The organism is Bordetella muralis, from assembly GCF_054781015.1.
The window spans coordinates 230,687-288,357 of the sequence record NZ_BAAGVF010000004.1 but is presented as its reverse complement, the minus strand read 5'-3'; the positions used below and the strand labels follow the sequence as shown (position 1 = coordinate 288,357).

50 protein-coding genes and 2 tRNA genes (2 of these 52 running past the window's edge) are annotated in these 57,671 nt (G+C 58.7%); 34 read left to right on the top strand and 18 right to left on the bottom strand.

Going from position 1 to position 57,671, the window contains the following annotated elements:
• Positions 1–617, top strand: partial view of a DUF72 domain-containing protein gene (locus tag ACYVIT_RS09935; protein ID WP_415807510.1) — the 3' portion only. 277 nt of this gene lie to the left of the window's left edge; only the last 617 of its 894 coding nucleotides appear in the window; its start codon lies beyond the left edge, outside the window; the stop codon is at positions 615–617.
• 772 nt (positions 618–1,389) lie between these two features.
• On the opposite strand, the gene ACYVIT_RS09930 is transcribed toward ACYVIT_RS09935, so the two are convergent.
• Positions 1,390–3,051 carry an L-lactate permease gene (locus tag ACYVIT_RS09930; protein WP_415807512.1) on the bottom strand — a complete coding sequence of 554 codons (1,662 nt, stop codon included), beginning with the start codon at positions 3,049–3,051 and terminating at the stop codon, positions 1,390–1,392.
• Between the two features lie 243 nt (positions 3,052–3,294).
• On the opposite strand from ACYVIT_RS09930, the gene ACYVIT_RS09925 reads away from it, so the two are divergent.
• A complete protein-coding gene (locus ACYVIT_RS09925; protein WP_415807513.1) occupies positions 3,295–4,143 on the top strand; it encodes an inositol monophosphatase family protein in 849 nt (282 codons plus the stop codon).
• 324 nt (positions 4,144–4,467) lie between these two features.
• On the opposite strand, the gene ACYVIT_RS09920 is transcribed toward ACYVIT_RS09925, so the two are convergent.
• Both ACYVIT_RS09920 and epsC read right to left on the bottom strand, forming a co-directional pair.
• Positions 4,468–5,325 carry an NAD-dependent protein deacetylase gene (locus ACYVIT_RS09920; RefSeq protein ID WP_415807514.1) on the bottom strand — a complete coding sequence of 286 codons (858 nt, stop codon included), beginning with the start codon at positions 5,323–5,325 and terminating at the stop codon, positions 4,468–4,470.
• Between the two features lie 13 nt (positions 5,326–5,338).
• On the bottom strand, positions 5,339–6,286 hold the full coding sequence (gene epsC / locus ACYVIT_RS09915; RefSeq protein ID WP_415807515.1) for a serine O-acetyltransferase EpsC: 948 nt from the start codon (positions 6,284–6,286) through the stop codon (positions 5,339–5,341).
• Between the two features lie 302 nt (positions 6,287–6,588).
• Between epsC and ACYVIT_RS09910 the strand changes: the two genes are divergently transcribed.
• From ACYVIT_RS09910 to ACYVIT_RS09870, 9 genes are all read left to right on the top strand, one after another.
• Positions 6,589–7,353, top strand: coding sequence for a TetR/AcrR family transcriptional regulator (locus tag ACYVIT_RS09910; RefSeq protein ID WP_415807516.1), 765 nt, complete (start codon positions 6,589–6,591; stop codon positions 7,351–7,353).
• An 84-nt stretch (positions 7,354–7,437) separates the two neighbouring features.
• Positions 7,438–9,786, top strand: coding sequence for an acyl-CoA dehydrogenase (locus tag ACYVIT_RS09905; RefSeq protein ID WP_415807517.1), 2,349 nt, complete (start codon positions 7,438–7,440; stop codon positions 9,784–9,786).
• 23 nt (positions 9,787–9,809) lie between these two features.
• Positions 9,810–11,096, top strand: a complete 1,287-nt coding sequence (locus ACYVIT_RS09900) for an acetyl-CoA C-acetyltransferase (protein WP_415807519.1) — start codon at positions 9,810–9,812, stop codon at positions 11,094–11,096.
• The gene (locus ACYVIT_RS09895) at positions 11,093–13,054 is read left to right on the top strand and encodes a 3-hydroxyacyl-CoA dehydrogenase NAD-binding domain-containing protein (RefSeq protein ID WP_415807520.1); all 1,962 of its coding nucleotides are present in this window, start codon (positions 11,093–11,095) and stop codon (positions 13,052–13,054) included. The genes ACYVIT_RS09900 and ACYVIT_RS09895 overlap by 4 nt, the downstream gene beginning before the upstream one ends.
• Before the next feature lie 63 nt (positions 13,055–13,117).
• Positions 13,118–14,410, top strand: coding sequence for an OmpP1/FadL family transporter (locus ACYVIT_RS09890; RefSeq protein ID WP_415807521.1), 1,293 nt, complete (start codon positions 13,118–13,120; stop codon positions 14,408–14,410).
• A gap of 84 nt (positions 14,411–14,494) precedes the next feature.
• Positions 14,495–16,888 (top strand): 3-hydroxyacyl-CoA dehydrogenase/enoyl-CoA hydratase family protein, encoded by a 2,394-nt coding sequence (locus ACYVIT_RS09885; RefSeq protein WP_415807523.1) that lies wholly within the window; start codon positions 14,495–14,497, stop codon positions 16,886–16,888.
• Positions 16,889–16,906: 18 nt separating this feature from the next.
• A complete protein-coding gene (locus tag ACYVIT_RS09880; RefSeq protein ID WP_415807524.1) occupies positions 16,907–18,103 on the top strand; it encodes an acetyl-CoA C-acyltransferase in 1,197 nt (398 codons plus the stop codon).
• Positions 18,104–18,121: 18 nt separating this feature from the next.
• Positions 18,122–19,789 carry an AMP-binding protein gene (locus tag ACYVIT_RS09875; RefSeq protein WP_415807525.1) on the top strand — a complete coding sequence of 556 codons (1,668 nt, stop codon included), beginning with the start codon at positions 18,122–18,124 and terminating at the stop codon, positions 19,787–19,789.
• Positions 19,790–20,044: 255 nt separating this feature from the next.
• Positions 20,045–22,153 (top strand): TonB-dependent siderophore receptor, encoded by a 2,109-nt coding sequence (locus tag ACYVIT_RS09870; RefSeq protein WP_415807526.1) that lies wholly within the window; start codon positions 20,045–20,047, stop codon positions 22,151–22,153.
• Positions 22,154–22,244: 91 nt separating this feature from the next.
• Here the strand turns inward: ACYVIT_RS09870 and ACYVIT_RS09865 are convergent, their stop codons facing one another.
• The 3 genes from ACYVIT_RS09865 to ACYVIT_RS09855 form a co-directional block, all read right to left on the bottom strand.
• Positions 22,245–23,219: a Bug family tripartite tricarboxylate transporter substrate binding protein gene (locus ACYVIT_RS09865; protein WP_415807527.1), complete on the bottom strand. Its 975-nt coding sequence runs from the start codon at positions 23,217–23,219 to the stop codon at positions 22,245–22,247.
• Between the two features lie 92 nt (positions 23,220–23,311).
• The gene (locus ACYVIT_RS09860; protein WP_415807528.1) at positions 23,312–24,199 is read right to left on the bottom strand and encodes an amidohydrolase family protein; all 888 of its coding nucleotides are present in this window, start codon (positions 24,197–24,199) and stop codon (positions 23,312–23,314) included.
• Positions 24,200–24,226: 27 nt separating this feature from the next.
• Positions 24,227–24,664 (bottom strand): carboxymuconolactone decarboxylase family protein, encoded by a 438-nt coding sequence (locus ACYVIT_RS09855; RefSeq protein WP_415807530.1) that lies wholly within the window; start codon positions 24,662–24,664, stop codon positions 24,227–24,229.
• Between the two features lie 143 nt (positions 24,665–24,807).
• On the opposite strand from ACYVIT_RS09855, the gene ACYVIT_RS09850 reads away from it, so the two are divergent.
• A complete protein-coding gene (locus ACYVIT_RS09850; protein ID WP_415807531.1) occupies positions 24,808–25,497 on the top strand; it encodes a GntR family transcriptional regulator in 690 nt (229 codons plus the stop codon).
• A 126-nt stretch (positions 25,498–25,623) separates the two neighbouring features.
• Entirely contained in the window at positions 25,624–26,994 is a 1,371-nt protein-coding gene (locus ACYVIT_RS09845; RefSeq protein ID WP_415807532.1) for a hypothetical protein, read from the top strand.
• 137 nt (positions 26,995–27,131) lie between these two features.
• On the opposite strand, the gene ACYVIT_RS09840 is transcribed toward ACYVIT_RS09845, so the two are convergent.
• Together ACYVIT_RS09840 and ACYVIT_RS09835 are read right to left on the bottom strand one after the other, a co-directional pair.
• Positions 27,132–27,208: transfer RNA gene (locus ACYVIT_RS09840), tRNA-Arg, on the bottom strand.
• Positions 27,209–27,252: 44 nt separating this feature from the next.
• Complete coding sequence (locus ACYVIT_RS09835; RefSeq protein WP_415807534.1) at positions 27,253–27,900, bottom strand: helix-turn-helix domain-containing protein; 648 nt, start codon at positions 27,898–27,900, stop codon at positions 27,253–27,255.
• A gap of 107 nt (positions 27,901–28,007) precedes the next feature.
• Here ACYVIT_RS09835 and ACYVIT_RS09830 point away from each other — a divergent pair, with 107 nt between their 5' ends.
• From ACYVIT_RS09830 to ACYVIT_RS09815, 4 genes are all read left to right on the top strand, one after another.
• Entirely contained in the window at positions 28,008–30,059 is a 2,052-nt protein-coding gene (locus ACYVIT_RS09830) for a hydantoinase/oxoprolinase family protein (protein ID WP_415807535.1), read from the top strand.
• The gene (locus ACYVIT_RS09825) at positions 30,059–32,137 is read left to right on the top strand and encodes a hydantoinase B/oxoprolinase family protein (RefSeq protein WP_415807536.1); all 2,079 of its coding nucleotides are present in this window, start codon (positions 30,059–30,061) and stop codon (positions 32,135–32,137) included. The genes ACYVIT_RS09830 and ACYVIT_RS09825 overlap by 1 nt, the downstream gene beginning before the upstream one ends.
• 34 nt (positions 32,138–32,171) lie before the next feature.
• Positions 32,172–33,503: an NAD(P)/FAD-dependent oxidoreductase gene (locus ACYVIT_RS09820; RefSeq protein ID WP_415807538.1), complete on the top strand. Its 1,332-nt coding sequence runs from the start codon at positions 32,172–32,174 to the stop codon at positions 33,501–33,503.
• Positions 33,504–33,638: 135 nt separating this feature from the next.
• Positions 33,639–34,631, top strand: a complete 993-nt coding sequence (locus ACYVIT_RS09815) for a Bug family tripartite tricarboxylate transporter substrate binding protein (protein ID WP_415807539.1) — start codon at positions 33,639–33,641, stop codon at positions 34,629–34,631.
• Between the two features lie 140 nt (positions 34,632–34,771).
• On the opposite strand, the gene ACYVIT_RS09810 is transcribed toward ACYVIT_RS09815, so the two are convergent.
• On the bottom strand, positions 34,772–36,079 hold the full coding sequence (locus ACYVIT_RS09810; protein WP_415807601.1) for an MFS transporter: 1,308 nt from the start codon (positions 36,077–36,079) through the stop codon (positions 34,772–34,774).
• Between the two features lie 222 nt (positions 36,080–36,301).
• Here ACYVIT_RS09810 and ACYVIT_RS09805 point away from each other — a divergent pair, with 222 nt between their 5' ends.
• The 3 genes from ACYVIT_RS09805 to ACYVIT_RS09795 all read left to right on the top strand — a co-directional run bounded on the left by ACYVIT_RS09805 (position 36,302) and on the right by ACYVIT_RS09795 (position 38,692).
• A complete protein-coding gene (locus ACYVIT_RS09805; protein ID WP_415807541.1) occupies positions 36,302–37,105 on the top strand; it encodes an AraC family transcriptional regulator in 804 nt (267 codons plus the stop codon).
• 118 nt (positions 37,106–37,223) lie between these two features.
• Complete coding sequence (locus tag ACYVIT_RS09800; protein WP_094822372.1) at positions 37,224–37,517, top strand: ArsR/SmtB family transcription factor; 294 nt, start codon at positions 37,224–37,226, stop codon at positions 37,515–37,517.
• 62 nt (positions 37,518–37,579) lie between these two features.
• Positions 37,580–38,692 (top strand): alkene reductase, encoded by a 1,113-nt coding sequence (locus tag ACYVIT_RS09795; RefSeq protein ID WP_415807543.1) that lies wholly within the window; start codon positions 37,580–37,582, stop codon positions 38,690–38,692.
• A 37-nt stretch (positions 38,693–38,729) separates the two neighbouring features.
• On the opposite strand, the gene ACYVIT_RS09790 is transcribed toward ACYVIT_RS09795, so the two are convergent.
• Both ACYVIT_RS09790 and ACYVIT_RS09785 read right to left on the bottom strand, forming a co-directional pair.
• Positions 38,730–39,422, bottom strand: a complete 693-nt coding sequence (locus ACYVIT_RS09790; protein WP_415807544.1) for an aspartate/glutamate racemase family protein — start codon at positions 39,420–39,422, stop codon at positions 38,730–38,732.
• 154 nt (positions 39,423–39,576) lie between these two features.
• Positions 39,577–40,263: a TetR/AcrR family transcriptional regulator gene (locus ACYVIT_RS09785; RefSeq protein WP_415807546.1), complete on the bottom strand. Its 687-nt coding sequence runs from the start codon at positions 40,261–40,263 to the stop codon at positions 39,577–39,579.
• Between the two features lie 86 nt (positions 40,264–40,349).
• On the opposite strand from ACYVIT_RS09785, the gene ACYVIT_RS09780 reads away from it, so the two are divergent.
• Positions 40,350–41,102 carry an SDR family oxidoreductase gene (locus ACYVIT_RS09780; RefSeq protein ID WP_415807547.1) on the top strand — a complete coding sequence of 251 codons (753 nt, stop codon included), beginning with the start codon at positions 40,350–40,352 and terminating at the stop codon, positions 41,100–41,102.
• A gap of 64 nt (positions 41,103–41,166) precedes the next feature.
• The gene (locus tag ACYVIT_RS09775) at positions 41,167–41,511 is read left to right on the top strand and encodes an EthD family reductase (protein ID WP_415807549.1); all 345 of its coding nucleotides are present in this window, start codon (positions 41,167–41,169) and stop codon (positions 41,509–41,511) included.
• 141 nt (positions 41,512–41,652) lie between these two features.
• Here the strand turns inward: ACYVIT_RS09775 and ACYVIT_RS09770 are convergent.
• Positions 41,653–41,729, bottom strand: a tRNA-Arg gene (locus ACYVIT_RS09770).
• A 92-nt stretch (positions 41,730–41,821) separates the two neighbouring features.
• Positions 41,822–42,679: a LysR substrate-binding domain-containing protein gene (locus ACYVIT_RS09765; RefSeq protein WP_415807550.1), complete on the bottom strand. Its 858-nt coding sequence runs from the start codon at positions 42,677–42,679 to the stop codon at positions 41,822–41,824.
• A gap of 107 nt (positions 42,680–42,786) precedes the next feature.
• Between ACYVIT_RS09765 and ACYVIT_RS09760 the strand changes: the two genes are divergently transcribed.
• Entirely contained in the window at positions 42,787–43,458 is a 672-nt protein-coding gene (locus ACYVIT_RS09760) for an O-methyltransferase (protein ID WP_415807551.1), read from the top strand.
• Between the two features lie 91 nt (positions 43,459–43,549).
• Here ACYVIT_RS09760 and ACYVIT_RS09755 read toward each other — a convergent pair whose 3' ends face one another.
• From ACYVIT_RS09755 to ACYVIT_RS09740, 4 genes are all read right to left on the bottom strand, one after another.
• Entirely contained in the window at positions 43,550–44,329 is a 780-nt protein-coding gene (locus ACYVIT_RS09755) for a 1,6-dihydroxycyclohexa-2,4-diene-1-carboxylate dehydrogenase (protein WP_415807552.1), read from the bottom strand.
• A gap of 16 nt (positions 44,330–44,345) precedes the next feature.
• A complete protein-coding gene (locus ACYVIT_RS09750) occupies positions 44,346–45,689 on the bottom strand; it encodes an MFS transporter (protein ID WP_415807553.1) in 1,344 nt (447 codons plus the stop codon).
• A 72-nt stretch (positions 45,690–45,761) separates the two neighbouring features.
• Positions 45,762–46,697: a catechol 1,2-dioxygenase gene (gene catA, locus ACYVIT_RS09745; RefSeq protein WP_415807554.1), complete on the bottom strand. Its 936-nt coding sequence runs from the start codon at positions 46,695–46,697 to the stop codon at positions 45,762–45,764.
• A gap of 47 nt (positions 46,698–46,744) precedes the next feature.
• Positions 46,745–47,890: a muconate/chloromuconate family cycloisomerase gene (locus tag ACYVIT_RS09740; RefSeq protein WP_415807555.1), complete on the bottom strand. Its 1,146-nt coding sequence runs from the start codon at positions 47,888–47,890 to the stop codon at positions 46,745–46,747.
• A 316-nt stretch (positions 47,891–48,206) separates the two neighbouring features.
• Here ACYVIT_RS09740 and ACYVIT_RS09735 point away from each other — a divergent pair, with 316 nt between their 5' ends.
• The 11 genes from ACYVIT_RS09735 to ACYVIT_RS09685 all read left to right on the top strand — a co-directional run bounded on the left by ACYVIT_RS09735 (position 48,207) and on the right by ACYVIT_RS09685 (position 56,464).
• A complete protein-coding gene (locus ACYVIT_RS09735; RefSeq protein ID WP_415807556.1) occupies positions 48,207–49,160 on the top strand; it encodes a M14 family metallopeptidase in 954 nt (317 codons plus the stop codon).
• Positions 49,161–49,329: 169 nt separating this feature from the next.
• Positions 49,330–49,911: a TetR/AcrR family transcriptional regulator gene (locus tag ACYVIT_RS09730; RefSeq protein ID WP_415807557.1), complete on the top strand. Its 582-nt coding sequence runs from the start codon at positions 49,330–49,332 to the stop codon at positions 49,909–49,911.
• Between the two features lie 171 nt (positions 49,912–50,082).
• Positions 50,083–50,718, top strand: a complete 636-nt coding sequence (locus ACYVIT_RS09725) for a hypothetical protein (RefSeq protein WP_415807558.1) — start codon at positions 50,083–50,085, stop codon at positions 50,716–50,718.
• A 57-nt stretch (positions 50,719–50,775) separates the two neighbouring features.
• On the top strand, positions 50,776–51,642 hold the full coding sequence (locus ACYVIT_RS09720; protein WP_415807559.1) for a cytochrome b/b6 domain-containing protein: 867 nt from the start codon (positions 50,776–50,778) through the stop codon (positions 51,640–51,642).
• A complete protein-coding gene (locus ACYVIT_RS09715; protein ID WP_415807560.1) occupies positions 51,639–52,415 on the top strand; it encodes a molybdopterin-binding protein in 777 nt (258 codons plus the stop codon). Before ACYVIT_RS09720 ends, ACYVIT_RS09715 begins: the two co-directional genes overlap by 4 nt.
• Before the next feature lie 193 nt (positions 52,416–52,608).
• Positions 52,609–53,082 (top strand): DUF4148 domain-containing protein, encoded by a 474-nt coding sequence (locus ACYVIT_RS09710; protein ID WP_415807561.1) that lies wholly within the window; start codon positions 52,609–52,611, stop codon positions 53,080–53,082.
• Positions 53,083–53,115: 33 nt separating this feature from the next.
• On the top strand, positions 53,116–53,892 hold the full coding sequence (locus tag ACYVIT_RS09705; RefSeq protein ID WP_415807562.1) for an alpha/beta fold hydrolase: 777 nt from the start codon (positions 53,116–53,118) through the stop codon (positions 53,890–53,892).
• A gap of 163 nt (positions 53,893–54,055) precedes the next feature.
• Positions 54,056–54,622, top strand: coding sequence for a sigma-70 family RNA polymerase sigma factor (locus ACYVIT_RS09700; RefSeq protein WP_415807563.1), 567 nt, complete (start codon positions 54,056–54,058; stop codon positions 54,620–54,622).
• Positions 54,582–55,241, top strand: coding sequence for an NrsF family protein (locus ACYVIT_RS09695; RefSeq protein WP_415807564.1), 660 nt, complete (start codon positions 54,582–54,584; stop codon positions 55,239–55,241). Before ACYVIT_RS09700 ends, ACYVIT_RS09695 begins: the two co-directional genes overlap by 41 nt.
• Before the next feature lie 91 nt (positions 55,242–55,332).
• A complete protein-coding gene (locus ACYVIT_RS09690) occupies positions 55,333–55,644 on the top strand; it encodes a chorismate mutase (RefSeq protein ID WP_415807565.1) in 312 nt (103 codons plus the stop codon).
• Positions 55,645–55,696: 52 nt separating this feature from the next.
• Complete coding sequence (locus ACYVIT_RS09685; RefSeq protein WP_415807566.1) at positions 55,697–56,464, top strand: 5'-methylthioadenosine/adenosylhomocysteine nucleosidase; 768 nt, start codon at positions 55,697–55,699, stop codon at positions 56,462–56,464.
• A 618-nt stretch (positions 56,465–57,082) separates the two neighbouring features.
• On the opposite strand, the gene ACYVIT_RS09680 is transcribed toward ACYVIT_RS09685, so the two are convergent.
• Positions 57,083–57,671: the 3' portion of a heavy metal sensor histidine kinase gene (locus ACYVIT_RS09680; RefSeq protein ID WP_415807567.1), read on the bottom strand. Its footprint extends 782 nt past the window's final position; only the last 589 of its 1,371 coding nucleotides appear in the window; its start codon lies off the right edge, out of view — the gene reads right to left on this strand; the stop codon is at positions 57,083–57,085.

Genomic DNA, 57,671 nt, shown 5'->3' with positions numbered 1-57,671 from the left:
TTCAACGCGAACTCGATGTTTCGCCCACGGTGTTCTATCACCAATTGCCTGCGGAGCTGCAGCGCGAACTGTGGCAACGTTTTCTGGTGGGCCTGGAGCCGCTGCGGATGGCGGGCAAACTGCGTGCCATCCATTTTCAATTTGCGCCCTGGATACAGAGAAACCCTCGCGGGACCGCACTGTTGCACGAATGCGAACGGCACATGCAAGAGCATCTGATGGCGGTGGAATTTCGCCATCGTAGCTGGTTTGAAAATGCCTCGGCGAGCGCGTGGACGCTGGATTTACTGCGCGATGCAGGTATGGTGCACACGGTGGTCGATGCGCCGCAAGGGTTCAACAATACGGTCCCTGCGGTGTGGGCCAGTACGCATCCCGAGCTGGCCGTGTTGCGATTGCATGGGCGCAATACGGCTGCATGGAACAATACTAGCGGTGCCTCCTCAGGCCGTTTTCAATACGAATATTCGCCAGAGGAACTCGCGGATCTGGCGCAACGGCTGAAGCGTTTGGCGGAGCAGGTGCGTAGCGCTCATGCGGTGCTGAATACCAACTATCAGGACCAGGGGATGCGTAACGCGGCGGGGTTGGCTGCCGCATTGCGTATTCATCAGTGAATTACGTGGGGCTTTAGTTGGCCGTGAAGTAAATAACGCGGTTTTTTAGCGGGGCAAGACGGGGTATGAGTTCTGTGGGGCGTCGAAGCGGGGCATCTCTGATTCCCTCGTCGCTGGCACGGGTGGTTTTCTTAGGCTTCGTAGGAACTGGCGTTTGCAAGGATGAAGATCTTGCAGGGCCGCTATTCATTGGCGCCTAGGGGCGCGCCAATGAATAGCGTTCGTGATCTGCATGCCATGGCTTTGGCATTGGAGATAAGCAGAAGATCTCTCGAGCTACGAGTTCGTTATACCTAGAGATGAACTACGCATCATCGCCGCACGCGTCAACTCTAGCCAAGCAGATCTTCCAAACCAGCACCACGCCACCCCGCTGCATGCCCGGACTGATCGCCATTTTCGGGGGTGCAGGGCACCCGAAAATGGCAGCCCTGCAAGATCTTCCTCTTTACCAACACGGTCACAGAAAAACGCCAAGCAAGAGACTCGTGCCAGCGGTGTGACGAGCTTGAGTTACTGCGAGTCGAGCCGAGGCAATCGGGCCGTGAGGGCGCCTCAAAGCCGAGTGGAGCGGACGTCGAAGGGAGCGCGAAGGGAGCGCGAAGGCGCGGACGAGACGAGCGAACACGGTGTCCGGCGCCCGCGCGCCGGACCGGCTTTGTGAAGCCCTCACGGCCCGATTGCCTCGGCTCGACGTCCAATAAGCACGCCCTCCTCACCCATCGAACCCCCGACGACATGAGGAACGCAAAACTACTCAGTAGCCGCCCATTTATTGCACCACCATAGCCGAAAATGGCCACACGTAGGCTTGCAACGTGACATACAACCCGACCAGGGAGGCCAACGCAATCGAGTGGAAAAACACATAGCGCAAGATATCGCCTTCGTGATGGAACCAGCGCGTGGCCGTTGACGCAACCACGATCGACTGGGCATCGATCATCTTACCCATCACACCACCCGAGCTGTTTGCCGCGCCCATCAAGTTGGCCGACAGCCCCAACTGCTCGGCAGCGACTTTTTGCATGCCGCCAAAGAGCACGTTCGATGCCGTATCGGACCCCGTCAATGCGACACCCAACCATCCCATCAAGGTTCCAAAGAAGGGATACAACACGCCCGTATTGGCAAAGGCGAGACCCAGCGTGGTGTCGGTGCCCGAATAACGCGTCAGCGTGCCCAACGCCAGCATCAGCACAATGGTCAGCAGCGAATACTTGACCAGCCATATCGTTTTAAAGAACGTGCGCACGATCGCGATCGGGTTGTATTTCATCACGAAGGCGCTGACCACGGCCGCCAGCAAAATCGCCGTTCCCGTCGCGGACAACAGATTCAACGAATACACCGCAGTCTCGGCGTGCGCTTCCGGCACCACTGGCGGGACTTTGAAAATCAGATTATGCAGACCGGGCATCGGAAAGGCCGGTGCAAAGAGGCTGTTGAGCCACGCCTTTACCGGAGGCAGGCCCCAGATGAAAACAAAAACAGACAGAATGACCCACGGCGTCCACGCGGCAATCAGTTGCTCGCGGCTGTGACTCACAACCGCCTGCATAGGTTTGGCTTCGGCAGCGCTGATGTCTTTGCCTCGCAACGACGCCGAGGTCCAGATGTTCTTGGGCCGCCATACACGCAAGAATGCCACCAGGGTCGCCATCGATACCAGTGCCGCGATGATGTCCACCAACTCGGGGCCCATAAAGTTCGAGACGAGGTATTGCGGCACCGCGAACGAAACCCCCGTCACGAGGATGGCGGGCCAGATTTCCCACATGCCCTTGCGCCCCGCAAAAGCCCAGATCAGCCAGAACGGTACCAGCAAGGAAAAGAACGGCAGTTGCCGCCCGATCATGGCCGTGACCTGATCCAGCTCATAGCCGTGCACCTTGGCCAGGGTGATCACGGGTGTACCCAAGGCGCCGAACGCCACCGGTGCCGTATTTGCAATCAGCGACAGGCCCGAGGCTGCGAGTGGCGAAAAACCCAAGCCGATCAAGATGGCTGCGGTCACGGCTACGGGCGTGCCGAACCCGGCCGCCCCTTCAAAAAAGGCCCCAAAGCTAAAAGCAATCAGCAGCAACTGAATGCGGCGGTCCTCAGTAATGCCCGAGAGCGAGTCCTGCAAGACCTTGAAACTGCCGTTCTGCTCGGTCAGCTGGTGCAGGAAAATAATATTGAGCACGATCCAGCCGATGGGCAGCAGGCCGGTAAAGCCCCCGAACACCGCTGCACGCCCCGCCATCTCGGCCGGCATGCCATAGGCAAAGATCGCGACGAGCAAGGCGGTGATCAGCCCCATGCCCGCGGCGATGTGCGCCTTGATATGAAAAACCCCGAGCGCTGCCAGCATCACCACTACGGGTAATGCTGCCAGTAGCGTGGAAATAAACATATTTCCAAAGGGGTCATAGATCTGCTGCCAAGTCATGCTGTCGTCTCCGGTTCAACCTAGTAAGTCGTCAGCGTCCCCCACGGGAACGCACGTTTGTTGTTCAGATAACTGCCAATCACAGGTCTAGCCCGCGCATGTAACCAGCGAGTTCCTGACAGTTGCATGAACGTAAGTTCCCGGTAAGGAAACCATCTAAGCTGACTAAGAATCTGTCTGCCGAGCCTAAACACCCTGCCCTGCAAACGTGCTAGATTTGTGCACCGTTCCCTAGAGCCTCGCATGACCCGCACCTTTACCCGAGACGACACCCGCCGCATTGCGGCTATCCTGGCCGAAGCCGCGCAGGTCGAAGTGATGCCGCGTTTTCGCCGGCTCACTGCCGGCGCCGTGCATACCAAGAGCTCGCCGCGTGACCTGGTCACCGATGCCGACGAGGCCGCGGAACGCTTTATCACCACCAAACTCGCCAAGCTCTATCCCGGCGCGATCATGGTGGGCGAAGAAGCCTCGGCGCGTAATCCCGCCTTGCTGAATATGCTGGTCGATGCCGACTTGGCTTTTTTGATCGATCCGATCGACGGCACGCGCAATTTCGTGGCGGGCCTGCCTTTGTTTGGCATGATGGTCGCCGTGTGCCATCGCGGCGACGTGTTGGCCGGCGTCATTTACGACCCGGTTGCGCATGACTGGGCCATGGCCGTACGGGGCGATGGCGCCTGGTCCGAGTCGGCCGATGGCACACAGACGCCACTGAAAGTGGCACAGCCGGCGCCGCCCCACGACATGGATGGCATGATTTCAACCGGGTTTCTGCCAGAGCCTCTACGCAGCACCGTCAACGGAAATCTGGCCGCGTTGGGCGCGACTGCGTCGCTACGCTGTGCCGCACACGAATATCGTCTGGCAGTCAGTGGCCACTGCCACGTCATGCTCTACAACAAGCTCGATCCCTGGGATCACGCGGCGGGCTGGTTATTGCATCGCGAAGCCGGCGGATTCTCCGCGCACTTTGACGCCAGTCCGTACAAACCGACGCATCGTACGGGAGGTTTGCTTTATGCGCCGGATGTAGGCAGTTGGCATGCGACGCGACGCGCGCTGATGGGCGAGGATTTCCCACCGCTATAGAGAGGCGGATGCCGCGCGACGCATGTGATGTTGGCCAGCGAGCATCGCCACTCTCTGGAAAATATGACGACTGCCGTCGGAACTTATCCCCAGATTTTGTGGACAACCCTATGGACAGCCTGGGGTCTTTGGCGAAAAAGCCAACGGGGCCAAAGACTTAGGAATTTCGTTCAGGACTGATCAGCACCATCGCTGCATGCCCCCCCAGCGGATACCCGTCACGCAGCCGGGTCAGACGCGCCAGAACCCACTGCACCGGCTCTCACCGCTGAATCCTTCAGTGGCGAAAAAGGCTCCCACGCCGCGCCTTCGGCTTGCTGCCCCCTAGGGGGCGTTTTTTGCCTTGGGGCGGCCCGGCGACAAAAAAGAAGGACCATATAACGCGTCCAGAGTTTCTGCACAGGAGGCCGACACCTTCAAGGTGAACAACTCATCGGCTCGCGTACGCCCAAGATTCAACGCAGCGATAGGCAGCCCGGCCTCCGAGGCTGCTCGCACGTAGCGATAGCCCGAGTGCACCATCAATGACGATCCGACGACCAGCACGGCATCCGCATGCTCGAGCGCATCCCGTGCCCGCACTCCGCGTTCTGGCGGAATGCTTTCACCAAAAAACACCACATCGGGTTTGACGATACCGCCACAGCGGGGACAGGCCGGGACGACAAAACTGCCGAAATCCACGCCTTCCAGATCGGCATCGCCGTCGGGCGCATCGGCAGCATCCAGTTCAGCCCAATCCGGATTACGCGAGTTCAATTGTGCCTGCCAGGCAGCACGCGGGCCGCGCCAATCGCAACGCATGCAGCGCACCTCGTCCAGACGGCCGTGCAAATCCAGCACGTTGCGACTGCCGGCGGCTTGATGCAACCCATCGACGTTCTGCGTAACCAACAGGCGGATGTGGCCTCGCGTTTCGAGCAACGCGAGCGCGCGATGCGCTGCGTTGGGTTGCACATGGCCAAAACGGCGCCACCCTACGGTACTGCGCGCCCAATAGCGCGCCCGCGCGGCATCGCTGCCCATGAAGGCCTGAAAATCGATCGGCGGGCTGCGTTTCCATTGGCCATCGGCATCGCGATAATCAGGAATGCCCGAGCCCGTGCTACAGCCTGCGCCCGTCAACACAAACAGATGCCTGTGCCCATCGATAAACTCGCCCAGCGCCTCGAAGTCTGGCATGTGTGGTGATGCCTTATAAGCTGCCCAGCCCGCAATTGGGCATGTTGCTGACCAGACTGGCCTGCGTCACGGTGCTCTGGGCCGGCACACTGCGCGTGAGCCAGACGTTGCCGCCGATGACCGAACCGCGGCCGATCGTCACGCGCCCCAGGATCGTCGCGCCGGAATAAATCACCACATCGTCCTCAATAATCGGGTGACGCGGCAGGCCTTTTTTGAGCTCGCCGTTTTCGCCTGGCGGAAAACGCTTCGCGCCCAAGGTCACCATCTGATAGAGCCGTACACGGTCCCCGATGATGGCCGTCTCGCCGATCACGACGCCTGTGCCGTGATCAATAAAGAAGCTCTTGCCGATGGTCGCGCCCGGGTGGATGTCGATCCCCGTATCGGCATGCGCGATCTCGGCCACGATGCGGGCCAGCATGGGCACGCCCAGCTTGTAAAGCACACTGGCCAAGCGATGATGAATCATCGCGGCTACGCCGGGATAGCACAGCAGCACTTCATCGACACTATGCGCGGCAGGGTCTCCCTGATAGGCCGCTGTCACATCCAGATCCAATGCCCGCCGAACTTGCGGCAACGCAGCGCCAAACTGACGCACGATCTGCACTGCGCGGGCATGTATCGTATCGTCTGATTCCGCCTCGCCCGTGTTACGGCCCATGTGGTGCAACTCCAGACAGACCTGGTGCAGCAACGCGTCCAACGCCGCACCGATGGTATGCCCGACGTAAAAGTCCTCGACCTCGGCGCGCAGATCAATAGGCCCCAGGCGCATCGGAAACAACGCTCCGCACAATTGCCGAATGATGGTGCGCAGACTTTCCTGCGAGGGAAACTCGCGATCGCCCGAATCCTCGCGCAGGCGCCCGCGCGGGCCGCGCCAGTCGACACGGGCCGCTCGCAGCCCGGAAACGATATGGTCCAGATTCCAGTGAGCTTGAGACGAATCGTTCATGACAACAGTCCTGCGGCTAACGCAGCCGGCGTGCATTCAAACATGAAAACCTCGGAGAAAAGCCTGCGTCGCGCATTCTGCAACGCAATATGCATGAACTGTAACCGCTAGCGCGGATTTTGCCTCGCGCGACCCGTCTCACAATGGGGTTTTGGCGCTACATTGCGCGCGCATCGCCTGTTGATCAACCCGGCAGAACGCCTGCGCCATCCCCAAAAACCACCTACGGGTTAATGCTGACTCGATCAAAAACCTATCTGCCTTTATATTTCATTCAAACGAACGTTTGAATGAAATAACTGATGAATAAGCCCACTGCTGCCGCTGCAGAAAGCCCCAGGCCTCTCCATGGCGCCCCGAACTCGTCGGCGAACGGGTCCGATGACCTCCAGCCGCTAGGGCAGCCAACACGCGACATCATCCTGGACACGGCAGAACGGCTTTTTGCACAGCAAGGGTACGATGGCACCTCAATGCGGCAGATCACGAGTGAGGCCGGTGTCAATCTGGCTGCCGTGAACTACCACTTCGGCTCCAAAGATTCACTGGTACAGGCCGTGCTGAAGCGCCGCTTGGCTGTGCTCAATCAGGAACGGCTGCGCCTGCTGGACGAACTGGAGGCTCAGGCACAAGGACAACCGCTCAAGCCCTCGCAAATCGTCGATGCGTTCTTTGGCACCCTGCTGCGCCTGGCATCGCGTCCCGAACACGTGGGCAAGAACTTTCTGCCGCTGCTCGAGCGCACCATGACGGATCCCACCGGTTTTATCCGCGCCATCGTGGCCGAGGAATACGCCAGTGTCATGGAACGCTATCAGAACGCCTTTTTCAAGGCGCTGCCCGATGTGCCTCGCACCGAGATCATCTGGCGATTTCAATTCATGCTCGGCGCCACCTCGTACGCCATCGTCGGCACCGAAGTCTTGCGACTTGCCATGGGCTGGAGCGTGGAAGACGGCGATCCGACTCACGATCCCGAGCGCACACTGCAACGATTGATGAGCTTTTTATTGGGCGGTTTGCGCGCGCCCTTGCCCCCTGCGTCGGCGTCGCACGCAACGCCCTGACGGCACGAATAAAACATTCGCCCGCATGCAGCATTTGAGACTCGCAACGGGCACCGGCAACAACCCTGACGGAGACAACATAAGATGAACGGACTCTTTGCGATCAGCGGCATCTTGATAGCCTCGATCGTCATCGTACTGGCCGTGCCACCGATCCGGCGCACGCTCTTGTCGCGCCCCTTGTTTCAGGCCTATCGCAAAGTCCTGCCGCCGATGTCCGACACCGAACGCGATGCGCTGGAGGCCGGCACCGTCTGGTGGGAAGGCGAACTGTTTCGCGGGCGGCCTGATTGGCAGCGACTGCTCGATCTGCCCAAGCCCGCACTGACTGCCGACGAACAACAATTTCTGGACAATCAGACGGAACAAGCGTGCCGCATGGTGGATGACTGGCAGGTCACGCAAAAACAATATGACCTGTCTGCCGATACCTGGGACTATCTCAAGCGCAATGGTTTCTTGGGCATGATCATCCCGCGCGAATACGGCGGCCTGGGTTTCTCAGCCTACGCGCATTCGCAGATCATCACCAAACTGTCGACGCGCTCGTCTGCGCTGGCTGTGTCGGTCATGGTACCCAACTCGCTGGGACCAGCAGAATTACTGCTGCACTACGGGACTGATGCTCAAAAAAATCATTATTTGCCCCGCTTGGCTCGTGGCGAAGAAGTCCCCGCGTTCGCGCTGACGAGCCCTTGGGCCGGCTCCGATGCCGCCGCGATTCCAGACTCGGGCGTCGTCTGCAAAGGCATGTGGCAGGGCCAGGAAGTGCTGGGCATGCGCGTGACCTGGGACAAGCGCTATATCACGCTCGCCCCGGTGTGCACGTTGCTGGGATTGGCATTCCGGCTCTATGACCCGGATGGATTGCTGGGCGGTCCCGCTGATGTCGGCATCACGTGCGCACTGGTGCCGCACGATCATCCCGGTGTAGAAACGGGACGGCGTCATCTCCCGTTGAATGCCATGTTCATGAATGGCCCCACGCGTGGCACGGATGTATTCATGCCGCTGGATTTCATCATCGGCGGCCCGGCCAGAGCGGGTCAAGGCTGGCGCATGCTGATGGAATGCTTGGCAGCCGGCCGCTCGATCTCATTGCCGGCCTCGAATACGGGAATGTCGCAACTGACAGCACGCACCGTCGGCGCCTATGCGCGAGTGCGCAGCCAGTTCCGCACGCCGGTGGGACGCTTTGAAGGCGTCGAAGAAGCCCTGGCCCGTATTGGTGGACATACCTATCTGATGGACGCAGCGCGAGTGATGACTGCCGGCGCGATCGACCTCGGCGAAAAGCCCTCGGTAGTGTCCGCCATCGTTAAATACCACATCACTGAACGCGCGCGGCAAGTCGTCAACGACGGCATGGACGTGATCGGCGGCAAGGGCATCTGCCTGGGGCCGTCGAATTTTCTGGGGCGGGCCTATCAGCAGGTCCCTGTAGGCATCACAGTGGAAGGCGCAAACATCCTGACGCGCAGTCTGATTATCTTTGGCCAAGGTGCGATCCGTTGTCATCCGTATGTCCTGGCAGAAATGCAGGCCGCGGGAAACAGCGATACCCAAGAGGGGTTGAAAGCCTTCGACCGTGCGTTCTGGCGTCATATCCGATTTGTAGTGGGTAATGGTTTACGCACAGTGGGCCACGCAGTGACCGGAGGACGCCTAGCACGCGCGCCGGCCTCGGCGGCGCCTGAGATGCATGGCTATTACCGCCAGCTCACACGCTATGCGTGCAGTTTTGCGTTGCTTGCCGATCTATCGATGGCGCTGCTGGGCGGCAGCCTCAAACGCCGCGAGCGCTTGTCGGCACGGTTGGGCGATATCCTGTCGCAGATGTACCTGGCCTCTGCCGTACTGAAGCGATTCGAGGATGACGGCAGGCAATCGGCAGATGCGCCGCTGGCCCACTGGGCACTGCAGGACGCGCTGCAACATTTGCAGGCTGCATTCGTCGGCGTACTGGACAACCTGCCACAACGTTCGGTAGGCTGGACGCTACGCCGACTGGTGTTTCCCTGGGGACTCATGCAGCACACACCATCCGACGAGTTAAGCCAACGTGTTGCTCGCCTGCTGACAGAGCCTGGCGCCACACGAGAACGTCTGACTGCCAACTGCCATGTGCCGGACACCGATGATGAGCCCGTCGGTGCGTTGGAACAAGCTCTCGTCGCCACGCTGGATGCAGAGGCTGCCGATGCGCACCTGCGCGCCTATGAAAAAACCGGCGCGCTCACAGGTGATCCGCGCGCCAACGTCCGCGACCTGGCCGAGGCAGCACATGCGCGCGGGGGATTAGATCAGCGAGATTATGAATGCATCAAGCGCCGCGATACGCTGCGCGATCAAGTCATCCGGGTCGACGATTTTCCGTTCGACTTCGGAATGACAGGCGCCGTCCAGCCCGGCGCTCAACGCAAGGCCGCTTAAGGCACATACGCCAAGGAAACCTTATGCCACACGCCCCTATCTACGTCGTGGACGGTGCGCGCACTCCTTTCCTGAAGGCGCGCAATGCGCCGGGTCCCTTTTCTGCCGCGGACCTGGCGGTACAAGCCGGACGTGAGCTTTTGCTGCGGCAACCCTTTGCACCCGCCGACCTCGACGAAGTCATCGTGGGTTGCGCAGCGCCGTCGGCAGACGAGGTCAACATCGGCCGCGTGATTGCGTTGCGGTTGGGCTGCGGTCATCGCGTGCCTGGCTGGACCGTCATGCGCAACTGCGCCTCCGGCATGCAGGCGCTCGACAGCGCCATCGCGAACATACACACCGGCCGTTCCTCGCTCGTCCTGGCGGGTGGCGTCGATGCCCTGTCACGTGCACCATTGCTTGTCTCCGATGAGATGACGCGCTGGCTCGCAAGCTGGGCCGCAGCGCGCGGCGCAGGCGATCGTTTCACGGCGCTGCGCCGTTTTCCATGGCGCAGCATCGCCCCCGTGATCGGCCTGGTCAAGGGACTCACCGATCCCGTGGTGGGGCTGTCCATGGGACAGACCGCAGAAAACCTCGCCACACGATTTGGCATCAGTCGCCAGGCGATGGACGAGTACGCGGCACGCAGTCATGCCCGAGCTCTGGCGGCCAGAGAGGCGGCCGCTCGCGAGATCGCGCCGCTGATCGATGCGCGCGGCACACTCTATCCCACCGATGACGGCGTACGCGATGATTCCACTGTCGAGAGGCTGGGCAAACTACGTCCGGTATTCGACAAACCCTGGGGCAACATCACCGCCGGCAATAGCTCGCAAGTCACCGACGGCGCGGCGTTGCTGCTACTGGCCTCCGAGGACGCAGTCAAACGCTGGAACCTGCAACCCTTGGGACGTATCGTCGATTCGCAATGGGCGGGCCTGGATCCCGCGCAGATGGGGTTGGGGCCGGTACACGCCACCACCTCGATCCTGCAGCGGCATCATTTGGGTTTGAACGATCTGGACCTGTGGGAAATCAATGAGGCCTTTGCCGCGCAGGTGCTGGCGTGCCTGGCGGCGTGGAACGATACCGTCTATTGCCGTGAGGAGCTCGGCACTGAACCCTGGGGCGTGCTGGATCAAGCACGCTTGAACGTCGAAGGCGGCGCCATCGCGCTCGGCCATCCCGTCGGCGCTTCGGGTGCACGTATCGTGCTGCATCTGCTGCAACTGCTACGGGAGCGTGGCTTGCAACGTGGCATGGCAGCGATTTGCATCGGTGGCGGACAAGGCGGCGCCATGCTGCTCGAAACGGAGACTGCGCAATGACGTCCACGACAGAGATCTCGCCATCGCAATGGCGGCACTGGCGCCTGGCGCGCGAAGCCGATGGTTTGGCATGGCTGACGATCGATCGCGCCGACAGCGCCGTCAATGCCTTGTCGGCCGAGGTCATGACCGAGCTTGCCCAGGTCCTGGACACTTTGCAGTCGGCGCCGCCGGCGGGTCTGATCATACGTTCCGGAAAGGCCGCAGGCTTTATCGCCGGCGCCGACGTAGAAGAATTCGCCGGGCTCGATACGCCGCAACAAGCGCACGTGCTGGTGGAACGAGGTTGGCAGTTGTTCAACCGGTTGGCCAGCGTACCCTATCCCACCCTTGCCTTGATCCAGGGACATTGCCTGGGCGGTGGCCTGGAACTGGCGCTCGCATGCCGCTATCGATTAGCGGTGGATATACCGGGCACCTCGCTGGCGCTGCCGGAAGTCATGCTGGGTATTTTTCCCGGTTGGGGTGGCATGCGCCGCTTGCCTGCCCTGATCGGTCCCGCCGCCGCGCTGGACATGATGTTGACGGGACGCCCTGCCGATGCGCGCAAGGCCGCCACGTTGGGCCTGGTCGATGCACGCGTGCCGCCGAGGCTATCGGACACGGCTGCGCGCCGTCATGTATTGTCTGGCAAACCGGCTCGTCGAGCGCGCGGCATCGCCGGGTGGATGAACCATGCACCCTTCAAATCGCTGGTGGCCAAACGCGCGCAGAAACAAGTCAACGCCAAAGACCCCCTGGGCCACTATCCTGCTGCGCCTGCCATCATCACCCTCTGGTCGCAATACGGCGGCAACGCCCTTGCAGCGCCACAGGTCATCGATCGCATCCTGACCTCCGATACAGCGCGCAATCTGCTGCGGGTATTCCGTTTGCAAGAACGCCTGAAGTCCTGCGGCAAAGCGCGTGAGGGGGCTTCGCCTGTACAGCATGTGCACGTGGTCGGGGCCGGCACGATGGGCGGCGACATCGCGGCCTGGTGCGCACTGAAAGGCATGACGGTTACGTTGCAAGACCAGGATGCCGCACGCATCGCCCCCGCCATCGGCCGAGCCGCGACGCTCTACTCACGCAAACTCAAAGACCCCTATGCCGCGCGGGCGGCCGCCGATCGCTTGATCCCGGATCCGGCGGGCGACGGCGTCGCACGCGCCGACCTGGTGATCGAAGCCATCACGGAACAGGCCGAGGCCAAGCAGGCCCTGTATCGTGCGATTGAACCCCGCCTCAAACCCGATGCGATCCTGGCCACAAACACGTCCAGTCTGTCGCTGGCCACCTTGCGGGCCGGGTTGACTGTACCGCATCGGCTGGTCGGTATTCACTTTTTCAATCCCGTCGCGCAAATGCCATTGGTCGAGGTCGTCCAGGCAGGCCCCGATGAACAAGGAATACAAGCGCGCGCCTGCGCGTTTGTCGGCCAGCTCGGCAAACTGCCGTTGCCCGTGAACGATGCGCCAGGATTTCTGGTCAATGCGGTGCTGGCGCCCTATATGCTGGCTGCCATGCGCCACGTGGATAAGGGCGTTTCGCCGGAGACCGTCGATCGCGCCATGACAGACTTTGGCATGCCCATGGGGCCGCTGGAATTAGCGGACACAGTGGGCCTGGATATCGCCCTGGCGGCCGGGCAGCAACTCACGCAACAGGCAGAGCCGCCGCGCTGCCTGGCCGATCGTATTGCCCGCGGGGATCTGGGCCGCAAAAGCGGCCAGGGCTTTTACACCTGGCATGACGGCAAAGCTCGCAAGCGCGAACCAGGAACACCGCCCGCGGGCCTGGCAGAACAATTAATCGCACCCCTTATCGAACGCACGCAACAGCAGGTCGATCAACGCGTCGTCGCCGACGCCGACCTGGCTGATGCGGGCGTGATCTTTGGCACAGGCTTTGCCCCATTCACGGGCGGGCCGCTGCACTACCGGAATAACAAGCTGCACAACACCAGTACGACATAAAAAGGCGCCGACGCACAGGCCCATGCAGTACCTGTATTTACGCCTGACGAGAGGAGACACACCATGCATAAAAAATCGTTGGCCTTGGCTACTTTGTCCGTTGCTATCACGGCGATCGGCAGTGCCAATAACGTACACGCCGCCGGCTTCCAGTTGTTGGAGCAAAATGCCAGCGGCCTCGGCAACGCCTACGCCGGCTCGGCTGCCATCGCGGAAAACGCCAGCACCATTTATTACAACCCCGCCGGGATGACCTATCTGCCCGGCTTCAATATTTCCGCCGGCGTAAACGCCATACAACCGTCTTTCAAGTTTCGCGACAACGGCAATAGCCGCAACCCCACCGCGCTGGGCGGCGGTGCGCCCATGGGAGGCAATGGCGGCGATGCCGGCGACCTCGGGGTCGTGCCCAACGCCTATTTTTCGTGGCAGCTGAACGAAAAATGGTTTGTCGGCCTGGGCGTCGGAGCACCGTTTGGATTGATGACCGAATACAACGACGATTGGGTCGGCCAGTATCACTCCAATAAATTCGACATCAAGACCATCAACATCAACCCGTCGATTGCCTACAAGGTCAATGACCAATTCTCGATGGGCTTCGGCGTGAACTGGCAACACATCGACGCGCAATACAAAAAGAAAGTGGTGGTTCCGGTGACACCTGCCGGTCCTTTTCTGCCTGGCGATGCCGACTTGAATCTGGATGGCGACGCGTGGGGCTGGAACATCGGCTTCATGCTGCAACCGACCGAGGACACCCGCATCGGGCTATCTTACCGGTCTAAGATCCGTCACAGCGCCAAAGGCGATACCCAGATCGACGGCTTTGCTCCCGGACAATCCTTGTCCTATGACGCCAGCACGCGTGTCGAACTGCCCGACTCCTTGATATTGAGCGCCGTGCATCGGTTGAATCCGCAATGGGAATTGCTGGCCGATATTTCGTGGACAGGCTGGAGCAGCCTGCCCCAACTGAAGATCAAAAACGACGGCGGGCCGACCGACACGCTGCCGCTGGATTTCCGCGACACCTGGCGCGTCGCGCTGGGCGCCAATTATCAGTTCGCGCCGAAATGGAAATGGCGCTTTGGTGTCGCCTGGGATCAGTCCCCCGTGCACAACCCGAGCGATCGCCCCACGTCGCTGCCCGACACGGATCGCTGGTGGTTCTCGACCGGAGTACAGTATGCAGTGAGCAAAGACACGCAGATCGACGTAGGCTATACCTATCTGTACCTGCGTGATGCCGACATCGATACTACCTCGGGCAATGCGCTGACCAAGGGCCGCGTCGCAGGCGACTATCGCAGCAAAGGGAACATCCTGGGGATCCAGGTGTCCACCCGGTTCTGATTGTCATCATTTGCCCGGGTTCGCCGTATCGAGGCCGCACATGCTATCGGGCAGCGCCTGGCGCTGCCCAAACAGGAGACCACTTTGAGCAGCAAGTTCATTGTCAAACACGCCGCAGTGCTGGGAGCTGGTGTCATGGGCGCGCAAATCGCCGCCCATCTCGCCAACGCTGGCGTTCCCGTTACCTTGTTCGACCTGACCGCTAAAGACGGCGATCGCAATGCCATCGCGAACAAAGCCCTGGCAGGCCTGAGAAAACTCGAGCCCGCGCCGCTGGCCAGCCCCTCACGCCTCGCGTTGATCAGGCCTGCAAACTACGATGACCATCTCGATCAGCTGCCTCATTGCGATCTGGTCATCGAAGCCATTGCCGAACGCATGGACTGGAAAACGGCACTGTACGAGCGTATCGCCCCGCATGTCTCTCCCGACGCGATCCTGGCCTCGAACACATCCGGGTTGTCTATCGGTGAATTGGCCGACGCCCTGCCTGAAAATCTGCGCGCCCGATTCTGCGGCGTGCATTTTTTCAATCCACCGCGCTACATGCGTCTGGTCGAAATCATCGCCACCCGCCACACACAAGGCGAGGTCGTCGATCACCTGGAAAGCTGGCTGACCAGCCAATTGGGCAAAGGCGTCATCCGCGCGTTGGATACCCCCAACTTCATCGCGAATCGCATCGGCGTGTTTTCGATTTTGGCCGCGCTGCATCACACCGGACGGCTCGGCCTGGGCTTTGACGAGGTGGACGCGTTGACCGGCCCCAAGATCGGCCGCCCCAAAAGCGCCACCTATCGCACCGCCGACGTCGTAGGCCTGGACACGCTCGCCCACGTCGTCGCCACCATGCGCGACAAGCTGCCTTCTGACCCCTGGCATCCCCATTTTCAATTGCCTGCATGGCTCAATGCCCTCATCGAACGCGGCGCGTTGGGCCAGAAAAGCGGCATCGGCGTCTATCGCAAAGTCGGCAAAGAGATCCAGGTGCTGGATCCCGCGGCGGGCGACTATCGCCCCTCGGCAGGTGTCATTGCTGACGAAGTCGATGCGATCCTGAAACAACGCGATCCGGCCCAACGCTTTGCAGCATTGCGCACGAGCAAACATCCTCAGGCTCAATTCCTGTGGAGCTTGTTCCGCGACATTTTTCACTACAGCGCCGCCCAGCTCGAACATATTGCCGACAACGCTCGTGATCTCGACCTGGCGATGCGTTGGGGATTCGGCTGGGCGCAAGGCCCCTTTGAAACCTGGCAGGCGGCTGGTTGGCGCAGTATTGCCGATGCCATCGCAGCCGATATCGCTGCGGGAGCAGCGATGAGCACGGCTCCCCTGCCGGACTGGGTACAAGAAAGCGGCCGCGAAGGCGTGCACAACGCGCAGGGCTCTTATTCTGCACGGGACGGTAAACAGAAACCGCGGTCCACGCTGCCCATATACGCACGCCAGTTGTTCCCCGAACGCCTGGTTGGCGAAACCTCCATCCCACGAGGCGCCACGCTATGGGAAAACGCAGGTGTGCGCCTGTGGCACCTGCCCGAGCTCGATCCGGGCATCGGCATCCTGTCATTCACCTCAAAAATGCACACCATTGGTGACGAAGTCCTGGACGGCGTTCTGCATGCGGTGGCCTATAGCGAGCAACAATTGGATGCGCTGGTCGTCTGGCATGACGCACCGTTTGCCGTTGGCGCGAATCTATCGCAAGTCGTACAAGCCTGCGTCGCCGGTCAATTCGACATGCTGGAGGCGAACGTAGAAAAATTCCAGCGCGCGTCGCTGTCATTGCGTTATGCACGTGTGCCGACCGTGGCCGCAGTACAAGGCATGGCACTGGGAGGCGGCTGCGAGTTTCTCATGCATTGCAGCCAGCGGGTCCTGGCGTTGGAGAGCTATATCGGCCTGGTCGAGGCCGGTGTCGGCCTGGTGCCGGCAGGAGGCGGCAGCAAAGCCCTCGCCGCACGCGCTGCCGCACTGGCCGCGATGACGGCGACGCCCGCAGAGGTGTTTCCGTATCTGCAACCGGTATTCCAGAACATTGCCACTGCGCAAGTCTCAAAGAGTGCACTGCAGGCCATCGACATGGGCTATGCCCAAGCACACGACCAAGTCGTGTTCCATCCCGACGAATTACTGTGGGTCGCCATCAAGCAAGCCCGCGCTGCCGCCGATGCCGGCCACACCCCCCCATTGCCCGTGACCAACATTCCCGTCGCGGGCCGCACCGGTATCGCGAACTTTGAAATGGTGCTGATCAACATGCGCGAGGGCGGCATGATCAGCGCCCATGATTACCGGGTCGCCCGCAGCGCCGCTGTCGCCCTGTGCGGCGGCGAAGTCGAAGCCGGCACACGCGTGGACGAAGACTGGCTGCTGGCCGTCGAACGCCGCGAATTCGTGGCCTTGTTGCGTACCAAGGAAACGCAAGCACGTATCCAGCACACACTGGAAACCGGCAAGCCTCTGCGCAACTGACACCGACAAGGATTCCCCATGAGCAAACAAATTCAAGACGCCTATATCGTCGCCGCCACCCGCCTGCCCGTGGGCAAGCGCAATGGCCTGTATGCCACCACCCGCCCCGACGATATGCTGGCCGCCGCCCTGCGCGCCGCGCTGGCCCAGGTCCCTGCTTTAGATCCCGCTCGCGTCGAAGACGTCATTGCGGGCTGCGCCATGCCCGAAGCCGAGCAAGGCATGAACGTCGCCCGCATGAGCCTGCTGCTCGCCGGTCTGCCGGACAATGTCCCGGGCGTTACCGTCAATCGTTTCTGCGCCTCTGGTTTGCAAGCCGTCGCCGATGCTGCCGCGCGAATCCGGTTGGGCATGGCCGACGTCATGATTGCCGCCGGCACAGAATCGATGAGCGCCATGCCGCAAATCATGGGCAACAAGGTTGCCATCAATCCCGAGATTTTTGCGCACGATGAAAACCTGGGCATGGCCTATGGCATGGGCCTGACCGGCGAGAAAGTCGCAGCCCAATGGAAGATCTCGCGCGAGGATCAGGATGCCTTTGCCTTGGCCTCGCATCAAAAAGCCTGCGCGGCCATCGCAGCGGGACACTTCAACAACGAGACCACGCCCTATCAGACTGTCACGCACCTGCCCGGCGACGCCGGGTCCGTGCGTACCGTGGAAAAACTGGCCGAGCAAGACGAAGGCCCACGCCCCGACACCAACGCCGAGGCGCTCGCCAAACTGCGTCCCGTCTTTGCCGCGCGCGGCTCCGTGACCGCAGGCAACAGTTCGCAAATGTCCGATGGCGCCGCCGCCGTCGTGCTCGTGTCCGAGCGTATCGTGCGTGAACTCAATCTCACGCCGCTGGCGCGTGTGGTGGGTTTCTCGGTCGCAGGAGTTCCCCCCGAGATCATGGGCATCGGCCCCAAGATGGCCATCCCCAAAGCCCTCGCCCAGACCGGCATCGCACAGCAGGACCTGGACTGGATCGAACTCAACGAGGCTTTTGCCGCACAATCATTAGCCGTCATGCGCGACCTGCAACTGGACCCGGCCAAGGTCAATCCATTGGGCGGCGCGATTGCCTTGGGCCATCCCTTGGGCGCCACGGGCGCTATCCGCACCGCCACCATCGTGCATGGCCTGCGGCGTACCGGCGGCAAATACGGCATGGTCACGATGTGTGTTGGCACCGGCATGGGTGCGGCCGGTATATTCGAGGCACTGTAGCTCGCATCGACTCAACATATGGAACGCATCTGGCTCGATCATTACCCGCCCGGCGTCCCTGCCGACATCGACACTACGCCCTACGAATCGCTGCTGACGATACTCGACGATAGTTGCCAGCGTTTTGCCGGCAACCCTGCCTACACGAGTCTCGGCACCACGATCTCCTACGCCGAGTTCGATCGTCTGTCGCGCGATTTTGCCGCATGGCTGCAATCGCGCGGCCTGCGCCAGGGTGACCGTGTCGCGCTGATGCTGCCCAATCTGCTGCAATATCCCATCTGCCTGTTCGGGGCATTGCGTGCAGGGTGCGTCGTCGTGAACTGCAATCCGCTCTATACCGCCCACGAATTGGCGCACCAATTGGGCGATGCCGGCGCACAAGCCATCGTCATTGCGGAGAACTTCGCCCACACGCTGCAAAAGGCGCTGCCGCATACCGCTCTGCGTCACATCGTCGTTACCTCCATAGGTGAATTGCTGGGTCCCATCAAGGGCAGAGCGATCGATCTGGCCGTGCGCCACATCAAGCGCAAAGTCCCGGCATGGTCGCTGCCCGGCACCGTGCGCCTGCGTACCGTGCTGGCTGCCGGTCGCAGCCTGTCGTTACACCCACCCACGCTGACGCGCGCTGACCCCGCATTTCTGCAGTACACCGGCGGCACCACCGGTGTCGCCAAAGCCGCCGTGCTCAGCCACGGCAACATGCTGGCCAATCTGTGCCAGGCCCATGCGTGGATACGCGGCCATCTGCGCGAAGGCGAGGAATGCATCGTCACCGCCCTGCCGCTCTATCACGTGTTTGCCCTCACGGCCAATTGCCTGACCTTCATCAAGCTGGGCGCGCGCAACCTGCTGATTCCCGATCCTCGCGATCTGCCGGCCTTTATCAAGGCCTTGCGCAAGACACCCTTTAGTGCCCTCACGGGCGTCAACACCTTGTTTTGTGCATTGCTGAATCATCCCGACTTTGCCAAGCTGGATTTTTCCCGGTTGCGCATCACACTCGGTGGCGGCATGGCCGTACAGCGGGCAGTCGCCCAACGCTGGCGCGAGGTGACTGGCGTCTCGCTGTGCCAAGCTTACGGCCTCACAGAGACCTCTCCTGCCGTCACCTTGAATCCCCTGGATGTCAGCATCTTTACCGGCTCGATCGGTCTGCCGGTGCCCTCTACCGAGATATCCATCCGCGACGATGACGGCCGCGAGCTGCCGCAAGGCGAAACCGGCGAACTCTGCGTCCGAGGTCCCCAGGTCATGTCGGGCTATTGGAAACAGCCCGCCGAAACTGCCCTGGTCTTTTATCCCGATGGTTTTCTGCGCACCGGAGACATGGCCTATGTCGACGAACGCGGCTACGTCTATCTGGTCGATCGTAAAAAAGACCTGATCCTGGTATCAGGCTTTAACGTCTATCCCAACGAAGTCGAAGACGCCGCCGCCCTGCACCCCGGCGTACGCGAAGTCGCCGCCATCGGCGTACCTGACGAGCGCTCGGGTGAAGCGGTCAAACTATTCGTCATCCGCCGCGACCCATCCCTGGATGCCGCCACCCTGATCGCCCATTGCCGCCAGCACCTGACCGGCTACAAAGTCCCGCGTCACGTCGAATTCCGCGATGAGTTGCCTCGCAGCGCTGTTGGCAAGATCTTGCGCCGCGAGCTGAAACCCGGTGCCCGCCCGTAAAAACACCAGCATGCGACACACAGAGGTCGCGCGGAAATAGGCCCTCACAGAGCCGCCACAGCATTGCCGCCGCTGGCGGCGAATCTCCCCCGGCCTGACATAAGCAGCCTGACAATCTGCCTCAGCACGGCAACAGCCAGATACAACACCTCGCAAGGCGAGCCGCTGGCGTTTTCTAAAGCCCCACTATAATTCGATAAAATTAATACAAATCATTATCACTATCGGATATTTTTTCCTAATTTGGGGATTGTGTTGAACCGTTATTTGCCTGCGACACCCGTCCGCAAGACGCCCGCCTTTACCTTAGCCCTATTGACCGCCAGTCTGGCCCCGCTTTTTGCCCAGGCACAAGGCGCAGATACCGACGCCGCGACCCTGCCAGCGGTGCGCGTCACCGGCACCCAAGAAACCGCCACCGGCCCTGTCGAGGGATATGTAGCGACGCGCAGCGCCACAGGCACAAAGACAGACACGCCACTGCTGGAAACGCCGCAAGCCATCACGGTTATCCCCCGTGAACAATTCGTCGACCAGGGCGCACAAAATGTCCAGGACGCGCTGAACTACGCCGCCGGCGTGCGCCCCAATGCCTACGGCGTCGACAATCGCGCCGACTACGTTCGCGTACGCGGCGTCGAGCCCGTACAGTATCTGGATGGCCTGCGTCAGTTCTTCAGCTATAACAACCCGCGCACCGATATTTACGCACTGGAACGACTCGAAGTCCTGCGCGGCCCATCATCAATGTTGTACGGCCAAGGCAGCACCGGCGGCGTGTTGAACCTGGTCAGCAAACGCCCGTTATCGGAGGCCCAGCACGAAATCGGCGTCATCCTGGGCAATCACAATCGCAAAGAAATCCAGGCTGACCTGACCGGCCCGGTGACCGAAGACGGCGAATGGCTCTACCGCGTCGTCGCAGTCGCTCGAGACAGCGACACACAGGTGCAACACGTCGGCGACGATCGGCTGATGCTTGCCCCTTCGCTCACGTGGCAACCCAGCGCCGCCACCTCACTGACCCTGCAAGGTTATTTCCAGAAAGACAAAACCGGCACGACGCAATCGTTCCTGCCCTGGAGCGGCAGCGTCAGCGGTAACCCCAACGGTCAGATTCCCACGCGCCGCTTTGCCAGCGAACCGGGCTTCGATGCCTATGACACCGAGCAATTCAGCGTAGGCTGGCTATTTGAGCACAAGTTCAACGATCGTTGGACCGTGCGGCAGAGTTTCCGCAATACGATCAGCAAAGTCGACTACAAGTCGATGTATCCGGATTCGTACTCGAATCCCGAAGCCCCGTACATCGACCCGGAGCAAATGACGCTCAACCGCTACTATTACGTGCACAAGCCACGCATGCGTACGCTGCTGGTCGATCAAAACGTAGAAGGCAAGGTGGATTGGGGCGCGACCCAGCATACCTTGCTGTTTGGTGCGGACTACAGCCGCTATCGCGAAACGGGACAAGAAGCCACGGGCCTCGGCAGCCCGTTGAACGTCTACCATCCTGTTTACGGCAACATCCCGGAATACGATCTCAGCGATACGCCCAAGACGAAGCAACAGCAACTCGGTTTTTACGCGCAAGACCAGATGCGTTATCAAAACTGGATCTTTGTCGCAGGGATCCGCCACGACCGAGCCCAGACCGATATCGAAGGCAACGACCGCGAAGTCGACAACGCCACGACCAAACGATTCGGCCTGCTCTACGCCGCAGACAACGGTCTGTCGCCGTACGTCAGCTACAGCGAGTCTTTCACCCCTATTGGTGGTACGGACTTCTATGGCAACCGCTGGAAGCCGATGCGCGGCAAGCAATGGGAACTCGGCTTGAAATATATGCCGCCCGACTCCGGGCTGGAGTTCACCGCAGCAGCCTACGATCTGCGCGAGAAAAACCGCCAGGCTCCCGATCCGTCCAATCCGAACAACCAGATTCAGGCAGGCAAGACGAAGACTCGTGGCATTGAACTGGAACTGCGCGGCCGCGTGACCAAGCAACTGGACGTCATCGCCAACTATATCTACACCGACATCGATTCCGACCTGGAGCCCGTGCCCAAACACATGGCATCGCTGTGGGGGAAATATCGTTTTGCCGTGGCCAGCCTGCCTGGATTCTCCGTCGGCGCAGGTGTGCGCTATCTGGGCTCGTTCACCGACGGCGCCGCGCCGGAAACCCCGTCGGTCACTTTGTTCGACGCAATGGTGGCCTATGACAGCGGCGCGTGGCGTTACGCGCTGAACGTCAACAACATTGCCGACAAAACCTACGAGGTCACGTGCCTGAGCCGCGGCGATTGCTTCTATGGGCAACGGCGCACGGTCACGGCGAGCGCGACCTATCGGTTCTGATCTGACGACCGCAACAATAAAATTGCCGTAGCGTAGAGGAGTTTTCCTCTTCCTACGGCGATTGACCTACCGGCCTGCACCTAAACCGCGCTTAACCCAATTGCATGCCTGTCGCCTTGATGATTTTCCCCCACTTATCTTTCTCGGCACGAATGAATTGACCAAAGGCCTGAGGCGTATCTCCCACCAGTTGTACTCCGACCTCATCGAAACGCTTGATCACCTCGGCATTGGACAACACTTGCCTCACCGCATTATTCAAATGATCAACCACATCGTCTGGCGTTCCCGCAGGAGCAACTACACCAAACCAAGCCTCTGACTCAAAGCCCGGCACGCTCTCCGCAATCGCGGGAATGTTTTTCATACTATCAAGCCGCTTCGCCGAAGCTACGCCCAGCGCCCGCATCTTGCCGGCCTGCACTTGCGGATAGGTGGTGGGTGAATTATCAAACATCACTTGAATTTGCCCGCCCATCAAATCCGTAGCCGCAGGCGCACTGCCGCGATAGGGAATGTGCTGCAAATCGATGCCGGTTTCCAATTTGAGCAGTTCCATCGTCAAATGACTCGTTGTACCGCTGCCTTGCGATCCATAAGCCACCTGTCCCGGATGTTGTTTGGCGTAGGCGATCAACTCTGTCACTGAATGGAACGGCGCCTTGGGATTGGCTGCCAACATAATAGGCACCGATGCCAATAGAGACACAGGCGCAAAGTCGCGAATGGGGTCATATCCGGGATTAGCATATAGCTGTTGATTAATACTCAGTGGACCGGCGCTGGATACCAGCAAGGTATAACCATCCGCTTTGGCGCGCGCCACATAGGCTGCACCGATATTTCCTCCTGCTCCTTGCTTGTTCTCAACGATCACCGGCTGCCTGAGAATCGTCGATAGTTTTTCAGCGACAACGCGTGCCACCACGTCGGTGGTCCCTCCCGCCGGGAACGGCACAACAATCGTCACTGCGCGCTCGGGATAACTTGCTGCCAACGCTGCGTTGGCACACAGCGATGCCATCGCGGCGGCGCTCGCCAGCATGCGCCAGACTTGTCTGAACATAACTTGTCTCCGTCATTTTTATATTGAGTTTTTGATGACCGCGGCCGGGTTCAGCTTTAAGCACGCCTCCCGTCACAAATCATTTTTGCGAGTCAAAATCCGTACAACGCGGCCGGGTTGTCCACCAATAGCTTTTGCTGAACCGCCACATCGGGCACCCACAAGGGAATCAGGTCGACCAGATCGCCGTCATTGGGCATAGACACATCACAGATCGGGTGCGGCCAATTGCTGCCCCAGATAATGCGATCAGGCCAGTGTTTTGCCACACGATGAATCATCGGCAACATATCGGCATGAGGATACGGCTGCGACGACAGGCGATATAAGCTCGCCAGCTTGACCCAGGCACGCCCCGCGTCCATCAAGCTTGCCAGAGCCTCAAATGCAGGACTGTCCACGCCTTCGTCACCGCGTATACGCGCCATGTGATCCAGCACAATGTCGACTCGCAAAGCCTGCAACCGTGGCAACAGCGAGACCAATTCATCGGCATGCTTGAAATGCAGCACTAAATGCCAACCCAGCTGTTGCGCCTCGTCAGCCAAAGCCTCCAATTGATCGAAACCTACGCCTCCGCCCACGACGGTAGACAAACGATAGCCACGCATTCCTAACGCATGCATGCGCTCTCGTTCGGGCAATGGGCACCCCGGCGGCATCACTGCGACACCGCGGGCGCGGGGCCCCATGCGCTCCAACGCATTCAGCGTGGCAGCGTTATCCGTTCCATGCGCACCGCCATGCACGATGACGGCTCGATCGATGCCTAACGTCGCCAATAGTTTGATGTAATCATCAACGGTACAGTCCTCCGGCGTATAGCTACGCTGAGGCGAATAAGGAAATTGCGCCTGTGGACCAAAAATATGGGCATGGCAATCACATGCCCCCACAGGCATCTGAAAACGGGGTGGTCGAGTATGACGGTCAGGACCAGCACAACGCTTTGGTTCTCGTGCCTCGTTCGAGTTGTTCATGTATGTCTCCTTTGAACCATGACAACATCAACGGGCTTGTGCTTCGCGTTCGGCAATGCGGGCCAGCACATCCGCTCCCCGATTAGCCGCAGACACTCCGCGGAACAAATACGCCATGCTCACCACTGCCTGCAGTTCTTCCCAACTCGCGCCCGCACGGCGGGCGGCAATACCGTGAATCACGGCCGCATCACTTAATTCCGCCATCAACATGCCAAAAATCATCAGTTGCGCCGTCTTGACGTCGAAGCACGGAGGATTCATGGCGTGCGCCCGAATTCGCTCCTGCATGTCGACCAAGACGGGATCCAGGGCACCCGTCACCTGCAAACGCGCCTCAACGCGCGGCGGCAAATAACCAAGCAATTCTCGATAACTGTCCGCTTGGCGTTCCAGGGCGGCCGGATCGCGCGGTGCGCCCATGGCTTGAACAACAACCGAAGCATCTATGCGAGATGCAGACATACCGGACTCCTTCGTCAAGACGTATCAGGCCGGCAGCATGCCGCGCCTCTTTTTTATGGTTGACGAAGCCGTCGGTAAAGTCAATAAAAAATCGATTTTATTTTTTAAATCGATTTTTTAGCCTCAGCGCTACAATATGCGGCATGAAAAAAGCTCAGGTTCCTCCTGCTCCCTCCAAGCCTCAGGCCAGCACCTCCCTGACGGCCTCAGTCGCTATCCAGATCCGGGCCGCTATCCTGGACGGCACCTATCCGCCCGGCATGCGACTGCGCCTGGACGAACTGCGTCAGACCTACGACGTCAGTCTGAGCCCCTTGCGCGAAGCCCTGACTCGCCTGGCTGCCGAAGACCTGGTCCAAATCACCGACCAGCGCGGTTACCAGGTGACCCCGGTGTCCGCCGAAAACCTGAGGGAAGTCACCGTGCTACGCACGCAACTCGAAATCACGGCACTGAAAGAGTCGTTAAAACGAGGCGACGAGGCTTGGGAAGACGCATTGGTTGCCACCTATCACCGACTGCATCGCCTGGAAGACGGGGGGCAGCGCCCCGAAGGATGGGAAAAAGCGCACCGGGCCTTTCATCTGGCGCTGGTCTCTGCCTGCGATATGCCGTTGCTCTTGCGTTTCTGTGGCAGCCTGCACGATCTGAGCGATCGTTATCGACGCCTTTTCCTCACCCGGCATGCCCCGGACGCAAATGTGCCAGGAGAACATCAGGCACTATTCGAAGCCGCCATTGCCCGCGATGAGGCGCGCGCCGCTGAAATACTCACCCGGCACCTGGGACGCACTGGCCAAAACGTCATGATGGTGCTGACGCAGGCTGCCTAGCCTCTTGATGAGGCGTGGTAGAGTCCAAAGGACTGAGATACAACGAACAGCGAAACGTATTAAGAACGCCAGAGCATGCCCCCAAAAGGCAGAGCCTGAGTAAAACTAAAAGTCCATACCGGTTTCATGAACAGATATCTACCTCTCTTTTTCGCCTCGATTTTTCTTGCCTCTCCCTCATGGGGACAGGCGTCTTCTTCCGAACCGGCCAATGCACGCGCAGCGATGATGGAGCACTGCTCCACGACAGTCACAACGACCTGCCTGGTCGGCGCCATCCAGACCTTTCTTGAGCCGGAACAGGATCCGTTTCGTCGTCAACGGATCGTGCTGGCGTTGGCCAATGCACAGCTTTTCGATGGCAAGATCGATCAAGCGATGACATCCTATCGCGAGCTGTCCGCCGCCATGGGAAAGGCCGAATTCCTGACCTCCTACGCCAAGGTCCTGATACTTCAGGGTGACAAGGCGCGGGCGCTGGCAACACTGCGCGAGGCCGATGCGCTGCTGACAGATAAAAAGGGAACACTCACCCGCCTGGACACCACAGGGCAAAGCAAATCGATCGCGCAGGCTTTTGCGGATGCCGGGTCACCGAACGAGGGGCGCGCCATCTTTGCGGAGATCGCCGATTACCGTCATCGCATTCCGATGAATTCCATGCTGCTTGCGCTGATGGTCCAGGTTGCAAAATCACAGGCGGCGATCGGATTCAAGGATGAAGCGGCGCGGTATCTCAGTGAATCGATGGACAAGGCCCTGGACCAGGGACTGTCGTTGGAGCCCGAACAAATCTTCCTGTTCTTCGAGACGTGGGCATCGATCGACCCGAAGACAGCGGCAACGGTTGCCACTGATTTGGTCAAGGTGATCGCAGAGGGAGGCCCCTCGGCGTTCGAGTTCGCGATCTGGACGGGCCTGTCCGTTGGCCTGCCGTCATCCGAAGATCGCACAGCCGCCATCGCGAGCGCCCGCCGATCCATGGCGAAAGCACCGGAACGCGCTGCCGTGCTTCAGCTTGCGCCAAAGCTTGCCGGAGTTCTGCGACAGGATGGAAAGGGGGATGAGGCACAAGCCCTGCTGGACGATACCGCAGCACAAGCATCCGCACTCGCCGCGCCTCTCGAGAAAGCACAGACCCTGCTGATCGTGGCAGAGGCACTGACCCGCACAGCCGAAGTCACCAAATCGGAAAAACTGCTGAACGAGATTCTTGAGCTTCGCCCCGGACCCGGCCCGCAAGGCTCAGCCCTGAGGCACTATATGAGCGCTGTGCCAGCACAATTCGCATTGCTCGGCAAACCGGACATTGCCTACGACTTGGTGATGAAGATTGATGAGCCACGCCGCGACATGGCGTTGATCATGGCTGCCGACAAGCTGGCCGTAAAAGGAGACTACAGCCAGGCCATGCGTTTTCTCGGCGAGCTGAACGACGAGATGTCGGCAATGATGATGGCGGGAATCGCACAGCGTCTTGCCGGCATCAGCAGCTAGGCCGATCCTCTGTAATCAGATCAGCGGCTTCGCACCCGTCATCCCTCTGCGAACCAGGAACGGTGAGAGTGCCCGCCCTGCTCGTAGGGAAGAGCCAAGAAAAAAAGGGCCTCCGCAATGGAGACCCTTTTTAAATTTGGCGCGCCCGGCAGGATTCGAACCCACGACCCCTTGGTTCGTAGCCAAGTACTCTATCCAACTGAGCTACGGGCGCTGATAAAGAGGCGAAATTATAGCTGAGATTTTTTATTTGTCCAATCAGACGTCGCCCAGCCGCATTAGGCGACGAATCTCGTCCCGCTTTACTCGTAGGGCTGGCAGCAGTTCGGTCTCTATTTTGTCTCCGTAATACTCATCGTCATTTATCGATAATCCGAGCGAAAGGCTACGCACTGCCCCGGAAAATAAAGATATGCCAACGGTCGTGACCTTGCGATCCGGATACTTCGCGATCGACCACTCCGCTTCAGGTAAATCCAAAGCGGAGTACAGCGCTGACTCAGGCGGCAGCGCGCTGCCCACGCGCAAATTCACGATGAGGATCTTGCGGAGTTCGGACACCGAATTGGCACGCGCAATGATGATCACTTCGTCTTTGATTTTCTCACCGATATTGGCACTACCGGAAAACTGGTCTGCCAGTCCCTGCAACGACGATTGAATCAAATCGCTCACCCCAGTGTTGGCCAAGGCGGCAAAACCTATCTCGAGCAACTGTGGGGTCAATGACCACTGCATGCCCTCTTTACGAACATACCCCTCGCTCTGCAGCGTGCTCAGCAGACGCAACACCGTGGAATGATGGAGCCCCACCGATTTAGACAACTCGGTTAGGGATTGCCCTGGGCCACGACGAAAACAGCGCAGAAGCGCTAGACACCGCTGAACCGACCTATTATCATTCATTTGACCATTCCATGAACATTTTGTTCATCCAGTGAAAAATCATAGCCGATCTAGTAGTGATCAGCAAGTGCGGATTCACGACTTCGCGGCACATACCGGGAGCTCTAATGGGATACAGGGTTGGTGTTGATATCGGCGGATCATTTACGGATTTCGCGGTCATTGATGAAGCAAGCGGCGAAATTAAAAGTCTGAAGGTTTTTTCCCGTCCTGATCAGCCTGGCGAAGAAGTCATCGCCGGCATTCGTATGCTGCAAGAGCGCTATGGCATACGCCCCGAAGAAATCAGCTATTTCACGCACGGCACGACAGTAGGTATTAACACGGTCATTCAGCGCAAAGGCCTGAGTTTGGCGCTGTTCACCACGGAAAATTTCTGCGATGTCCTGGAGCTTGCCCGACTGAAAACGCCCGACATGTATCACCTACTGTCGCGTCGCCCCGCCCCATTGATCAAACGCAGCATGGTGTTCGGCATCGCGGAACGCATGGCGCCAGACGGTTCCATTCGGCAACCGCTGGACGAGGCCAGCGTCGAACGCGCTGTGCAGCAGGCCATGGACGAGGGCGCGGAAGGCATCGTCGTTTCACTATTGCACTCTTATCGCAACTCAGTGCACGAATTGCGAGTAAAGGAAATCGTCGAGTCGATCGCGCCGGGCTTGCCAGTTTTCTGCTCAAGCGAGACATGGCCAATCATCAGAGAATACGAACGCACTATCACCGCGGTCATTGGCGGCTATGTGCAACCTCGCGTCGCGCACTATTTAACCTCTCTCCAGCAGGCCTTGAAAAATGCCGGCGTACGCCCCGAGCCCAGACTGACGAAATCGAACGGTGGCGTGATGACCGCCGAACAGGGTAAACACGATTGCGTACAGATGATTCTTTCTGGCACAGCCGCCGGCGTGATTGGGGCGAGCCATGTTGCAGCGACTGCGGGTATTGATCGTTGTCTCAGCCTGGATATCGGCGGCACCAGTGCCGACATCGCCGTGATTATTGATGGGAAACCTCAATATGGCGTAGGCGAATTGATCGGCGATTTCCAGATCCATATTCCTTCGGTGTCAGTTTCTTCTGTGGGCGAAGGCGGAGGCTCAATTGCCTGGGTGGACTCATTGGGCGTATTGCAGGTCGGCCCCGAAAGCGCGGGCTCTCGCCCCGGTCCCGCTTGCTACCGGCGAGGAGGCACCCGCGCCACGATCACAGATGCTTTTGTATGCTGCGGTCTGGTCGGGCACTCCGACCTGGGTTATCAAGCCGTAGAGGTCGATGTCGAAGCCTCTCGCAAAGCCGTGGAAGTCCTGGCACTCAAGCTGGGACGCAGCATCGAAGAAACCGCTGAAGCCATCATTCAGATCGCGGTGTCCGGCATGTACAGCGAGGTTAGCGGACTCGTGTCACGCTATGGCATCGATCCTCGAGACTATTCCGTATTGGCTTTTGGTGGCGCGGGGCCGATGCTGGGATGTTTTCTTGCCCGCGAAATCAAAGTCAAAGAAATTGTCGTACCCGTTTCGCCTGGCACGCTCAGTGCACAGGGCGGTCTGATTGCCGATCTGAAAAGCGATTTTCTAAAGACTGTCTATACCGACCTTACCCTTGCCAATCTCGCTCTCGTCCGTGAAGAGTTCGCCGTTCTACGTGAGCGTGCAGAACAATGGTTGATGCAAGAACAAGGACACATCGAATCAGCCGAACTCGTTTACTCGGCAGAAATGCGCTATCGCGGCCAGTCGTACGAAATCGACACGGTGCTCAACCCTGCCGACTTGGAGGCCAACAATCTACAGGCCCTTGGCCAGGCGTTTCACGCCATGCATAGACAGTTATATGGCCATGCGGATGAGCGCGCCCCTGTGCAGCTCGTCAGCCTGCGCATTGTCATCTCAGGCAATAACAACAAACCACGCTTTCCTCGCCAGCCCGTCCAACACGGCACGCCCACGCCCGAAAAATCGTTGCGTGTTTGGGTAGATGGAGGTTTCCGAGACGTCGATCTCTATCGCCGTTCGGCACTGCATGCGGGCCATGCCTTCAATGGTCCCGCCATCATTACACAAGACGATTGCACGACAGTAATCCCCACCGCCTATGTATGCCGCGTGGATGAATTTGCCAATCTGCGCATCACTTCCGAAGGAGCGACAGAATAATGAGCGTAGACAACTTTCGCCTGCAGATTCTCGCGAACCACTGCACAGCCGCCGCCGAGGCGATGGGTTATACGCTCATGCGTACGGCCTATTCAACCTTCGTCAAGGAAACCGAAGACTTTTCCGCACAGTTGCTGACGCCCTCAGGCAAAACGTTTGCCTCACCCAAGACATTCGGCGCCACCTGGTACACGGGCCTTGATTACGGGCGCGTCATCGCCATGTTCGATGATTACCGCGAGGGTGACATCTATCTGACAAATGATCCCTACAGCGGCCACGTTGCCACACACACTCCTGACATGCATGCGTGGAAACCGGTATTTCGCGGCGGGAAACTTGTGTGCTTTATCGGCACCCATATTCATAACACAGACATGGGTGGTGCCGTACCGGCTTCGCTTTCACGTACGCTGACCGAAGTCCACCAAGAAGGGCTGCGTATTCCTCCCATGTTGTTGATGCGCGATGGTGTGATTGACAAAAAATTACTGCGCATCTTGCAAGTCAACGTGCGCATGCCAGAGCAAAACCAGGGCGACCTCAATGCTCAAATCGCTGCGTTAAACGTAGGAGAACGCAAAGTACACGAGATCATTGATCGCTTTGGTGTCGAAGAATTCATGCAGGGTGCCGAAGCCATCCTGGATTATGCGGAGCAACAAACACGCGCCCTCATTCGCGACATCCCTGATGGTGAATATACATTCTCCGAATATGCGGATGAAGACTCAGTTGGCGGCTATCCTTGCCGCATCCATATGACCCTGCGCGTGCGAGGCGACTCGTTAGAGCTGGACTTTACCGGCAGTGATCCACAAGTCGCCTCATCGCTGAACGTCCCAACGGGCGGTGATCAACATCACTCTGTCATTACCGTCGGCTTGATCTACGTGTTGCACACGCTGGCTCCGCATAATGTGTTGAACGCCGGCACCGTTCGGCCCATGAACTCCGTGTTGCCCGAAGGGTCTGTCGTCAATCCCCATGCCCCGGCCGCGGTAGGAATGCGCAGCCTGATGGCCGCCGTGATCCAGGCGTGCACGTTCGGCGTTTTCAGTCGCGCACTGCCCGATCGTCTCCCCGCGTGCCCTGCCGGTGGTTCGACCCTATTGAACGTGAAGACAGCAACGCGAGCAGGACGCCAGGTATTGGCGTCCATCGGCCCATGCGGCGGCGGCGGTGGCGGTGGACCAAAATATGACGGCGTAGAAGGCTGCGGTGCCAACAACGCATTCTTGAAAAACACCCCTGTAGAAATCAACGAAGCCGAAGTTCCCATCGAAATCATCCGCTATGGACTCGTACCCGATACGGGCGGCGCTGGCCAACTGCGCGGGGGTAATGCCGCCACGATGGAATTCAAATTGCTTGCTCCCAATGGCGTCGTGACCGCGAGAAACCGCAACCGATCGGAATTGGCCGCGTGGGGCGTACTCGAAGGACGCGCCGGAGCAAACTCTCGGTTCACTAAAAATCCGGACTCCGATCGCGCCGAGGAATTGCGCAACAGTGACCTGGTGAACTGCGCGCCGGGCGACGTCATTCGTTTACAAGGCCCAGCAGGAGGTGGCTATGGTCATCCTTATGACAGACCCGCCGAGGCTGTGCTGGAGGACGTACGCTGCGGCTTCGTGTCTATACAACGAGCGCGCGACGCGTATGGCGTGGTTGTGCGCCACGAACGCGTATGCGACAACAGCCCATCTGCGGCCGCATCCAAACAAGGAGATGCAAGGGCGCGAAAACGCCTCGTCCTCGATGAAGTGGCCACACGCCAAGTGAGAACGGATAGGCATGACAGTGGTGACCATTTCGATTACGGGCCGGGCCGATCGAAATTCGAAAGTATCTGGACGGCCGAGCGCTATGACGCCATGACAAAAATCATGGCGGATCTCCCGGTCAGTTGGCGGCATTTCGTCAAACACCAGATGTTTGCGGCGTTGGCTGATACCACCCCGCCTGCGGATGGTGGCGCATCCGATATCAACAAGATTTACGTTGAACTGACTGAACGGTACGCTGAGCTTCCACCGCTCTCGTCTATCGACAATCAAACAACAATGTCACGGTAACCCTCACGGACAAGCCGCCTACCAGGAGCGTAGCATGGCCTCTTCGGACATCTTTACGTCGGATTTTCAGTTGCGACCATATTGGTGGGAGGCGTTTGCTCCGCCGGCAACCGGGGATGACACGCTACCTCAGCATGCGGACGTCGTCATCATCGGTGCAGGATACACCGGTATTTGCTGCGCGCTGACACTACGCCAGGCCGGTATAGAGGCGCTGGTGCTAGAAGCCGGGCTTCCCGGTCAAGGCGCCAGCACTCGGTCTGGCGGCCAGATGTCCGGTGGTGTCAATGTGCAGAAAAAAGCCCTGGCTGCAGTGGGCGAAAGCACGGCGCAACGAGAGCAGCGATTGGCCGCTCGGCTACGAGATGCGTCGGCGTCTATGCGCTATGTCGAAGCGTTGATTCAACGGCACAACATTGAATGCGGCTGGCAGAAGACAGGGCGATTAACCACCATGTGGGTGCCGGAGCATTACAAGGCCTGGTCCGCCCGCATCGATCAATTGAATGCATGCACGGAATCCCACGCACGCATGCTTTCTCGCGACGCACTACGCCAAGAAATCGGATCCGACATCTACCATGGTGCAGCACTAATAGAGCAAGCCGGACATCTGCATCCCGCGCAACTCTATGGCGGAATGTTAGGTGCGGCACGCGAAGCGGGTGCACGCGTCCACGGCAACACACCCGTTGAACATATACAGAGAACCTCCAGTGGCTACCAAATCGCCACCCCTCGTGGCAAGGTAAACGCCCAACAAGTCGTGATCGCCACCAACGGCTATACCGGTCCGAATATGGCCGGCTTAAAACGCAAGGTCGTACCGATCAGAACTTACATGGTCGCAACAGAGGAGTTGCCTGCAGATTTGGCGGCCAGCCTGCTCCCCACCAACCGGGCTGTTTCGGAGTCGCGCCGTGTCGTTAACCACTATCGACTTTCCCCGGATGGCCGGCGTCTCTTGTTTGGAGGACGGGCCCGATTCACGCCCGCTAGCGAGCGCACCACAGCCCAACTCCTGCACCGCGCCATGCTCAAACGTTTTCCCCAACTGGCAGGAACACGAATTAGCCATAGCTGGGGTGGCAATGTCGCGATGACGCTGGACTCTATGCCTCACATCGGAGGGGCCGATGGACTGCATTACGCCGTGGGCTGCAACGGCAGTGGCGTCGCCATGATGAGTTATCTGGGTCACAGCATCGGCCGCAAAATTGCTTCGCAATCCCGTGACCCTATCAATGCCTTCGATATGGGCGAGATTCCCGGCCATCCGTTTTACTTCGGGAACACCTGGTTCCTGTTCGCGATCGGAAGCTGGTATCAAGCGCGCGATGCGTACGACCATTGGAGAGCCGGCTAACACACCACGCTTCCGACTAGGTTTCTCACAAGCTGTTTTGTTATTCCAGTCCGCTAAAGGCGGAATCAGTTCTCGCACCCACTCCACTATGACAAAGGACGGGTGCAAACGTGGTCCAACAACAAGGGGTTATCTATGAATAGTCAGCGCCGTCAAGCATTGAGAATATTGTCAGGACTATGTGGGGCAGCCGCTCTCCCCCGCCTTGCGTTGGCGCAAGGACAGCGTTACCCGAATGGCCCCGTCACGGTGATTGTGCCGTACGGAGCTGGAGGCAGCACAGACGTGATCGCTCGCCTGTTAACGACGGGACTCGCAAAGCGTCTCGGTGCTGATTTTGTCGTCGAAAACAAACCAGGTGCAGCAGGCAACATCGGTACACGCCAGGTCGCCGTTTCTCCGGCGGATGGCAAGACACTGCTTTACTCCACCGCGACACCGTTCTGCATCAATCCCTATGTGTACCGCAGCCTGCCTTTCGACCCCGATCACGATTTCGCCGCCGTCTCTCGAACCGCCAAACTGCCGCTGGTCCTCGTGACACATGCGGGCCTGGGCGTAAAAACGATACAAGAACTGATCGAATACATCCGCAAAGATCCTTCGCGATGCAGCTTCAGTTCGTACGGCGTCGGTACGTCCAGTCATATCGCTTGCACCCTATTCAGCGAAAAGATCGGCTTTCCTAATCTACTACATGTTCCCTACAAAGACATGACAGCGATGTCGGATCTGGCCGCCGGGCGCAACACTTTTCAGATCGATGCGTGGTCAGTAGTCAGCCCACTCATAAAAGCAGGAAAGCTTGTTCCACTAGCGGTAACCAGCAACGAGCCGCTTCCCTGGGCGCCTGAATTGCCTACCATCGCAAGCGCCATCAAAAAAGACTACGAAGTGGTCACTTGGCACGCCTATTTCGCGCCACGCAAGACGCCGGCCGAGATTATCAATGTACTCAATAGCGAGCTGCAAAAAATCATTGATCAGCCGGCCGTACAACAGGCGTTTGCCGAGCAAGGCTTCCTTACTTACCCGGCAGCCTCTCCCGAGGAAATCGACCGCTTTGTCAAAGAAGACAAGATGCGCTGGAAGCAATATGTCGAAGCTGCTGGCATCAAACCGTCGTAGCCTACCGTATTAACGGAACGATCAGGCGTCGCCTACAGATGGTGATCGAGGTGTACCGCGCCAATGATCCACATCACTTGTGCCGGTCGGTTAGCTGGATTTGTCACGGCCCTCGACACAACGCCCCGGCCTACCGCAAATCACGATGTACGTGCGACGCGAGCCCGTTTCTTTCCCTCAATATCAGGCAACAAAAACGCGACAACGCCGAGCAACGGTAAATAGGCGCAAAGCTCATAGACATAGCTGATGCTCGTCGCATCCGCCAATTTGCCCAGCGCGGCGGCTCCCAGCCCTCCCATGCCAAACGCAAAGCCAAAGAACAGTCCGGCGATCATGCCGACCTTGCCAGGCACGAGCTCTTGCGCGTACACCACGATGGCCGAAAAAGCCGAGGCCAGGATGACCCCGATAATCACAACCAGCACGCCTGTCCAGAACAGATTGGCATGCGGCAACATCAATGTGAATGGCGTCACGCCCAGGATAGAAAACCAGATGACGATTTTGCGGCCAATACGATCCCCCACCGGCCCACCGGCAACGGTGCCAAAAGCGACAGCAGCCAGGAACAAGAACAAGTACAACTGCGCGGTGCGCACAGGCAAATCGAATTTGTCGATCAAATAGAACGTGAAATAGCTATTCAGGCTGGCCAAGTAAAAGTATTTCGAGAAAATCAGCAGTCCCAGCACGCCTAACGCGCCCAGCACTTGATGGCGAGTCAATGTCGTGCCGCCACTCGCCGCCTTTGCCTTGGGTTTAAGCAGCGCCCTGTTGGCGCCATACCAACGCCCTATTCCCACCAGCACGATCATGCCGAACAACGCGGCCAGGGAAAACCACGCGACGCTGGCCTGTCCGTGAGGGATGATGACCAGCGCAGCCAACAAGGGCCCCAGCGCCGAGCCCACATTGCCCCCCACTTGAAACAACGACTGCGCCAGGCCATGGCGCCCGCCCGAGGCCATGCGCGCAACCCGCGACGATTCAGGGTGAAATACCGAAGACCCCGTTCCTACCAACGCCGCGGCAACCAGCAGGTAAGGCAACGACGGCGCATAGGCCAGCAACAACAAACCCACCAGCGTAAATCCCATGCCGATCGGCAAGGAATACGTCGTCGGCCGTTTATCTGTGTACAGGCCGATGCCAGGCTGCAGCAAAGACGCCGCGATCTGATAGGTCAGCGTGATCAAACCGATTTCCGAAAAACTCAGATTGAATGAGTCTTTCAACATGGGATAGATGGCCAACAGGATCGATTGGATCATGTCGTTCATCATGTGGGCCACGCTGATCGCGCCCAGGACCTTGAACGAGGTCGACGATTGCGTCACGGACGCTGCAGAGACCGTGGGCGTGGCAGGTGCCGAAGATGCCGGCACGCCGTGGTCCGTCGTTGCAGCGGCAAAAGCAGGCTCAACCAGGCCTGCACCCGCAGGCATGGCGGAGACGGAGCCGGAATTGGCTGGTTGTGAAGAAGTCATAGATGTCAGCAAATCGCGTAGGAAATCAGAAACCGGACGGCAGCTCGCCAGGGATCTCGGGACCAGACAACGAATCGCCCACCCGCCCGAAACGCGAGGGCGATTACTGCAAACAAACAGTGTATAAAGTCCCTAATACACAAATATGCCAACTTTTATCGCAAAAGTGACAGAGTCACCATGCCCGCGCGCTCCATACCGCCACTGGACCCTACCCGCAGCCGCAACGCCGACGACTATCAGCACGTCCCGCGCCTGATCACAGCCCTGGCCAAGTCCTTTGTGCCCAACGCGACCACTGGACCGCACAGTCACCCGCGCGGCCAACTGGTGTATGCAATCGAGGGAGCCATGCGCGTCAGCACGCCCGACGGTTTCTGGACACTGCCGCCGCTGCGCGCCCTGTGGGTGCCGCCCGGGGTCACCCATGGCATCGAGATGGTGGGCACAGTGCAAATGCGTACCTTGTATGTGCGTGCCGATGCCGCCGAAGTCCTCTCGAAACACTGTCAGGTCATCGAAGTATCTGCCCTGTTGCGCGAATTGATCCTGGCCCTGGCCGCCGAGCCTATCGAATACGCGCTGGAGGGCCGGGGCGGGCAGATCGCCACGTTACTGCTGACCGAATTGCAGACCGCACCAACGATCCCGATCCAGATCCCCTGGCCCCAGGACCGGCGACTGCAGACTGTCTGCCGCGCCATTCTGGCTCAGCCGAGCCTGAACCGCACGGTGGACGATTGGGGCGACGAGGTCGGTGCCAGTGGCCGGACTCTCATCCGGCTGTTTCAGGCGGAACTGGGACTGAACTATCGGCAATGGGTGCAGCAGGTACGGCTGGCCGACGCCTTGCATCGCCTCTCTCTCGGCCAGCCTGTTACCCGCGTAGCCGCCGAGCTGGGCTATCACAGCCCCAGCGCGTTCAGCGCCATGTTCCGTCGGGCTCTGGGCGCACCACCACAAGCCTATCTGCGCGAGGCCTGAGCGCGCTATTCGGAATTCCTGTCAAGAACTCTGCCGACCTTCAATTTTCAGTATATTGATATATCTAGATTTGCAGATTTATAATTCGAAAAAACCCGATATACTGAATCCATACGACATGGACATTGATCTCATCATCAAAGCGCTGGCCAATCCGGTGCGCCGCGAAATTCTGCAGTGGCTCAAGACGCCCGAAAAGCATTTCTCCACCCAGGAACATCCCCTGGACATCGGAGTATGTGCGGGCCAATTCGAGCGCTGCGGGCTGTCTCAATCCACCATGTCCACGCATCTGGCTGTTTTGCAGCGCGCCGACCTGGTCACCACGCGCCGCATTGGCCAGTGGATTTTCTACAAACGCAACGAGGACACGATCTCGGCCTTTCTACGTGAACTAGGCCAGGATCTTTAGGGCCCACGCCCCTATTGACGTACGACTTCCCTCACCCCGCCACTCATTACACGACCCGAACCATGCCTACTCTTTTCGATCCCATCGCCGCTGGCGACCTGCAACTGTCCAATCGCATCGCCATGGCGCCCCTCACCCGCAACCGCGCGCCGGGCGCCGTCCCGACCGCTGACATGGTGACGTATTACACGCAGCGCGCTACCGCCGGCCTCATCATCACCGAAGCCACTGCGATCACCCATCAGGGACAAGGCTACGCGCAAGTTCCCGGCCTCTACTCGGCCGATCAGATCGCCGGCTGGAAACGCGTCACGGACTCCGTCCACCAAGCAGGCGGCAAAATCGTCGTGCAGTTGTGGCACGTGGGCCGTATTTCGCACAACGTGCTGCAGCCGAACCAGGGCGCGCCTGTCGCTCCTTCGGCCGTGCAAGCCAAATCCAAGACCTATCTGGTACACGATGACGGCACGGGCGAATTCGTCCCCACCTCTGAGCCGCGCGCCCTGGAATTAAGCGAATTGCCGGGCATTGTCGAGGACTACCGTCGCGCAGCGCGCGCAGCGATCGAGGCCGGCTTTGACGGTGTGGAAATCCATGCCGCCAACGGCTATCTGCTGGATCAGTTCCTACGCAGCGGCAGCAACCTGCGTACCGACGAATACGGTGGCAGCATCGAAAACCGCGCCCGTTTGCTGAGCCAGGTCGTCCAGGCCATCACCGAGGAAATCGGCGCCGGCCGCACCGGCATCCGTATTTCTCCCGTCACGCCCGCCAACGACGCCAGCGATCCCAACCCGCAGCCGCTGTTCGACCACGTCGTGCGCATCCTGGCTGGCTACAAACTGGCCTACGTGCACATCATCGAAGGCGCCACCGGCGGCGACCGCCATTTCCAACAGGGCGAGGCACCGTTTGATTACGCGGCGCTGCGCCGGACATATGAACAAGCCGGCGGCCAAGCCGCCTGGATGGCCAATAATGGTTACGACGGCAAGCTCGCCGAAGATGTTGTCGAATCCGGGCAGGCGGACCTGATCGCCTTTGGCAAGCCATTCATCGCCAATCCCGATCTGGTACGCCGCCTGCGCGAAGGCGCTGCACTGAACACGCCGGACAATACGACGTTCTATGGTGGCAGCACCAAGGGTTATCTCGACTATCCCGTGTTGGCCTGATGGCCTGCCTGCAGATGGGCCATGCGGCTCATCTGCTCTACTGAGCCAATGCCATGTCGATAGCGGACTCACAATGGATGAGGGTAGTGTCGAAGACGGGAACGGGGACATTGCTTTGGTTGAGTAACATTCCAACCTCCGTACAACCCAGGATCACGCAGTCCACTCCCTTTCCGACCAGGCGTTGCGCGATGCTTTCATAGATGGTGCGGCTAGCCGTGGTGATCATGTCCTGGCACAGTTCGTCGTAGATGATGCGATGCACTTCGGCTCGATCAGCGGCATCGGGCACTGTAGGCTGGAGCGCAGCTGCCTTGAGGCGATCGATGTAGAAGTCCTGCTCCATAGTAAACGCGGTAGCCATCAGGCCCGGGGAATGGAGGCCCGCTTTCTTGATTCGATCCGCCGTCGCATCTGCGATGTGCAGCAACGGAATGCCGACTGCCCGCATCATCTGGCCAGCCAGCTTGTGCATGGTATTTGTTGCCAGAACGATGAAGTCTGCGCCGCCACGCTCCAATGCCTTGGCCTCGGCATTCAAGATATATCCTGCCTCATCCCACTGGCCGCCGGCCTGCAGCTTCTCGATCTTTGCGAAATCCAGCGAACGGATCAACAGCTCGGGAGAATGCAGGCCACCAAGGCGCTGCCGGGTGATCTCGCACATCTTGCGATAGTAAATCTGCGTCGAGGCCGCAGACATGCCTCCCAGGATTCCAATTGTTTTCATAGCTTTCCAGACCGATCGCGGTGTTATCGTCAAACAAGAAATAGAGTTGCGGTAATCAAGAGAAGGTTGTCGTCATCAGCGCAGCCGTGGCCCAATTGGACAACCGCCGTAGCGCTCCTTGATGATGTGCCGGCCGGGCGCGCGACGATCTTTATCAAAAGCAGTCCTTGTCGGAGGTGCGTTGCTTTCGGGCCTCCACCAGCAGCGGCCAGGCCGCCATGGCCGAAGTGACGACGGAGTTCAGCTCGTCCGGGCCGGTCCCACCTCGCGCGCTCAGGCTCAGGCCCTTGTTGACAGTGGCGTAAAAGGCGGCGACCGCGCGGATGTCGGTTCCCGCGGCGACATCGCCGTCCTCAACCCCCTTGCGCAGCCGTGCGAAGAAGTTCTCGTCATTCGCCGCGCGCATTTCGCGCAGGCCCGCCATGAGTTCGGCAGACATGTCACAGGCTTCTCCGGCTGTCTGTTCGACCATACATCCGCTCGGGAAATCGGTACGAGAAAAGACAATGACGGCGTTGCGCAACAGGCCTTCAATACTTTCATACGCTGTCGGCAGTTCCATGATGCGCGATACGGCTTCCTTATGAAGCGCCACATAGTGATCGAGGGCTGCCCGATAGAGGCTCTCCTTGGAGCCGAAGGCTGCGTAGAGGCTGGGCGAGGCAATGCCCATGGCCGCCGTGAGGTCACTCATTGAAGCGCCGCCAAAGCCCTTTGCCCAGAAGACGCTCATTGCCTGTTCCAGCACTTCGTCTCGGTCGAAACTGACAGGGCGGCCCCGCTTTGGAGCGGGGGGCGTCGATCGGCGCGGCACCGTACAGTCTATTTTTTTACTGATCATTACATAATCCTGTTGCATCAGCAGAGTGGCGTAGATATCATTCTGTAATGAATGACACAAAATTAATTTAGCATAGGAATACCGTCATGAACACTCCCGCCCTCCCTCTCGCCGGTAAGCGAGCGCTGATCACCGGTGCAGCGCGCGGCATTGGCGCAGCCATTGCACTGAAGCTGGCCGAAGACGGCGCCGACATCGCTATCACCTACGAGAAATCGGCCGAAAAGGCCGAGGCCCTCGCCGCCAGGATTCGCGCCCTGGGCCGCAAGGCCGTCGCCATCCAAGCCGATGCCGCCAGCCCGGAAGCCGCGAAGACGGCGGTCGAACAGACCGTAGCCGACCTTGGCGGTCTTGACATCCTGGTCAATAACGCAGGTGTCCTCATCGCGGGTGACTTTTCCTCGCAGTCATTGGAAGAGATAGATCTGCAACTGAACATCAATGTACGCGGCGTCTTCGTGACCACCCAGGTTGCGTTGAAACACATCCCGAATGGCGGCCGCGTCATCACGATCGGCAGCAATGCGGGCCTGGCTGTCCCATTCCCTGGTATCGCAGTCTATGCGGCCACTAAATCCGCGATGGAGAGCTTCACTCGTGGTCTCGCCCGCGAACTGGGCTCTCGCGACATTACTGTCAATCTGGTCCGCCCCGGACCAATTGATACCGACATGAACCCTGCCGATGGCCCGCTCGCGCCGTCGATACTCCCGAACCTGTCGATTGCCCGCTATGGCAAGCCCCGAGAGGTCGCCGAGGCTGTCGCCTTCCTCGCCGGGCCAGGCGCCGCCTATGTAACCGGTTCAGGCATTCTTGTCGATGGCGGTATCAACGCCTGAGTACCACCCGAGGGGGACTGCTTCGTCAGGCCCTGTATGCACGGCAAATTCAGTTGAGTTCGCTATGACGAAAATCATGGCGAACAATGAGAGAGAAAACATGACAAAGATGATTGTCGTTTGCGCTGGCGACGCTAACACGAGATTTGATCGGGACTACTATGCGAATGCTCATTTTGCGCTGGCGAGGGCATGCTGGGAGCAGTATGGACTTCAATCTGTGGAAGCATTTTTCCCGTACGCCGAAGCCGGCGACTGGAAATCCATTGGCATCTACACCTTTTCCTCGGTGCAGGGAATGCATGACGCGCTGCAAAGCCCCGCAACGCAGCGAGTCATGGACGATGTGAAGAACTTCACCGACGCGCCAGTCGTGGTGCGTAGTTTGTTCAAGGAGCTGGGCCCATGAAGGCGCCGCCGTTCACGTCGTTGCATGCTCCGACAATGAACGAAGCTTCCGCAGAAACCAGAAAGGCCACGGCAACGACCAAGCGTCAATGATCGTCACTGACGCAAAAAGGGTCTCCGCAATGGAGACCCTTTTTAAATTTGGCGCGCCCGGCAGGATTCGAACCCACGACCCCTTGGTTCGTAGCCAAGTACTCTATCCAACTGAGCTACGGGCGCTGCAAGAAGAAGACTATAGCACGTTTTTTTATATCTATGCAAATGACAGATCGAGTCGTTGCGACGATAAACGGATTCCGTCGGATCTGTCCCTACAATGCCACCCGCAACCAATCGATAAACGCCGCCGCATGCGGATTGGCCGGCCGCCCCTGCGCGGGCAGCGCCATCAGGCGATCCGGAAATGGCACAAAGCCATATGGCGCAACCAGAGTCCCCTCCTCCAGCTCGCCACGCACCAGGCGCTGCTCTACCAGGGCGACCCCCAAACGCGACACCGCAGCCTCGATACAAAGATGAGTATGGGGAAACGTGATTTCGCTCGTCAGTCTCAGGTCCCGACCGGACAATCGGTGCCATTGCGTCCATGCGCTGGCGGTGAAATCGTGGGCGATACGTACCGTGGGTTTGCGCACGCCCTTTCGCCCTGGGGCGTGTACCGGGCCGAATGCCACCGGCGCCAGCGGTACCGCTGCAGCCAGATCGGCCTGCGAATAGGCCGCGCTGCTCAGATCCCAGGCAATCAGCAAATCGGCGCCTTCGCTGTGCAGTTCGCGGGCCGACGTCATGGACAAACGAATGCGGATATCGGGGTGCAGGCGATAAAAATCCGGCAGATGCGGCACCAGCCAGCGCATGGCGAACGTCGCGCTGCATGCCACATGCAGACCGGGATGACGGGCACGGCGCAATAGGCCTTCGTAGCCCGTTTCCAGTTGATCGAACAAGGGGCGGATCAAGGCATACAACTCCGCACCATGGGCATTCAGGCGCAACCCGTTGCCCTGTTTCTCAAACAGCGCGATCCCTGCGTGCTCTTGCAACATGCGCAATTGGCGGCTCACTGCGCCGTGCGTGCGATGCAGCTCGTGCGCGGCTGCGGTCACCGAGCCGGTGCGGGCAATGGCCTCAAAGGCTTTCAGGGCCGATAAAGGAGGAAGCGATCTCATGCAGAGAGTATGTGAGAAAAACTGACGTACTGCAAAGAATAATTCGATATCCCCAAACGGGGCGAATGCGTACGATTCCAGTCATCGTCACTCATTGCTGGACCGTCATGAATCAGTCGCTGTGGAATACCGTTGATGATTATTTTTCAGAGGTGTTGCATCTGAACGATCCTGCCCTCGAACATGCCCGGGATCGTGCGCGCGAGGCCGGGCTGCCACCTCATGAGGTGGCACCGAATCAAGGCCGCTTGCTGCAAATTTTTGCACAGATGGTCGGCGCCAGACGAATCCTGGAAATCGGTACGCTCGGCGGCTACAGCACCATCTGGCTGGCGCGAGCCCTGCCACCCTCGGGCCGGCTGGTTTCTCTGGAGCGCAATGCGGCGTATGCCGATGTGGCGCGCACCAATCTGGCCGCCGCCGGGCTCGCAGCCTGCACCGACATCATCGTGGGCGATGCACGCGACATCCTGCAGCAATGGGCCGCCTCGGATGCCGAGCCCTTTGACATGATTTTTCTCGACGCCGACAAGGCCGACAATCCGCAGTATCTGGAACTGGCATTGCGCCTGGCCCGCGATGGCACCATCATCGTGGGCGACAACATCATCCGCGGCGGACGCATCGCGGATCGCGAGGCAACTGACCAGCCTGATGTGTTGGGCGCCTGCCGTTTCCTGAAGACATTGGGCCACGATCTGCGGCTGACATCGACGGCGATCCAGACAGTGGGAATCAAAGGATGGGACGGCTTTTCGTTGGCGCGTGTATCGCGCTGACGGATAGCGCGACTGCGGTGTGCCGACCCGGCCAGCCGGCGTGCCGTACAAACAACGCATGAGGATCGCCAGCGAACCAGTGCCGGCTGGCTCAGCCCTGATGCCCGCCGGCGACGTACATTACTTGCCCCGTAATGTAGGACGCTTCGGGCGCGGCCATGAAGCAAATAGCAGCAGCCACCTCGTCTGCCGTCCCAACGCGGTGCATAGGCGTACCGGCCAGGCAGTCTTCGTACATCTCTCGTGTCCACGCCTGGTCCTGCTCGGAGAGCGGCTCGGTATTGCGCGGAATCGCACGCACACCATTATCCAGCGCGCCCGGCGACACGCAATTGACCCGCACGCCGCTGTCGGCCAGCTCTAACGCCATGCATACGGTCGCTGCATGCACACCGCCTTTAGAGGCGGAATACGGCACACGGTAGATCCCACGCGTCGCATTCGATCCTACATTGACGATCGCACCGCGGCCTTGCTTGCGCATCACCGGAACGACCTCCCGGCAGGACCAGAGTGTCGGCCACAACGAGCGATTGATTTCCCGCTCCACCTGTTCTGGCGTGTATTCCCAGAATGGCTTCATCCAGATCGTGCCGCCAACGTTATGCACCGACACGTCGATGCGGCCATGCGTATCCAACGCATACTGCACCATACGCTGCGCACCCGTATGGGTTTCCAGATCGGCGTCAATGAAGGATGCCTGCCCGCCCTGCGCACGGATTTCTTCGGCGACAGACATGCCTTGTTCGATAGCACGGTCCACCAGGACGAGCGTCGCCCCTTCGGCCGCGAGGCGTTTAGCCGTCGCACGCCCCACCCCTTGAGCCGCACCGGTGACCAGTGCAACCTGCTTTTCAAAACGGTTCATGTGAATACTCTCGAATTCAATGCGCACGCGACAGGTTGCCCGATACCGGCTCCGGCGATTTGACCTCTACCGCCAGCACGGCCAGCAACGCCCCGGCCAGCGGGATGGCCAGCGCCATGAAAAAACCGGAGGGGCCGAGTGCCGTCAGGATACCGCCGCCAATCCACGAGCCGACAATAGCGCCCGCGCGGCCGATACCGATAGACCAGCCTGTCGCCGTCGCGCGCAGGGCCGTGGGATAGGCCCCGATGACGAGATAGTTCAGCGCCAATTGCTGCCCGCCGATACCCAGGCCCGCTGCCCCGACCAGAATAAAGACCAGCGTCCAATTCGACCCCGCATAGCCCAACCCCAGCGCAATCGCGATGCCCAGGACAAACAAGACAATCAGCAACGATCGGGTCGACACACGCGGCATCACGGCCGACAACGGAATGGCGCAAATAATGAACACCAGATTCACGGCAAACGTGCCCATGGGCGCTTGATCCGCCGGCAAACCCGCAGCCTTGAGCACCGTGGGCAGCCATGACAGCAGCATGAACCATGCGACCCAATTCAATAGATACACCGCCCAGATCGCCAACGTCTTGCGAGCGTACCCGCCTGAAAAGAGCGCTTTGACACTGCCTCGGACCTTCGCCTCCTCCGGCACGGAAAACTGGGCGTCGGACGGCAACGCGCTCCGGGTGATTTTCGCCAGAATCCGGGCCACGTAGCTTTGCCCAGCCTGATCGCCACGCATGGCCTTGAATTGCAACGATTCCGGCAGGATCGCCACCAGCGCGAGCAACAAGACCAGCGGCGCCACGCCGCCGACAACGAAAATCCCTTCCCAGCCGATGACAGGCAGCATACGCGCAGCCAGCAGGCCGCCCAGCATGGCGCCCGCCGGCAGCCCCAGCAACACACCGGTAATGACGGTGCCGCGCAGGCGCGCCGGTGCGTACTCGGCAGCCAATGCCAGCACGATAGGCGTACAACCGCCCATACCCAACCCCGCAATAAAGCGCAGCACCAGGATGTGCCATGTCTCTGTCGCCCCCGCCGTCAACAGGGTCGCAATCGCAAAGGTCGCGACACCGAGCAGCGCCGCAGGACGCCTGCCGATACGATCGGCAACCAGACCCAGCAGCATGGCGCCGACGGTCATGCCGACAATCCCCGCCGTCAGTATGGGCGCGAGCTCACCGGACTCCAACTTAAAGGCAGTCAGGATCGCCGGCCCGGTAAAAGCCATTGCCTGGGTGTCAAAGCCGTCGAACAAAGCAATCAAAAAGCACAGGATCAAAACACGCCATTGAAAGGCGCTGACTCGCTCCTGATCGATCAGGGCGGGAATGGAAAGCGTTGCGGGCATGAGTGTCTCCTCGCGCAACCTGCGCGAGTGTTATAAAAATAATTGATGTCGTTGTGGTTGCCGTCAGCGGACTTATGCGGCCACGGCTGCGCGCAAACGATGAACGATCTGATTGTCTTTGCCTTTCACCAGGCGAGTGAGCGCAAAGTTGAATTCGATTTCCTTATATGCGTTCTCTTTCAAACCCAGTTCGACGCCGCCGGTTTTCTCTACAACGGGAGGAATCAATTCCTCACGCGTGGCATAAGCAAAATCATCCCAGATCAAGGGATCGCCCTCGATGTTGAACTGCGTAGTCAATTTTCGATGGCTATCTGCACTGACAAAAAAGTGCACGTGTGCGGGACGATTGCCATGCCGGCCGATTCCGTCCAGCAACTGCTGCGTCGCTCCCTGCGGCGGACAGCCGTAGCCCACGGGCATCAAAGTGCGAAATTCATATTGCCCGTCAGCCGCCGTCTTGACTGCGCCGCGCAGGTTGAATTCGGTTTGCGCGCCCGTCGGGTCGAAGTGCGAGTAAAAACCTTTCGAATTGGCATGCCAGCATTCGACAATCGCGCCTTCGAGCGGCTTGCCGTCCGTGTCCGTCACTACGCCGCGAATCACAAGCGGGCCTGCGTCCTGGTCCGGATCGAGGTCGATTCTTGACACCCCTTCACGCACCGGCGCGCCTGCCACATACAACGGCCCTTCGATGGTGCGCGGCGTGCCGCCCTCAATGCCGGCCTGCTTGTCAGCATGGTCCATGCAGATATCGAGATATTTTTCCAGGCCTAAACCCGCTGCCAACAGGGCGGCTTCGCCATCACGTCCCAGTTGGTTGATGTAGTTCACGCCCGCCCAGACCTCATCGGGCGTGATGTCCAGATCATCGATGGCCTTGAACAAATCGCTCAACAGGCGATGCAGGATCTGCTTGAAACGGGCATTGCCTTCTTGACCTGCAATATTCGTTGCTGCTGCCAGCAACTCCTGGACTTCTTTGGTGTTGAATACATTCAAGCTCATGATTTGTCTCTCCAACAGGTAATCAGTCAGCGTGAGCGGATATCCGCTCAGCACCGCGTATCAGTGATCTTGGTCAGCCCCGCACGCGTGAACCGCTGGATCTTTGCCTCGTCCAGCTCGATACCCAGTCCTGGGCCACGCGGAACCGTCAACCCGAAATCGCTGTAGTCCAGAGGTTGAGTCAAGATCTCTTCGGTAATCAGCAACGGACCGAACAGCTCAGTCCCCCACTGCAGATGGGCAAAGCTGGCAAATAGATGCGCCGAAGCAACGGTGCTCACCGCGCCTTCCAGCATGGTGCCGCCATACAGTTCGATACCGGCAGCATCGGCAATGGCGCCGACCCGCTGCGCGGCAAACAGTCCGCCGCTCTGCTCGATCTTGATGGCAAAAACGTCGGCGCCGTGCTGCCTGGCAACCTCAAACGCACTTTCCGGACCTTGCAGAATCTCATCGGCCATCAGCGCCACGGGAAAACGGCGCATCAAACGCGCCAACGCGGCAGCGCTGGCGACCGGCTGCTCCACCAGCTCGCAACCCGCATCGGCCAGCGCAGGAATCGCCCAGGCCGCTTGCGTCTCGCTCCACGCCATGTTCACGTCGACACGTACCGCCGCTCGGTCTCCCAATACCTTTTTGATCTCGGCGACGTGTTTGATGTCGATTTCAGGCGCTTTTGCGCCAATCTTCAATTTAAAAATCCGGTGACGGCGTCTGTCGAGCATCTCCTCGGCCTCGGCAATGTCACGAGCCGTATCCCCTGACGCCAGCGTCCACGCGACAGGCAGACGTTCGCGGCAACGGCCGCCGAGCAACTCACTGACGGGCACGCCCAGACGCTTGCCTTGAGCATCCAGCAAAGCCGTCTCCATTGCGCTCTTGGCAAAGTGATTGACCTTGACCAACTTTCCCACATGCGCCATCAGCGCCTGAATACGCGAGGCGTCCTGGCCTATCATGGCAGGTGCAAAATAGGTATCGATGGACAGTTTCATGGCTTCGGGGCTTTCCGGACCGTAGGCCATGCCGGCAATCGTCGTGCCTTCGCCGATGCCCACGACGCCATCACTGCAATAGACCTTCACCAGCATCAGCGTCTGGCCATACATCGTGGCCACCGACAGCTTGTGCGGCCTGATGGTAGGGAGATCGACCAGAGAAGTTTCGATACGTTCGATGGTTGCTGCAGACATGTTGGAGGCTGTCGAGTTGAAACACAGCCTGCTTTATAAGATCCACGCGCTTTTAACGTCCAATACTTTATGGATCACATCCATACCCTACAGGTATGGATATCCCTTTCTCGCTTCTCCAGACTGATCGCCTTGCTGCCCTCGATCACCGGGGGAGAATCCTTATCCGGTGACGACACCTTGCGTCGCCCTGCACTGCATTGAGTAGAATCAATTCACCCGCAGCCTGAGAGTAGAGCAATCCCTCAGCCTTGACGCCGAGGCGCTTTGCGCTCCCCGACATCGCTTGCATGTCGGTGTTTTCCTGGAGTCTCCGTTGAATATCGCCACGCTCGCCCCTGCCGATCCTCCCTTGGAAATCTTGCCGCGCGATCTGTCGGCGTATCGCGAAGGCAATATCGGAATCCCCTACGTTCATCGTTTTGAGTCTGGCCAGCCTGGCCCGCATGTACTGATTAACGCCATTACTCATGGCAATGAAATCTGCGGCATGGTCGCGGCGACACATCTGCTGGATAACAATATCCGGCCCGACATCGGCACACTAACGATCAGCTTTGCACATATCGAGGCCTATGAAGCCTTTGATATCGAAGACCCTTACGCGAACCGGCAACTGGTGCACAATTTGAATCGCATCTGGACGGCCAATATGCTGGATGCCGAGGATGGCAGTCCCGAGGTCCGCCGTGCGCGCGAACTGCGGCCCGTGCTGGATGCCGCCGATTTCGTCCTCGACATCCACTCGACGAGCACGCCGGTACAGCCGTTCTGGGTATATAACGAAGCAGACCGCAATACGGCGCTGGCCTCGGCCGTCGGTGCGCCTATCGTGCACCTGGTGATGTCTCCGGACAAATTCCCAGGCACGCCCGTGATCGGCTATGGCCGCCACGGCGATCCGATTGCGCAGCACGGCGGCTCGCTGGTAGTCGAATGCGGCCAGCATTTCTCCCGCGCAGCCGCTGAACTGGCCACCGACGTATCGTTGCGGTTTCTCACGCACCTGGGGTTGATCAAGGCTCGCCCAGACACGTCGCCCCCACCTGTACCGCAACGGTATCGTTTATTGGAAACGCACGTCGTTAAGTCAGAGGATTTCAGTTTCACACGTCCCGTTATCGGATTCGAGACCTTTGACAAAGGTGAATTGATCGCGATGAACGGCACGGACGAAATTCGTTCCCCCTGCGACCAGTGCACGATATTCATGCCTACGCGATCGCCGATCGTGGGAAGAGAGGCGGTTTACCTGACGAAGTCGATTTGACTGCGCTCGAGCCAATACTGAGCGACATCCCGGCAGCCTCGATTCCGCGACGTGGGCTTGACATTCAACCGACCAACTAGTAGATTGGCTGCCATTGTCGATGACAGCCCTGTAATCCGTACAGGGTTCGTTGTCTCGCATTTGTGTTCATCCAATCAGATAACGGCCTATGAGTATGGAACTTTCCCCCCGAGCAAGCGAAATTGCCGACCATGCCAGGTTCCTGCTCGCCGAAGGCGGCTATAACGGATTCAGCTATGCGGACCTGTCTGAGCGAGTGCATATCGGTAAACCCAGTATCCATCATCATTTCCCGAGTAAGGCCGAACTGGTGTTGACGGTAGTCATACGCCATCGCGAACAGACTCGGCATGGCTTGGCGGCACTAGCGCAGCAGGTCGAAGGTCCGTTAGCCCAACTGACTGCTTACACCGATTATTGGGCGCAATGCATACGCGAGGGCACGGCGACGATGTGCATATGCGCCATGCTGGCAGCCGAGGCGCCGATGATCCCGGAGGAAATCTCCAATGAGGTGAAAGGCTACTTTCAAGACCTGACAGACTGGATTGCGACCGTGCTGGAACGTGGCGCCGCCATGGAGCAATTCAAATTGCAAGACAGTCCCTTGGCCGAAGCTCGAACCTTTATGTCCACCGTGCACGGAGCAATGCTGACCGCAAGGGCCCTGAAGGATCCGGAATCATTCCAGGCAATTTCGCGCATTGCCCTTCATCGGCTGACTGCATAAACCCGATCGTCTTGGTGCGTTAGCGCAGCAAGGTGATCTTTTTTTACCCACTCAATCGACCAACTAGTTGGTCGCTTTTCGGAAGTTTTCCCGGCGCGGCTTTCGACAGTTTTCCTCGTTAATGCGCCATGTATGGATAGTGCGATGTTCGCATCGCTCAGGAGAATCAGCATGAATATTTCACAGTTTCGCAAATTGCTGGCCGGCGGCCTGGCAGGTATCGCCCTCACGACCGGCGCGATGGCCACCGCCACTGCGGCTGGCGCGGCAGATCACGGGGTCCGCGTGAGAGGTACTGTCGTTTCGGTATCGGGCGACCAGCTTCAAGTGAAATCGCGCGAGGGCCAATCGCTGTCGGTGAAACTCGCAGACGGCTGGAAGGTATCGGCAGTCAAGAAAGCCAACATTAGCGATATCAAACCTGGTGATTTTGTTGGCATTGCATCGTTGCCCAAGTCCGAGGGTGGCGATGGCGCATTGGAAGTCTTGATCTTCCCCCCTGCATTGAAAGGAACGGGTGAAGGCAGTTACGGCTGGGATTTGAAACCCAACAGCACGATGACCAATGCCACCGTGGGCGACGCCGTGAAGTCCGTCGATGGCAGCACGGTGACCGTGAACTATCACGGCAAAGAGAAAAAGATCTCCATCCCCAACGGGACGCCTGTTGTGACGCTGGCTCCCGCTACCGCTGCCGATGTGAAATCTGGTACGGCGGTGTTCATTCCCGCACAGAAAGACTCAAACGGCATGTTGTCCGCAGGACAGCTGATTGTGGGCAAGGACGGGGTCGTACCGCCCATGTAATGGCGCGACAACCAGGGTTGGCTGGCGTTATCCGCCAGCCGGCTAGAGGCTATTCCAATGACTATCCCTGAATCAACAACGCATTTGCAGATGCCACCCGATTCCGCGCGCCATCAATTCATACGGCGGCACTCCATTACCGTACGCCTCACGCATTGGGTAAACGCGCTGTGCTTGTTCATCATGTTGCTGAGCGGACTCCAGATCTTTAACGCACACCCCAAGCTATATTGGGGCGAGTATGGGGCTGATACCGATCAGTCATTCATTGCGATCGGATCCGAGAATCGTGACGATGGCCCACATGGTTTCTTTCGAATCGGTTCGCTGAGTATCGAAACGACCGGCGTTCTGGGTGTCTCGAATGAAGGCGGTTCCACTGTCTCGCGTGCGTTTCCCGCGTGGCTGACGATTCCTTCTTATTATGATCTCGGCGCAGCCAGAAATTGGCACTTCCTCTTTGCCTGGCTACTGGTCATCAACGGCTTTATCTACTTGGCATACGGTTTTCTGCGTAGCCATTTTCGCCGGGACCTATTACCGAATCGGGATCAGTTGAAACCGCGGCACCTATGGCAAGAAGTACTCGATCATGCGCGCCTTCGTTTCGCGAAAGGCGATGAGGCCCGGCGCTACAACGCTTTGCAAAAAATCACGTACCTGCTCGTGGCCTTTGGTCTGTTGCCATTGATGGTGCTGACAGGACTGACGATGTCGCCTGGTATGAACGCCGTCTTTCCCTTTTTACCCGATCTATTCGGCGGCCGCCCATCCGCGCGCACACTGCACTTCATCACGGCATTCTCGCTCGTGCTGTTTGTCGTGGTCCATGTGTTGATGGTCGTCTTATCCGGCTTTTGGAATAACGTGCGATCGATGATCAACGGACGCTACGACATCGGCCATTCGAGAGAAACATCATGAACTCAGGATTTTCCCGCCGGCGGATATTGGCTGGCTTGCTATCCGGCGCCGGGACTGCACTGCTGACTGGGTGCGACCGCATGACACAGAGCACGGCATTCGGCACGGTGCTGCGCAATACCGAAAAGCTCACGATGAGCAGCCAGCGATTGCTGCTTGACCGCCAATCGCTGGCTCGGGAATACAGCGTGGCAGACTTGTCGCCCGTATTCCGCGCCAATGGCACGCAAGCACCTGACTCTGACGAGTACAACCGCTTGCTGGAGAACGAGTTCGTCGATTGGCGATTGCAGGTAGATGGATTGGTACAACAGCCTCTCAGCCTGTCACTCGCCCAACTGAAAAGCCTGCCATCTCGCACACAGATTACCCGGCACGATTGCGTCGAGGGCTGGAGCGCCATCGGCCAATGGCAAGGCGTTCCGTTGGGGCAGATACTGGACCTGGCCCGGTTGAAACCGGGTGCGCGCTATGTCGTGCTTCATTGCGCGGACGAGCTGGAGGTCACGTTTGACGGCAGCGGCCGCTATTACGAAAGCATAGATCTGCTAGACGCCTATCACCCACAGACGATTCTGGCGTATGCGATGAATGGCAAGAATCTGCCCGTCGCCCATGGTGCGCCGCTGAGGCTCAGGGTCGAAAGGCAGCTTGGCTACAAGCAAGCCAAATACCTGATGCGCATAGAAGTCGTCTCGTCTTTCGACACATTATGGGGAGGCCGAGGCGGCTATTGGGAAGATCGCGGCTATGAGTGGTATGCGGGCATCTGAATTTTTTTGATGCCGATGTAATAAATCGATCTTGCTGTCGAATATCTATATGAAGCGTCATGCACTCACGTACACGCCTTCATTGTTATCCGGAACCCACCGGCCGCTGACAGTCATCGCAATCAGTTTGCACCGCGTGATGACTGACCAGGGTTCGCCCGTTCTTGAAATCACTTATATATCGAAGCTGATCATGAAAACCTTTACTCTCACCACCATTATCTTGTCTGCGTTGTGTGCTGCTACCTCAGTACAAGCCGCCCAGAACTCGTTTACCGCCCCACCCGTTGCAGAATTGTCGCGTGCGCAAGTCCAAGCCGAGTTGGCCGAAGCACGTGCCGCGGGCACCCTTCAACGAGGCGATCAGACCTATGTTCCACCGAGCGTATCGACCCGTTCGCGTACTGAAGTCAAGGCCGAGTTAGCTGCCGCCATCGCGGCTGGCACGATTCAGCGCGGAGACCAAACCTATGTGCCGCCCAGCGTCTCGACGCTGTCGCGTGCAGAGGTCAATACGGATACCGCTGCGTGGCGCAAGGCCGGCCTGGCCGACGAATGGCATGGTGACGCAACGCCGGATATTTACAGCACGGCGTACCGCCAGAAGCTGGCTTACTACCAGCACCTGAAAACCCAACAGCAAGCAGATGCGCACATAGCATCTTGACGAGCTCAGTCACCCAGCAATCAGGAGAAAACCATGAAAGCACTTTTTTCCGGCCTTGCGCTGGCATGCGGGTTGATGTTCTCAACTCATGCTAGCGTCGCCTCTGCGCAAGAAACTGCACGCGCCGAGGCAAAGAATGTCGTCCTCGTTCATGGCGCGTGGGCTGATGGCTCCAGTTGGAGCGATGTCATTCCGTATCTGACAGCGGCCGGGCTGAACGTGATATCAGTTCAGAACCCCTTGACCTCGCTGCAGGACGATGCTGCGACCGCAAAACGAGCGCTTGCATTGGTGAACGGACCAACCGTACTCGCAGGGCATTCCTACGCGGGCAATGTCATCAGTGAGATTGGCGACGATCCGAAAGTCTCCGCATTGGTCTATGTAGCCGCGCGTGCACCGGACGCAGGTGAAGATTTCAATGCGCTTGCCAGCAGGTTTCCAACGATGCCGGTACGGGCAGGGATCGAGACGCACAATGGCTTCTCGACTATAGCAAAGGACGCATTTCTGAAGTTCTTTGCAAACGGCGTCCCGGCAGAGAAAGCGCAAACGCTTTTCGCCGTACAACAGCCCGTTGCGACGGACCTGTTTGCGGGAAAAACGACCACTGCCGCATGGCATACCAAACCGTCCTGGTACGCAGTCTCAAAGGATGACCAGACGACGTCACCCGATCTGCAGCGATTCCTGGCCAACCGTATGCATGCCACGACGGTGGAACTGGACTCAGGTCATCTGTCTCTGGTTTCACATCCGAAAGAGATTGCAGATCTTATCCTCGAAGCCGCGGGCATACCGTCGCATTAAAAGAGTGGTGGCTACCAGTGCTTTTTGACGGAGCAGGTTTCATGTTGATTCGACCAAGCGATGGCATCGGCTTGCTCGGCATTGTGCCGCAGCGCCACCGTGCGACGCAAAGTGCGTATTAAGCGTGGAACCGCATAACCGAGAAAACGCCTGGGCGACGGCAATGCGCAAAGAGCGCTCGGGCGATAGTGTCGCCTATGAGCGCTTTCTGCGGGATCTGGCGGCATATTTGCGACACATCGTGCGATATCGGCTACATAATTTTGGCTTGAACTCCGACGAAACCGAGGATGTTGTGCAGGAAGTACTGATTGCCATTCACACGAGGCGCGACCAATGGAATGCCGATCGCCCGTTGATGCCCTGGTTAAATGCCATCGTGCGCTATAAGGTGATCGATGCCGCACGGCGCCTGCGTAAGGAATCACGCGGCAGAGTCGATCTCGAGGAGGAGCAATGGGGCTCCCTGCCTGCGGATGATCAGAATGGCGTCGAGCTATCGCAGGGAGATATCGAGCGTTTGCTTTCCGATCTGCCTGCGGGACAGCAATCGGTCGCGCGCGCGATGGGAATCGAAGGCATTTCTGCCAGTGAAACTGCCGCCCGGCTCGGCATGAAGGAGAATGCCGTGAGGGTGGCGTTTCATCGAGCGTTGCAGAAACTGATGGCAACTGCATCAGGAGAGAACAATGACACACGTGAACGAGCAAGAGATCATGCGCACCGATGACCTGATCCAGCAGCTATCCAGACAAGCCGGTATGAAGAAAAAGAGCTCCATCACTTTCAACCAGGCCATGGTGACCGGTATCACGCTGTCACTCGTCATGGCCATGGTGGTGGTCCTCGGCCTATCCCACGCACGTCCTGATTTATTGGCAGTGCTGACGACATGGGTTTTCCAGTTCAAGGTATCAACGATGACGCTGCTCGCTGGCGGCAGCGCTGTCCTCGTCCGTATGTCCGGAATTCCAGGCGCATCGGCCAGGCCCGTTCTGGCTCTGCTTCCTGGCGTTGCGCTCTTGTTCGCTGGAGCGATCTTTGATGACACAGGTTTTCCATTCTGGGGCGACGGGGCATTTGCTGCACCGCTCTGTGTCGCCTTAATCGTCGCGGCCTCATTACCTGGTCTCATTGCCATCATGGCAGGATTGCGCAGGGGAACTCCCACACGGCCGATCTTCGCTGGGGCGGTCTCTGGCCTCTTGTCCGGCTCGCTCGCCGCCTTGGTGTATACGATCGCATGCGTCAACGATGGTCCGTCATTCGTCGCCGTCTGGTATGTGGTCGCCATTTCCATTACGACCTTGATCGGAGCCGTTACAGGACGGCACGTATTGGCTTGGTGAGCGTTTGACTGATGGGTGGCTCGTCACGTTCGGAACGGGAAAAAGAGGTAAATCAGATGTGGGGTTTGTTATGAGTAAATGGAGTACAACAATGTCCGATGCGGCATCTCAACTTGCAAGCTATCGGCAGACGATCGATAACCTCGATGCTGCCCTTGTACATATATTGGCCGAACGCTTTCGCTGTACGGACCAGGTCGGTCTGCTGAAAGCAATGCATGATCTTCCCGCGGTGGATCCGGGACGGGAGGACCGCCAGTTTTCCAGATTGAGAGCGTTGGCCAGGGATTCCCAAGTCGATCAAGACTTTATCGTACATTTGATGAAATCCATCATCAAGCAGGTGGTTCAACGGCATCGCCAGATCGCGGCCGAGCATTCGTCCGCGCCGTTTAAAAATTGAACTCATGAACCATTTCCTGAAATCAGAACGATCGACAGAAAGACTGGCAATCATGGCCGCCATGCCCGAGGAATTGGAAGGCCTCGTGTCGGCCATGACACCGCCGGTCGTTGTGCAACGGGTTGCCATGCGCGATTTTTATTCAGGAGACATTGCGGGTCAGCCTTGTGTCGTGGTGTTGAGTCGTATTGGCAAGGTTGCGGCAGCGGCAACGACAGCAATTTTGATAGAAACATTCAATGTGAAGGAGATCGTTTTCGCCGGGTTGGCAGGTGGCATTCACCATGCCGTTCAGATCGGCGATATCGTTGTGGCAAGCCATTTGATCCAGCATGATCTGGATGCCCGTCCCTTGTTTGACCGCTACGAAATCCCGATGCTGGGTCTTTCGCAGTTCGAGTCCGATCCGACATTGAGCTTGGCGATTTTCAATCACTCCAGTGCTTATCTGAGCGAGCTGCCTATCGAAAATGGGGGAGCCTTGCCATTGAAAGCGGCGGCTGGTCGCCGTCCCCAGACGCATCAAGGCATCATCGCGACAGGTGATGTTTTCGTGAGCGATCCGGACAGTGGTGCAGAGATACGGCAGCGCTTGCCTGAAGTGCTTTGCGTTGAAATGGAGGGCGCAGCCATGGCTCAGGTGTGCTACGAGTTCGGGGTTCCGTTCGCGGTAATGCGAGTCGTCTCAGATCACGCCGATCACGCCGCAAAAGATCATTTCTCTGATTTTCTTGAAAAAAAGGCCAGGCACTACACATGCGGCGTGCTGTTGAAATTCATAGCGAGCCGGGCGAGGCTTTGGACGTCGCCGGGCCTGTAGACGTCTTCCCCTAAGACAAAGCCCCGCGCGGAAACCCGGCGGGGCTGGTCTGAACTACTTCGAACTATTCTTGGCGGGACGGAGGGATTCATATTTTTGATTTTTTACATATAAATCAATTGGATAGATTTAATAAGAAAATAAATACCGCTAAAAATACCGTATTCCACACAACGTGTGTCGAATACAAGCAGGAGTTCCCCCTCGGGCGGCTTTTTGTTTAACTCGGTTTTGTTCTTCGTCCAGATCAAAGAAACCGAATTGGTTATGGTCGTTAAACCAACGAGGTGAACCGCCCCCGGGGCGGTTCAACTTGCGGCCTTGGTTTGGCGGTTAGGGTAGGCAACGTCGATGCTGCACTCGGAGTTGATGAGGTCTTGGCGACGTTTACGTATATCCTCACACCTGACGTTGTTGCGACATATGTCTACAAGGATCGAAAGTGCCTGGCCATCGCTTGATCCTATTCGCTTCCAAGCCTACCTTGGTCAAGATCGCAGCGAGGCCGCGTGCACCGTGCAGTACGCGCATAATCGTTGCGGTCTTATCGTCAGGTCGATAGTAGATGGCGTAGACGTTGTGGAAGACTACACACAGATCAACGGCAAACATCTGACTCTACGCAATGCTGTCGCTATCCGAGATTTGTCTCCCTTGTTGCTCGGCGACTTGAGTGCGAAAGCCTATCGTTGTGTATCGCCCAGAAGATCTCGCAAAGGTATCGCCGCCATGCATGCGGGCAATGGCGGATACGATGGCAAGACCCAGTCCATGATGGTTAGCATCAAATTCCCGCGCGCTATCGCTACGGTAAAAACGGTAGAACAGGCGTGGTAAATGTTCAGGTGAAATCGGCTCGCCTTCGTTGCGAACCGCTACCGTCAGTTCGCCCGCAGCGGTAGAAGATATAGCGATCTCAATAGTGCTACCTGCACTGGCATAGCGAATAGCGTTGGACAACAAGTTTGATATTGCCCGTTGAAATAAAGGACGGTCGATTTGAAAAGCGGCGTCACCCACCACTGCGAGCACCACGCCTGCCTCCAGTGCTTCCGCTTCGTGATATTGACTTACCTCTTGCACGATCGCCGACACGCTCGGCTCCCATGCCCCTCTGACTCTAGCACCTCGATCAGCTTGCGATAGAAATAGCATGTCCTTTACGATACTTGATAAGCGTTGCAGTTCTTCCAGATTTGATCCCAGG

Bases quoted from the DNA above. Each gene is read 5' to 3' on its own strand.
- ACYVIT_RS09895 (WP_415807520.1), top strand. From the start codon at position 11,093: ATGACGTCCACGACAGAGATCTCGCCATCGCAATGGCGGCACTGGCGC.
- ACYVIT_RS09810 (WP_415807601.1), bottom strand. From the start codon at position 36,079: ATGCCTGCGGGTGCAGGCCTGGTTGAGCCTGCTTTTGCCGCTGCAACG.
- ACYVIT_RS09835 (WP_415807534.1), bottom strand. From the start codon at position 27,900: ATGAATGATAATAGGTCGGTTCAGCGGTGTCTAGCGCTTCTGCGCTGT.
- ACYVIT_RS09705 (WP_415807562.1), top strand. From the start codon at position 53,116: ATGAAAGCACTTTTTTCCGGCCTTGCGCTGGCATGCGGGTTGATGTTC.
- ACYVIT_RS09715 (WP_415807560.1), top strand. From the start codon at position 51,639: ATGAACTCAGGATTTTCCCGCCGGCGGATATTGGCTGGCTTGCTATCC.
- ACYVIT_RS09820 (WP_415807538.1), top strand. From the start codon at position 32,172: ATGGCCTCTTCGGACATCTTTACGTCGGATTTTCAGTTGCGACCATAT.
- ACYVIT_RS09905 (WP_415807517.1), top strand. From the start codon at position 7,438: ATGAACGGACTCTTTGCGATCAGCGGCATCTTGATAGCCTCGATCGTC.
- ACYVIT_RS09690 (WP_415807565.1), top strand. From the start codon at position 55,333: ATGTCCGATGCGGCATCTCAACTTGCAAGCTATCGGCAGACGATCGAT.
- ACYVIT_RS09845 (WP_415807532.1), top strand. From the start codon at position 25,624: ATGAACAGATATCTACCTCTCTTTTTCGCCTCGATTTTTCTTGCCTCT.
- ACYVIT_RS09920 (WP_415807514.1), bottom strand. From the start codon at position 5,325: ATGCCAGACTTCGAGGCGCTGGGCGAGTTTATCGATGGGCACAGGCAT.
- ACYVIT_RS09825 (WP_415807536.1), top strand. From the start codon at position 30,059: ATGAGCGTAGACAACTTTCGCCTGCAGATTCTCGCGAACCACTGCACA.
- ACYVIT_RS09710 (WP_415807561.1), top strand. From the start codon at position 52,609: ATGAAAACCTTTACTCTCACCACCATTATCTTGTCTGCGTTGTGTGCT.
- ACYVIT_RS09925 (WP_415807513.1), top strand. From the start codon at position 3,295: ATGACCCGCACCTTTACCCGAGACGACACCCGCCGCATTGCGGCTATC.
- ACYVIT_RS09875 (WP_415807525.1), top strand. From the start codon at position 18,122: ATGGAACGCATCTGGCTCGATCATTACCCGCCCGGCGTCCCTGCCGAC.
- epsC (WP_415807515.1), bottom strand. From the start codon at position 6,286: ATGAACGATTCGTCTCAAGCTCACTGGAATCTGGACCATATCGTTTCC.
- ACYVIT_RS09740 (WP_415807555.1), bottom strand. From the start codon at position 47,890: ATGTCTGCAGCAACCATCGAACGTATCGAAACTTCTCTGGTCGATCTC.
- ACYVIT_RS09780 (WP_415807547.1), top strand. From the start codon at position 40,350: ATGAACACTCCCGCCCTCCCTCTCGCCGGTAAGCGAGCGCTGATCACC.
- ACYVIT_RS09850 (WP_415807531.1), top strand. From the start codon at position 24,808: ATGAAAAAAGCTCAGGTTCCTCCTGCTCCCTCCAAGCCTCAGGCCAGC.
- ACYVIT_RS09930 (WP_415807512.1), bottom strand. From the start codon at position 3,051: ATGACTTGGCAGCAGATCTATGACCCCTTTGGAAATATGTTTATTTCC.
- ACYVIT_RS09755 (WP_415807552.1), bottom strand. From the start codon at position 44,329: ATGAACCGTTTTGAAAAGCAGGTTGCACTGGTCACCGGTGCGGCTCAA.
- ACYVIT_RS09900 (WP_415807519.1), top strand. From the start codon at position 9,810: ATGCCACACGCCCCTATCTACGTCGTGGACGGTGCGCGCACTCCTTTC.
- ACYVIT_RS09785 (WP_415807546.1), bottom strand. From the start codon at position 40,263: ATGATCAGTAAAAAAATAGACTGTACGGTGCCGCGCCGATCGACGCCC.
- ACYVIT_RS09765 (WP_415807550.1), bottom strand. From the start codon at position 42,679: ATGAGATCGCTTCCTCCTTTATCGGCCCTGAAAGCCTTTGAGGCCATT.
- ACYVIT_RS09815 (WP_415807539.1), top strand. From the start codon at position 33,639: ATGAATAGTCAGCGCCGTCAAGCATTGAGAATATTGTCAGGACTATGT.
- ACYVIT_RS09685 (WP_415807566.1), top strand. From the start codon at position 55,697: ATGGCCGCCATGCCCGAGGAATTGGAAGGCCTCGTGTCGGCCATGACA.
- ACYVIT_RS09855 (WP_415807530.1), bottom strand. From the start codon at position 24,664: ATGTCTGCATCTCGCATAGATGCTTCGGTTGTTGTTCAAGCCATGGGC.
- ACYVIT_RS09805 (WP_415807541.1), top strand. From the start codon at position 36,302: ATGCCCGCGCGCTCCATACCGCCACTGGACCCTACCCGCAGCCGCAAC.
- ACYVIT_RS09790 (WP_415807544.1), bottom strand. From the start codon at position 39,422: ATGAAAACAATTGGAATCCTGGGAGGCATGTCTGCGGCCTCGACGCAG.
- ACYVIT_RS09880 (WP_415807524.1), top strand. From the start codon at position 16,907: ATGAGCAAACAAATTCAAGACGCCTATATCGTCGCCGCCACCCGCCTG.
- catA (WP_415807554.1), bottom strand. From the start codon at position 46,697: ATGAGCTTGAATGTATTCAACACCAAAGAAGTCCAGGAGTTGCTGGCA.
- ACYVIT_RS09720 (WP_415807559.1), top strand. From the start codon at position 50,776: ATGACTATCCCTGAATCAACAACGCATTTGCAGATGCCACCCGATTCC.
- ACYVIT_RS09775 (WP_415807549.1), top strand. From the start codon at position 41,167: ATGACGAAAATCATGGCGAACAATGAGAGAGAAAACATGACAAAGATG.
- ACYVIT_RS09700 (WP_415807563.1), top strand. From the start codon at position 54,056: ATGCGCAAAGAGCGCTCGGGCGATAGTGTCGCCTATGAGCGCTTTCTG.
- ACYVIT_RS09865 (WP_415807527.1), bottom strand. From the start codon at position 23,219: ATGTTCAGACAAGTCTGGCGCATGCTGGCGAGCGCCGCCGCGATGGCA.
- ACYVIT_RS09795 (WP_415807543.1), top strand. From the start codon at position 37,580: ATGCCTACTCTTTTCGATCCCATCGCCGCTGGCGACCTGCAACTGTCC.
- ACYVIT_RS09750 (WP_415807553.1), bottom strand. From the start codon at position 45,689: ATGCCCGCAACGCTTTCCATTCCCGCCCTGATCGATCAGGAGCGAGTC.
- ACYVIT_RS09695 (WP_415807564.1), top strand. From the start codon at position 54,582: ATGACACACGTGAACGAGCAAGAGATCATGCGCACCGATGACCTGATC.
- ACYVIT_RS09730 (WP_415807557.1), top strand. From the start codon at position 49,330: ATGAGTATGGAACTTTCCCCCCGAGCAAGCGAAATTGCCGACCATGCC.
- ACYVIT_RS09800 (WP_094822372.1), top strand. From the start codon at position 37,224: ATGGACATTGATCTCATCATCAAAGCGCTGGCCAATCCGGTGCGCCGC.
- ACYVIT_RS09830 (WP_415807535.1), top strand. From the start codon at position 28,008: ATGGGATACAGGGTTGGTGTTGATATCGGCGGATCATTTACGGATTTC.
- ACYVIT_RS09910 (WP_415807516.1), top strand. From the start codon at position 6,589: ATGAATAAGCCCACTGCTGCCGCTGCAGAAAGCCCCAGGCCTCTCCAT.
- ACYVIT_RS09860 (WP_415807528.1), bottom strand. From the start codon at position 24,199: ATGAACAACTCGAACGAGGCACGAGAACCAAAGCGTTGTGCTGGTCCT.
- ACYVIT_RS09725 (WP_415807558.1), top strand. From the start codon at position 50,083: ATGAATATTTCACAGTTTCGCAAATTGCTGGCCGGCGGCCTGGCAGGT.
- ACYVIT_RS09890 (WP_415807521.1), top strand. From the start codon at position 13,118: ATGCATAAAAAATCGTTGGCCTTGGCTACTTTGTCCGTTGCTATCACG.
- ACYVIT_RS09760 (WP_415807551.1), top strand. From the start codon at position 42,787: ATGAATCAGTCGCTGTGGAATACCGTTGATGATTATTTTTCAGAGGTG.